The sequence below is a fragment of the Neoroseomonas rubea genome, from assembly GCF_016106015.1.
In the GTDB taxonomy this organism is placed as follows: Bacteria; Pseudomonadota; Alphaproteobacteria; order Acetobacterales; family Acetobacteraceae; genus Neoroseomonas; species Neoroseomonas rubea.
Genome location: NZ_JACADQ010000007.1, coordinates 1 through 49,925 on the forward strand (window position 1 = coordinate 1; position 49,925 = coordinate 49,925).

The 49,925-nt window shown below is 68.8% G+C and carries 44 protein-coding genes and 2 tRNA genes; 39 read left to right on the forward strand and 7 right to left on the reverse strand.

The genetic code is table 11. The annotated features are described in order from the left end of the window. Positions 1–1,163: D-alanyl-D-alanine carboxypeptidase family protein (locus tag HW577_RS01855; RefSeq protein ID WP_198374352.1), on the forward strand; the 1,163-nt coding region annotated here is incomplete at its 5' end. A gap of 15 nt (positions 1,164–1,178) precedes the next feature. Here the strand turns inward: HW577_RS01855 and HW577_RS01860 are convergent. Beyond that, complete coding sequence (locus tag HW577_RS01860) at positions 1,179–1,391, reverse strand: hypothetical protein (RefSeq protein WP_198374353.1); 213 nt, start codon at positions 1,389–1,391, stop codon at positions 1,179–1,181. A 208-nt stretch (positions 1,392–1,599) separates the two neighbouring features. On the opposite strand from HW577_RS01860, the gene tmk reads away from it, so the two are divergent. From tmk to HW577_RS02025, 33 genes are all read left to right on the forward strand, one after another. After that, complete coding sequence (tmk, locus tag HW577_RS01865; RefSeq protein WP_198374354.1) at positions 1,600–2,226, forward strand: dTMP kinase; 627 nt, start codon at positions 1,600–1,602, stop codon at positions 2,224–2,226. A gap of 88 nt (positions 2,227–2,314) precedes the next feature. Further along, entirely contained in the window at positions 2,315–3,316 is a 1,002-nt protein-coding gene (locus HW577_RS01870) for a DNA polymerase III subunit delta' (RefSeq protein ID WP_198374355.1), read from the forward strand. Between the two features lie 32 nt (positions 3,317–3,348). Continuing rightward, positions 3,349–4,923, forward strand: a complete 1,575-nt coding sequence (metG, locus tag HW577_RS01875) for a methionine--tRNA ligase (RefSeq protein ID WP_198374356.1) — start codon at positions 3,349–3,351, stop codon at positions 4,921–4,923. Beyond that, the gene (locus HW577_RS01880) at positions 4,923–5,696 is read left to right on the forward strand and encodes a TatD family hydrolase (RefSeq protein WP_198374357.1); all 774 of its coding nucleotides are present in this window, start codon (positions 4,923–4,925) and stop codon (positions 5,694–5,696) included. Before metG ends, HW577_RS01880 begins: the two co-directional genes overlap by 1 nt. A gap of 46 nt (positions 5,697–5,742) precedes the next feature. Further along, positions 5,743–6,495, forward strand: coding sequence for an MBL fold metallo-hydrolase (locus HW577_RS01885; protein ID WP_198374358.1), 753 nt, complete (start codon positions 5,743–5,745; stop codon positions 6,493–6,495). Positions 6,496–6,595: 100 nt separating this feature from the next. Beyond that, a complete protein-coding gene (gene clpP, locus HW577_RS01890; RefSeq protein ID WP_198374359.1) occupies positions 6,596–7,243 on the forward strand; it encodes an ATP-dependent Clp endopeptidase proteolytic subunit ClpP in 648 nt (215 codons plus the stop codon). Between the two features lie 121 nt (positions 7,244–7,364). Next, a complete protein-coding gene (clpX, locus tag HW577_RS01895; protein WP_198374360.1) occupies positions 7,365–8,621 on the forward strand; it encodes an ATP-dependent Clp protease ATP-binding subunit ClpX in 1,257 nt (418 codons plus the stop codon). Positions 8,622–8,761: 140 nt separating this feature from the next. After that, entirely contained in the window at positions 8,762–11,167 is a 2,406-nt protein-coding gene (gene lon / locus HW577_RS01900; RefSeq protein WP_198374361.1) for an endopeptidase La, read from the forward strand. Positions 11,168–11,359: 192 nt separating this feature from the next. Next, a complete protein-coding gene (locus HW577_RS01905; protein WP_198374362.1) occupies positions 11,360–11,680 on the forward strand; it encodes an HU family DNA-binding protein in 321 nt (106 codons plus the stop codon). Between the two features lie 74 nt (positions 11,681–11,754). After that, positions 11,755–11,826: transfer RNA gene (locus tag HW577_RS01910), tRNA-Val, on the forward strand. A 132-nt stretch (positions 11,827–11,958) separates the two neighbouring features. Further along, positions 11,959–12,035: transfer RNA gene (locus tag HW577_RS01915), tRNA-Asp, on the forward strand. Between the two features lie 217 nt (positions 12,036–12,252). Further along, a complete protein-coding gene (locus HW577_RS01920) occupies positions 12,253–12,621 on the forward strand; it encodes an NADH-quinone oxidoreductase subunit A (RefSeq protein ID WP_198374363.1) in 369 nt (122 codons plus the stop codon). Between the two features lie 7 nt (positions 12,622–12,628). Next, on the forward strand, positions 12,629–13,183 hold the full coding sequence (locus tag HW577_RS01925) for a NuoB/complex I 20 kDa subunit family protein (protein WP_198374364.1): 555 nt from the start codon (positions 12,629–12,631) through the stop codon (positions 13,181–13,183). Then, on the forward strand, positions 13,176–13,838 hold the full coding sequence (locus HW577_RS01930; RefSeq protein WP_332837331.1) for an NADH-quinone oxidoreductase subunit C: 663 nt from the start codon (positions 13,176–13,178) through the stop codon (positions 13,836–13,838). The genes HW577_RS01925 and HW577_RS01930 overlap by 8 nt, the downstream gene beginning before the upstream one ends. Then, positions 13,835–15,064, forward strand: coding sequence for an NADH-quinone oxidoreductase subunit D (locus HW577_RS01935; RefSeq protein WP_198374366.1), 1,230 nt, complete (start codon positions 13,835–13,837; stop codon positions 15,062–15,064). The genes HW577_RS01930 and HW577_RS01935 overlap by 4 nt, the downstream gene beginning before the upstream one ends. Continuing rightward, the gene (locus HW577_RS01940) at positions 15,061–15,678 is read left to right on the forward strand and encodes a complex I 24 kDa subunit family protein (protein WP_198374367.1); all 618 of its coding nucleotides are present in this window, start codon (positions 15,061–15,063) and stop codon (positions 15,676–15,678) included. Before HW577_RS01935 ends, HW577_RS01940 begins: the two co-directional genes overlap by 4 nt. A 1-nt stretch (position 15,679) precedes the next feature. Continuing rightward, complete coding sequence (gene nuoF, locus HW577_RS01945; protein WP_198374368.1) at positions 15,680–16,975, forward strand: NADH-quinone oxidoreductase subunit NuoF; 1,296 nt, start codon at positions 15,680–15,682, stop codon at positions 16,973–16,975. 5 nt (positions 16,976–16,980) lie between these two features. After that, on the forward strand, positions 16,981–19,017 hold the full coding sequence (gene nuoG / locus HW577_RS01950) for an NADH-quinone oxidoreductase subunit NuoG (protein WP_198374369.1): 2,037 nt from the start codon (positions 16,981–16,983) through the stop codon (positions 19,015–19,017). Positions 19,018–19,021: 4 nt separating this feature from the next. Then, positions 19,022–20,032: an NADH-quinone oxidoreductase subunit NuoH gene (gene nuoH, locus HW577_RS01955; protein ID WP_198374370.1), complete on the forward strand. Its 1,011-nt coding sequence runs from the start codon at positions 19,022–19,024 to the stop codon at positions 20,030–20,032. A 13-nt stretch (positions 20,033–20,045) separates the two neighbouring features. Then, positions 20,046–20,534, forward strand: coding sequence for an NADH-quinone oxidoreductase subunit NuoI (gene nuoI, locus HW577_RS01960; protein ID WP_198374371.1), 489 nt, complete (start codon positions 20,046–20,048; stop codon positions 20,532–20,534). Positions 20,535–20,541: 7 nt separating this feature from the next. Beyond that, on the forward strand, positions 20,542–21,225 hold the full coding sequence (locus HW577_RS01965; protein ID WP_198374372.1) for an NADH-quinone oxidoreductase subunit J: 684 nt from the start codon (positions 20,542–20,544) through the stop codon (positions 21,223–21,225). A 1-nt stretch (position 21,226) separates the two neighbouring features. Further along, a complete protein-coding gene (gene nuoK / locus HW577_RS01970; protein WP_198374373.1) occupies positions 21,227–21,535 on the forward strand; it encodes an NADH-quinone oxidoreductase subunit NuoK in 309 nt (102 codons plus the stop codon). Positions 21,536–21,538: 3 nt separating this feature from the next. Next, the gene (nuoL, locus tag HW577_RS01975) at positions 21,539–23,455 is read left to right on the forward strand and encodes an NADH-quinone oxidoreductase subunit L (RefSeq protein ID WP_198374374.1); all 1,917 of its coding nucleotides are present in this window, start codon (positions 21,539–21,541) and stop codon (positions 23,453–23,455) included. Then, complete coding sequence (locus HW577_RS01980; protein ID WP_198374375.1) at positions 23,452–24,963, forward strand: NADH-quinone oxidoreductase subunit M; 1,512 nt, start codon at positions 23,452–23,454, stop codon at positions 24,961–24,963. The genes nuoL and HW577_RS01980 overlap by 4 nt, the downstream gene beginning before the upstream one ends. Positions 24,964–24,967: 4 nt before the next feature. Continuing rightward, on the forward strand, positions 24,968–26,389 hold the full coding sequence (gene nuoN, locus HW577_RS01985; RefSeq protein ID WP_198374376.1) for an NADH-quinone oxidoreductase subunit NuoN: 1,422 nt from the start codon (positions 24,968–24,970) through the stop codon (positions 26,387–26,389). Next, positions 26,386–27,114, forward strand: a complete 729-nt coding sequence (locus HW577_RS01990; RefSeq protein WP_198374377.1) for a biotin--[acetyl-CoA-carboxylase] ligase — start codon at positions 26,386–26,388, stop codon at positions 27,112–27,114. The genes nuoN and HW577_RS01990 overlap by 4 nt, the downstream gene beginning before the upstream one ends. 3 nt (positions 27,115–27,117) lie before the next feature. Continuing rightward, entirely contained in the window at positions 27,118–27,936 is an 819-nt protein-coding gene (locus HW577_RS01995) for a type III pantothenate kinase (protein WP_198374378.1), read from the forward strand. A gap of 5 nt (positions 27,937–27,941) precedes the next feature. Continuing rightward, entirely contained in the window at positions 27,942–29,588 is a 1,647-nt protein-coding gene (locus HW577_RS02000) for a ribonuclease J (protein WP_198374379.1), read from the forward strand. Between the two features lie 42 nt (positions 29,589–29,630). Beyond that, positions 29,631–29,909 carry a DUF1467 family protein gene (locus HW577_RS02005; protein WP_232474617.1) on the forward strand — a complete coding sequence of 93 codons (279 nt, stop codon included), beginning with the start codon at positions 29,631–29,633 and terminating at the stop codon, positions 29,907–29,909. 415 nt (positions 29,910–30,324) lie between these two features. Continuing rightward, positions 30,325–31,641 carry a proline--tRNA ligase gene (proS, locus tag HW577_RS02010; protein ID WP_198374380.1) on the forward strand — a complete coding sequence of 439 codons (1,317 nt, stop codon included), beginning with the start codon at positions 30,325–30,327 and terminating at the stop codon, positions 31,639–31,641. Between the two features lie 7 nt (positions 31,642–31,648). Continuing rightward, on the forward strand, positions 31,649–32,902 hold the full coding sequence (locus tag HW577_RS02015; RefSeq protein ID WP_198374381.1) for a lipoprotein-releasing ABC transporter permease subunit: 1,254 nt from the start codon (positions 31,649–31,651) through the stop codon (positions 32,900–32,902). A 7-nt stretch (positions 32,903–32,909) separates the two neighbouring features. Next, a complete protein-coding gene (locus HW577_RS02020) occupies positions 32,910–34,160 on the forward strand; it encodes a lipoprotein-releasing ABC transporter permease subunit (protein ID WP_198374394.1) in 1,251 nt (416 codons plus the stop codon). Beyond that, complete coding sequence (locus tag HW577_RS02025) at positions 34,153–34,833, forward strand: ABC transporter ATP-binding protein (RefSeq protein ID WP_198374382.1); 681 nt, start codon at positions 34,153–34,155, stop codon at positions 34,831–34,833. The genes HW577_RS02020 and HW577_RS02025 overlap by 8 nt, the downstream gene beginning before the upstream one ends. 7 nt (positions 34,834–34,840) lie before the next feature. Here the strand turns inward: HW577_RS02025 and HW577_RS02030 are convergent, their stop codons facing one another. Continuing rightward, positions 34,841–35,407, reverse strand: a complete 567-nt coding sequence (locus tag HW577_RS02030; RefSeq protein WP_198374383.1) for a HupE/UreJ family protein — start codon at positions 35,405–35,407, stop codon at positions 34,841–34,843. Between the two features lie 96 nt (positions 35,408–35,503). Between HW577_RS02030 and dnaE the strand changes: the two genes are divergently transcribed. The 3 genes from dnaE (at position 35,504) to HW577_RS02045 (ending at position 42,002) form a co-directional block, all read left to right on the forward strand. Then, positions 35,504–38,962 (forward strand): DNA polymerase III subunit alpha, encoded by a 3,459-nt coding sequence (gene dnaE / locus HW577_RS02035; protein ID WP_198374384.1) that lies wholly within the window; start codon positions 35,504–35,506, stop codon positions 38,960–38,962. Between the two features lie 122 nt (positions 38,963–39,084). Further along, positions 39,085–40,677: a ShlB/FhaC/HecB family hemolysin secretion/activation protein gene (locus HW577_RS02040; protein ID WP_198374385.1), complete on the forward strand. Its 1,593-nt coding sequence runs from the start codon at positions 39,085–39,087 to the stop codon at positions 40,675–40,677. Further along, the gene (locus HW577_RS02045; RefSeq protein ID WP_198374386.1) at positions 40,674–42,002 is read left to right on the forward strand and encodes an atrophin-1 family protein; all 1,329 of its coding nucleotides are present in this window, start codon (positions 40,674–40,676) and stop codon (positions 42,000–42,002) included. The genes HW577_RS02040 and HW577_RS02045 overlap by 4 nt, the downstream gene beginning before the upstream one ends. A gap of 204 nt (positions 42,003–42,206) precedes the next feature. On the opposite strand, the gene HW577_RS02050 is transcribed toward HW577_RS02045, so the two are convergent. Next, complete coding sequence (locus HW577_RS02050; protein ID WP_198374387.1) at positions 42,207–43,604, reverse strand: amidase family protein; 1,398 nt, start codon at positions 43,602–43,604, stop codon at positions 42,207–42,209. Continuing rightward, a complete protein-coding gene (locus tag HW577_RS02055; protein ID WP_198374388.1) occupies positions 43,601–45,634 on the reverse strand; it encodes a molybdopterin-containing oxidoreductase family protein in 2,034 nt (677 codons plus the stop codon). Before HW577_RS02055 ends, HW577_RS02050 begins: the two co-directional genes overlap by 4 nt. Positions 45,635–45,751: 117 nt before the next feature. Here HW577_RS02055 and mazG point away from each other — a divergent pair, with 117 nt between their 5' ends. Further along, a complete protein-coding gene (mazG, locus tag HW577_RS02060; protein ID WP_198374389.1) occupies positions 45,752–46,564 on the forward strand; it encodes a nucleoside triphosphate pyrophosphohydrolase in 813 nt (270 codons plus the stop codon). A gap of 6 nt (positions 46,565–46,570) precedes the next feature. Then, positions 46,571–47,518 carry a hypothetical protein gene (locus HW577_RS02065; RefSeq protein WP_198374390.1) on the forward strand — a complete coding sequence of 316 codons (948 nt, stop codon included), beginning with the start codon at positions 46,571–46,573 and terminating at the stop codon, positions 47,516–47,518. Positions 47,519–47,533: 15 nt separating this feature from the next. Here HW577_RS02065 and HW577_RS02070 read toward each other — a convergent pair whose 3' ends face one another. From HW577_RS02070 to HW577_RS02080, 3 genes are all read right to left on the reverse strand, one after another. Further along, positions 47,534–48,484, reverse strand: a complete 951-nt coding sequence (locus HW577_RS02070) for a pirin family protein (RefSeq protein ID WP_198374391.1) — start codon at positions 48,482–48,484, stop codon at positions 47,534–47,536. 75 nt (positions 48,485–48,559) lie between these two features. Continuing rightward, complete coding sequence (gene greB / locus HW577_RS02075) at positions 48,560–49,096, reverse strand: transcription elongation factor GreB (protein WP_198374392.1); 537 nt, start codon at positions 49,094–49,096, stop codon at positions 48,560–48,562. Beyond that, positions 49,093–49,920: an inositol monophosphatase family protein gene (locus tag HW577_RS02080; RefSeq protein ID WP_198374395.1), complete on the reverse strand. Its 828-nt coding sequence runs from the start codon at positions 49,918–49,920 to the stop codon at positions 49,093–49,095. Before HW577_RS02080 ends, greB begins: the two co-directional genes overlap by 4 nt. Positions 49,921–49,925: the final 5 nt, after the last annotated feature.

Consider the following 49,925-nt stretch of genomic DNA (forward strand, 5'->3'; position numbering starts at 1 on the left):
CCGGCGGCTTGGCCGCGCCGGCGCTCGCGCAGCAGCGCCCGGCCCAAGGCCGTCGGCCGGCGCAAGGGCCTGCTGGCACGCCCGCCAGCACGCCGCTCGGCCCGCTCGACGTGCTCGCCCGCCAAGCGCTGGTGGTGGATTTCGCGACCGGCGCCGTGCTGCTGGAAAAGAACGCTGACGAGCGCATGCCGCCGTCCTCCATGTCCAAGCTCATGACGATGTATGTCGTCTTCGAGCACCTGAAGGCCGGCCGCCTGCAGATGGACCAGATGCTGCCGGTCAGCGAGCGCGCCTGGCGCATGGGCGGCTCGAAGATGTTCGTCGAGCTGAACGCCCAGGTGAAGGTCGAGGACCTGCTCCGTGGCGTCATCGTGCAGTCCGGCAACGACGCCTGCATCGTTCTGGCCGAGGCGATCAGCGGCAGCGAACAGCAATTCGCCGATGCGATGAACGAGGCCGGCCGCCGGATCGGCCTGACCAACAGCACCTTCCGCAATTCCACCGGCTGGCCGGATCCGGAACATCGCACCACTGCGCGCGACCTCGCGACGCTGGCGCGGAGGATCATCAACGACTTCCCAGAATACTACGCCTACTACAGCGAGCGGTCCTTCCGCTTCAACAACATCAGCCAGGACAACCGCAACCCGCTGCTGGCGCGCGTCGCCGGCGCCGATGGCCTCAAGACCGGCCACACCGAGGAAGCGGGCTACGGCCTGACCGGCAGCGTCCGCCGCGGCGACCGGCGCGTGATCATGGTGATCAACGGCCTGCCGACCATGCGCGCCCGCGCTGAGGAGAGCGAGCGGCTGATGGAATGGGCCTTCCGTGAATTCGAGGCGGTGGTGCTGTTCCGCGCCCAGGACACCATCGAGGAGGTACCGGTCTATCTCGGCGAACGCTCGAAGGTGCCGATGGTGGGCGGGCGGGACCTGGTGCTGACCTTGCCACGCCAGTGGCGCACACGGCTGCAGGTGCGCCTGCGCTATGACGCCCCGATCACCGCGCCCGTCGCGCGCGGCCAGCAGATCGGCGAAATGCTCGTGGGCGGGCAGGGCGTGCCCGAGTTGCGCGTCCCTCTGCTCGCCGGGGCGGATGTCGAGCGGCTGGGCCTCGTCTCCCGCATCCCGGCGGTGGTCAGCCGCTGGGTCTTCGGCAGCTGACCGCGGCGCGCGGCGTCAGCGCCGGACCATCGCGCCCGCCGCTTCCTTGAGGCGGCTGAGGATCTCTGCCAGCACACGCGCCGCTTCATCGTGACGATGTTCATAGGCGCTCAGCAGGATTCCCTCGACCGCCATCGAGGCGAGCGCCAGATGCGCAGCTTGCGACGCGCCATCGCGATCGTCGGACCCTTGATCAAGAGCATCGGCCGCGTGTTTCGCGCAGGACATGCACACCCTCCGACACGCCTCTCACTCAACCGGTTTTCTCAGTGTAACTGACATGGACGGTAACCGGATTGTTTCAAGGGGGAACTGCTCTCGAAGACGTGATGATTCGGCATGCTGATCCGCAGCGACCACGGATCGCCAGCCAGCCCTTCGTCCCGCCCAGGTGGCATGATTTGACGTCACGCTGCCGCACCGCCAAACCGGCCGCATGCGCGCCGCAGGCCGGTTCATCACGCTCGAAGGGGGCGAGGGGGCAGGGAAGTCCACCCAGGCCCGCCGCCTCGCTGCGCGCCTTGCTCAGGCGGGCAGGCCCGTGCTTGTCACGCGCGAACCGGGGGGCACGCCGGGGGCGGAACGCATCCGCGGTCTGCTGCTCGGCCACGGGCCCTGGGACCCGGTCGCGGAAGCGATGCTCCATTTCGCGGCACGGCGGGAACACCTCGTCCGCACCATACGGCCCTTCATCGCCGCCGGCGGCTGGGTCATCAGCGACCGCTTCGCCGATTCCACCCTCGCCTACCAGGGCGCGCAGGGACTGCGGCGCAAGGTCTGGACCACCCTCGCCGACCTCGCCCTCGAAGGCTTCGCGCCGGACCTGACGCTCGTGCTCGACCTGCCCGTGACCGACGGTATGGGTCGCGCGGCGGCGCGGAGCGGGGCGGATCGCTACGAGCGGATGGGCCGCGACTTCCACGAAAGGGTCCGCGCGGGATTCCTTGCCATCGCGGCGGGCGACCCCGAACGCTGCGCGGTGATCGACGCGCGGCACGACGCCGATGCAGTGGCGTCGGAGATCGGCCGGATCGTCCGCGAACGCCTTGGAGCGACCGCGTGATCCGGAGGGGGCTCCGCCCTCTCCGGGCCTCTCCCGCCGGGGGAAAGGAATTTCCCCCGGCCCCCCAATCTTTTCTGACTGTCGGCCGATGATCGAGCCGCGGGGTAACCCGGATCTGGTCGGGCATGAGGAGCAGGCGCGGGCGCTCGAGCAGGCGGCGTGGTCTGGGCGGCTGCATCATGCCTGGCTGATCGCGGGGCCGCCGGGGATCGGCAAGGCGACGCTCGCCTGGCGATTCGCGCGCTGGCTGCTCGCCGGGCTGCCGAAATCCGCCCCGCCGCTCTTCGTCGATCCTGCGAGCGCGGTGTTCCGGCGCGTCGCGGCCGACACCCATGCCGACTGCTTCACGCTCGAACCCGGCACGGGGGACCGCGGCACGAAGCGCGTGCTGCGCGTCGAGGATGCGCGCGACGCCGTCCGCTTCCTGACCCAGACCGCGGCCGAGGGGGGCTGGCGCGTTGTCGTGATGGACGAGGCCGAGCGCGCCGACCAGGCGGCCGTGCAGAACACGCTGCTCAAGACGCTGGAGGAACCGCCGCCGCGCACCGTGCTGCTGCTGGTCTGCTCCGCGCCGCAGCGCCTGCTGCCGACCATCCGCAGCCGCTGCCGGCGGCTCGACCTGAACCCGTTGCCGGCCGAGGCGATGGACACGTTGCTCGCGCGCCTGCTGCCGGAGACGGGCAAGACGGAGCGCGCGCGCCTCGCCGCCCTCGCGCAGGGCTCCCCTGGTCGCGCGCTGGCGCTCGCCGAGGCAGGCGGGATCGAACTCCAGGCGATGGTGGAAAAAAGCCTCGCCGCGCTGGCGAAGGGCGAGGTGCCGCGCGACCACGCGCTGGGCGACCGGCTGGCGATGGACCGCACGGGCGGAGCCTTCGGCATCTTCTTCGCGCTGCTGCGTGGGGCGATCGCGTCGGCCCTCGGCGATGCGGCGCGCGGTCGCGCGGCACCGGACTGGCTCGGCCGCCATCCGCTTGCGGTGTGGGCGTCGCTGTGGGATAGGCTCGGCACCCTCGCGGACGATACGGAGCGGTTGAATCTCGACCGCAAGCAGGCCGTGCTCACGGGCCTTTCCTGGCTCGCGCGCCCCTGAGCGGACGCACGGAAGCCGGACCGGACAAGCCCATGTCGAAGCAGCCCGTCTACCTCACGACGCCGATCTACTACGTCAACGACAGGCCCCATATCGGGCATGCCTACACGTCGCTGGCGACCGACGTGCTGGCGCGCTTCAAGCGCCTGGACGGGCACGAGGTCTTCTTCCTGACCGGCACTGACGAACACGGGCAGAAGGTGGAGAAGGCGGCGAAGGATGCGGGGGAGGACCCGCAGGCCTTTACCGACCGCGTCAGCCAGGCCTTCCGCGACCTGACGGCCACGATGGGATTTTCCAACGACGACTTCATCCGCACCACGGAACCCCGCCACAAGGCGGCCTGCGTCGCGCTGTGGCAGGCGCTGGCGGAGAAGGGCGAGATCTACCTCGGCGACTACGAGGGCTGGTACGCGGTGCGCGACGAGGCCTTCTACGGCCCGGACGAGCTGACCGAGCGGGACGGGGTGAAGGTCGCCCCCTCCGGCGCGCCGGTGGAGTGGGTGCGCGAACCCTCCTACTTCTTCCGCCTGTCGAAGTGGCTGCCCGAACTGCTGCGCCGCTACGACCTGCCGGAAGGCCATCCCGAGCGGATCGACATCCAGCCCGAGAGCCGGCGCAACGAGGTGCGCGCCTTCATTCAGCAGGGCCTTAAGGATTTCGCTGAGCGCCCGGAGAAGCTGGACCTCTCCGTGTCCCGCACCTCCTTCACCTGGGGGGTGAAGGTGCCGGGGGACGAGGCACATGTGATGTACGTGTGGCTCGATGCGCTGACCAACTACATCACCGCGGCGGGCTACCCGGACGCGTCGCATCCGCGCTGGCGCTTCTGGCCGGCGGATGTGCATTTTGTCGGCAAGGACATCGTCCGCTTCCACACCATCTACTGGCCGGCCTTCCTGATGGCCGCCGGCATCGCCCCGCCGAGGCGCGTCTTCGCCCATGGATGGTGGACCAACGAGGGCCAGAAGATCTCGAAATCCCTCGGCAACGTCATCGACCCGGTGGCGCTCGTCGAGGAATTCGGCCTCGACCCCGTGCGCTACTTCCTGCTGCGGGAAGTGCCCTTCGGGAATGATGGCGACTTTTCGCGCAAGGCGCTCGTGCACCGGCTGAACGGCGAGCTGGCGGATGCGCTGGGCAATCTCGCGAACCGGACGCTGAGCCTGATCCAGCGGAACTGCGAGGGCCGGCTGCCGGGCGAGGCGGCGCGGGATGCGTCGGACGCGGCCCTGTTTGCCTCGCTCGACACGTTGCTCGCCACGGTCCGCAACCAGCTGGACCACCAGCATTTCCACCTGGCGCTGGAGAGCGTCTTCGCGAGCGTGCGCGACGCCAATGGCTACATCACCCAGCAGGCGCCGTGGGCATTGAAGAAGACCGACCTCGCGCGCATGGCCGCCGTGCTGCGCCACCTGCACACGGCGCTGCGCGCCTATGCCACGGTACTGCAGCCCTTCATGCCCGCCACCATGGCCGCTTTGCTCGACCAGCTCGGCGTGCCCGCGGATGCGCGGGACTTCGGCGCCCTGGCCTCGCCGCTGCCCGAAGGCACGCCGCTGCCGCCGCCCGCCCCGCTGTTCCGCAAGATGGACCTGCCGGCCTGATGCTCGTCGATAGCCATTGCCACCTCGACTACTACGTCGAGGGCGAGATCGAGCAGGTCATGGACCGCGCCCGGCAAGCCGGGGTCGGCCGGATGGTCACGATCGGCGTGCGCATGTCCCAGGCGGCGCGGGTGAAGGAGATCGCCTCGCGCGTCCCCGACGTCTGGGGCACGGTCGGCATCCACCCGCATAATGCCGGGGAAGGGCCGCTGCCCACGCCGGAGGAGATCGCCGCCGAGGCCGACCATCCCCGCATCATCGGCATCGGGGAAAGCGGGCTCGACTATTTCTACGACAAGGCCCCGCGCGACGCGCAGGCGGAGAATTTTGCCAGGCACATCCGTGCGGCACGGCTGTCCGGCCTTCCGCTGGTAGTGCATGCACGGGACGCCGATGACGACATTCTCGCCATCCTGCGGCGGGAAAGGGAGGCGGGCGGCGCCTTCGACTTCCTGCTGCATTGCTTCAGCAGCGGGCGCGATCTCGCGGAAAAGGCGGTGGAGATGGGGGGCTATGTCTCCTTCTCCGGCATTCTGACCTTCCCGAAATCGCAGGAGATCCGGGACATCGCGCGCGACCTGCCGCCCGAACGGCTGCTGGTGGAGACGGACGCACCCTACCTCGCCCCCGTGCCCTTCCGGGGCAAGCGCTGCGAGCCCGGGATGGTCGCGCATACGGCCAAGGTCCTGGCGGAGGTGCGGGGGCTGGAGATGGCGGCGCTTGCCGACCTGACCACCGGTAACTTCATGCGTTTATTCAGGAAAGCCTCGTAGCGCCTTGCTTACGGTCACGATTCTTGGCTGTGGCGCCTCGGGTGGAGTGCCCCAGATCGGGGGGGGGGATGGGCGCGGCTGGTGGGGTGCCTGCGATCCGTCGAACCCGCTGAACCACCGGACGCGATCCTCCATCCTGGTCGAAGGCGGCGGAGGCGGGCGGCTTCTGGTCGATACCGGGCCCGATCTCCGGACCCAGCTGCTGGCCTGCGGCGTGCCGGGCGTGGATGCAATTTTGTATACACATGATCATGCCGACCATGTGATGGGATTGGACGAGGTTCGCATCCTTAACCGCCTCGCCGGTCGGCCGATGCAGGCCTTCGCGACCGCCCGCACGCTCGAAATCCTGCAGCGCCGCTTCGACTACGCCTTTCTCCCGGCAACCGGGCCGGTCTTCTTCCGCCCGGCGGTGGACCCGGTGCCGATCGTGGCGGGGGAGACGGTCGCGATCGCCGGCCACCGGGTGGAAACCTTCTCGCAGGACCATGCGGTGATGGAGACGGTGGGCTTCCGCATCGGCGCCTTCGCCTATTCGACCGACCTGGTGCATTTGCCCGAGGAGAGCCTGGCCCGCCTTCACGGCCTGGATACCTGGGTGGTGGGATGCTTCCAGCGCCGTCCCCACAAGGTCCATGCGAATGTCGATCAGGTGCTGGACTGGGTGGGGCGGATCAGGCCGCGCCGGACGGTCCTGACGCATATGAGCCCCGACCTCGACCACGGCTGGCTGCTGGCCAACCTGCCGCTGGGCGTCGAGCCGGGGCATGACGGGATGGTGCTGGCCGTGCCGGGCTGACACCGTCCGGGGCAGGCCTTTCGCGACCGCGAGGGATGCCCCACATTCGCAGGGACGACGGCGGGCTGATTCGGCCCCGCCGGAACGAAAGGATACGCCGATGATTCGCGATCGCGACCCGGTCGAGGTCTACAACAACACCCTGGTTCCGATGGTCATCGAGCAGACCGCGCGGGGCGAGCGGGCCTTCGACATCTATTCCCGCCTGCTGAAGGAACGGATCATCTTCCTGACGGGCCCGGTCTTCGACCAGGTGTCCTCGCTGATCTGCGCCCAGCTGCTGTTCCTGGAAAGCGAGAACCCCTCGAAGGACATCGCCTTCTACATCAATTCTCCCGGTGGCGTGGTTTCGGCCGGCCTCGCGATGTACGACACCATGCAGTACATCCGTTCCCCGGTCAGCACGGTCTGCATCGGCCAGGCCGCGTCGATGGGCTCGCTGCTGCTGTGCGCCGGCGAAAAGGGCAAGCGCTACGCCCTGCCCAACAGCCGGATCATGGTCCACCAGCCCTCGGGCGGGGCGCAGGGCCAGGCGACGGACATCGAGATCCAGGCGCGCGAGATCCTCAAGCTCCGCCAGCGCCTGAACGAGATCTACGTCCGTCACACCGGCCAGCCGATCGAGGCGATCGAGAAGAAGCTCGACCGCGACAGCTACATGTCCGCCGAGGAGGCCCGCGACTTCGGCTTGGTGGACCATGTGGTCGAGGAACGCCCGGTCCCGGCCTCCGAAACCGCCAAGGCGTGACCTTCGCGCCGCACCGGACGCCGGGGACGGGGCCCGGGGCTGCCTTTCGCTTTCCCTTAGGGGTCCTGAGGGCTACATATACGTTGCAGTCCCCCGCACCGGCGGGGGACACGGAGACCGCATGAGCAAGTCCGGAGATTCGAAGAACACCCTGTATTGCTCGTTCTGCGGCAAGTCGCAGCACGAGGTCCGGAAGCTCATCGCCGGGCCGACGGTGTTCATCTGCGACGAATGCGTCGAACTCTGCATGGACATCATTCGCGAGGAGCACAAGACGACCCTTGTGAAGTCCCGCGACGGGGTGCCGACGCCCAAGGAGATCTGCAAGGTCCTCGACGACTACGTGATCGGTCAGGACCACGCGAAGAAGGTTCTCTCGGTCGCGGTCCACAATCACTACAAGCGCCTGGCCCATGGCGGGAAGAACCCCGACATCGAGATCGCCAAGTCGAACATCATGCTCGTGGGCCCCACGGGCTCAGGCAAGACGCTGCTCGCCCAGACGCTCGCGCGCATCCTCGACGTCCCCTTCACCATGGCGGACGCGACGACGCTGACCGAGGCGGGCTATGTCGGCGAGGATGTCGAGAACATCATCCTCAAGCTGCTGCAGGCCGCGGACTACAACGTGGAACGCGCGCAGCGGGGCATCGTCTACATCGACGAAGTCGACAAGATCAGCCGCAAGTCGGACAACCCCTCCATCACCCGCGACGTGAGCGGGGAGGGCGTCCAGCAGGCGCTGCTCAAGATCATGGAAGGCACGGTCGCCTCCGTCCCGCCGCAGGGTGGGCGGAAGCACCCGCAGCAGGAATTCCTCCAGGTCGACACCTCGAACATCCTGTTCATCTGCGGTGGCGCCTTCGCGGGGCTCGAGAAGATCATCGGTGCCCGTGGCAAGGGCTCGGGGATGGGCTTCGGGGCCGAGGTCCGCGATCCCGATGAGCGCCGCACCGGCCAGATCCTGCGGGAGGTCGAGCCCGAGGACCTCCTGAAGTTCGGCCTGATCCCGGAATTCATCGGCCGCCTGCCTGTCGTCGCCACGCTCGACGACCTGGACGAGAAGGCGCTGATCGAGATCCTGACCAAGCCGAAGAACGCGCTGGTCAAGCAATATGCCCGGCTGTTCGAGATGGAGGGGGCGAAGCTCACCTTCACCGAGGACGCACTGAAGGCGGTCGCGACCCGCGCGATCCAGCGCAAGACCGGGGCGCGCGGCCTGCGCTCGATCATGGAGGCGATCCTGCTGTCGACCATGTTCGACCTGCCTGGTCTCGAATCGGTCGAGGAAGTGGTGGTGAACCGGGAAGTGGCCGAGGGCCGCGCCCAGCCGCTCTTCATCCACGCCGAACGGCCGGCCGAGCAGACTTCGGCCTGATCCGGCGGGGCGGGGCTGCGGCACCGCCCTGTCAAGTCCTTGAGAGGGCGTCCGGGGCCTCCCACATCCGGGGGTACCGTGGCGCCCCGCCCGTGCCGCCATCTGGGCGGGCCGGGCGTCGACTGTCCCAGTGAGGTCACATGACGGACACCATCCGCGGCGAACTCCTTCCGGTGCTGCCCCTTCGGGACATCGTGGTGTTCCCGCACATGATCGTCCCGCTTTTCGTCGGCCGTGAGAAATCGGTCCGCGCGCTCGAAGCGGTGATGAAGGACGACAAGCAGATCCTGCTCGTCGCCCAAAAGAACGCTGCGCAGGACGATCCGGGCGCGGACGATCTCTATCAGATCGGCACGGTCTCGACGGTGCTGCAGCTGCTGAAGCTGCCCGACGGGACAGTGAAGGTCCTGGTCGAGGGCGGGCGCCGCGCGCGCATCGCCGCCTTCAAGGAAACCGCCCAGTACTTCGAGGCCTTCGCCGAGCCGATCGAGGAGGAACTCGCCGAGCCGCGCGAGGCCGAGGCGCTGGCGCGCACCGTCGTCTCGCAGTTCGAGCAGTACATCAAGCTCAACAAGAAAATCGCGCCGGAGGTGCTCGTCTCGATCAACCAGATCGAGGAGCCGGCGAAGCTCGCCGACACCGTCGCCTCCCATCTCGGACTCAAGATCCCCGAGAAGCAGGAGCTGCTCGAGACGCCGTCCGTCACGCAGCGGCTCGAGAAGGTCTTCGCCCACATGGAGGGCGAGATCGGCGTGCTGCAGGTGGAAAAGCGCATCCGCAACCGCGTGAAGCGGCAGATGGAGAAGACGCAGCGCGAGTACTATCTGAACGAGCAGCTCAAGGCGATCCAGAAGGAGCTCGGCGAAGGCGAGGACGGCAAGGACGAGGCCGCCGAGCTCGAGGCCAAGATCAAGGCCACCAAGCTCTCGAAGGAAGCGCGCGAGAAGGCGCTCGCTGAGCTCAAGAAGCTGCGCACCATGTCGCCGATGAGCGCCGAGGCGACGGTCGTGCGCAACTACCTCGACTGGATCCTGTCGATCCCGTGGAAGAAGCGCTCCAAGGTCCGCAACGACATCGTGGCGGCGGAAGCCGTGCTCGAGTCCGACCACTACGGGCTTGAGAAGGTGAAGGAGCGGATCATCGAGTACCTGGCGGTGCAGAGCCGCAGCCCGAAGATCCGCGGGCCGATCCTGTGCCTCGTCGGCCCCCCCGGCGTCGGCAAGACCTCGCTCGGCAAGTCCATCGCCAAGGCGACGGGGCGGAACTTCGTGCGCATGTCGTTGGGCGGCGTGCGGGACGAAGCCGAGGTGCGCGGCCATCGCCGGACCTATATCGGCTCCATGCCTGGCAAGGTCATCCAGGGCATGAAGAAGGCGAAGACGTCGAACCCGCTTTTCCTGCTGGATGAGATCGACAAGCTCGGCGCCGACTGGCGCGGCGACCCGTCCTCGGCGCTGCTCGAGGTGCTGGACCCTGAGCAGAACTCGACCTTCGCCGACCATTACCTCGAGGTCGACTACGACCTGTCGGACGTGATGTTCGTGACGACGGCGAACTCGCTGCGCATGCCGCAGCCGCTGCTCGACCGCATGGAGATCATCCGCATCCCCGGCTACACCGAGGATGAGAAGATCGAGATCGCCAAGCGCCACCTGATGAAGAAGGTGAGCGAGGCGAACGGGCTGAAGGAGGGCGAGTGGTCGCTCTCCGACAGCGCGATCCGCGACCTGATCCGCTACTACACGCGCGAGGCGGGCGTGCGGAACCTCGAGCGCGAGATCGCCGGCCTCGCCCGCAAGGCGGTGAAGGAGATCGTCTCGAAGAAGGCGAAGAAGGTCGCCATCACGCACAAGAACCTCGACAAGTTCGCCGGCGTGCAGAAGTTCCGCTACGGCGAGGCCGAGGCGGAGGACATGGTCGGCGTCGTCACCGGCCTCGCCTGGACCGAGGTGGGCGGCGAGATCCTGACGATCGAGTCGGTGATGCTGCCCGGCAAGGGCAATGTGAAGCAGACCGGCAAGCTCGGCGACGTGATGCAGGAAAGCGTCTCGGCGGCGATGTCCTACGTGCGCAGCCGCTCGACCACCTTCGGCCTCAAGCCGACGATGTTCGAAAAGCGCGATATCCACGTGCACGTGCCGGAAGGCGCGACGCCGAAGGATGGCCCGTCCGCGGGCATCGCGATGGCGACCTCGATCGTCTCCGTACTGACGGGGATCCCCGTGCGGCGGGACATCGCCATGACGGGCGAGATCACGCTGCGTGGCCGCGTGCTGCCGATCGGCGGGTTGAAGGAAAAACTGCTGGCCGCGCTCCGCGCCGGCATCAAGACGGTCTTCATCCCGAAGGACAATGAGAAGGACCTCGCCGAGATCCCTGACAATGTGAAGAAGGGGCTCGAACTGATCGTCGTCTCCCATGTCGACGAGGTGATCGGGAAGGCGCTGGTGAAGAAGCCTGAGCCGATCACCTGGGAGGAACCGGAGGAGACCCCGGCCCCGCGCGGGCCGGAGCAGGGGGATGTCGGCTCGGCCCGTCCCCATTGACGATTCGCATCTTCGGGTGTGAGTGAAAAACCCCGGCGGAGCGCGGCTTCGCCGGGGTTTTCTGTGGAAAACCCAAGGTTCCGTTGCAGTTTTGCCGCAGGATGCGGCGCAAATGGCGGTTTTCCGCCGCGAATCGGATGCTCTCTCGTTGACGTTGCGAAATCGGCGCTCCTACTCTCCGGCCCGACCTGGTTGGCCGACTCGCCGACCCGTCATCCGCACCCAACGGAGGGATACCCAGTGAACAAGCAGGACCTGATTTCCGCGGTCGCCGAGGCCGCCGATCTCCCCAAGGCCAAGGCCGGCGACGTCGTCGACGCCGTGTTCGAGGCGATCCAGAAGTCGCTCAAGAAGAAGCAGGAAGTTCGCCTCGTCGGCTTCGGCACCTTCTCGACCTCCAAGCGCAAGGCCGGCAAGGGCCGCAATCCGCGCACGGGCGAGGAGATCAAGATCCCGGCCTCCACGACCGTCCGCTTCAAGGCCGGCAAGGGCCTGAAGGACGCCGTGAACTAAGCCTGTCCGTCCGGACGGGTTGCGTGGGGCCGGTCCGCAAGGGCCGGCCCTTCGTGCTATGTGGGGGAAGGTGCGGGCGCTTAGCTCAGTGGTAGAGCGGCGGTTTTACACACCGTTGGTCGGCGGTTCGAATCCGTCAGCGCCCATACTTCCCCGGGGGCAGGACTCGGGAGAACCATCGCCCGTAGGGCGCGGTGCGGCGATCGGGGAAACCTCTCCACACCACCGCTTGACTAACCCCCCGCCTGGCCCTATCCCCCCGCACCTGTCGCGGGTACGCGGGTGTAGCTCAGTTGGTTAGAGCGCCGGCCTGTCACGCCGGAGGTCGCGGGTTCGAGCCCCGTCACTCGCGCCACGCGGCGGAAAAACGGAAAGCGGCGTCCCTCGGGGCGCCGCTTTCGTTTCCGCCGCGCGGCTTCAGCGCATCGTAACGCATATCCTTGAAAACATGACGTCGCGGCCTATGGCGAAGCGCGAGAAGGGCGGCTAATGTCCGGCCGCGCTGCGCTGCGTCATGACGCTTCGCGCGGCGACCACATGCCCGGAAAAAGGGCAGGGGAGCGAAGGTTGAGATGACGCAGCCACTGCTGGCCGAGTACTTCCCTGTGCTCGTCTTCCTGGGAATCGCGGCGGGGATCGCGATCGCGATGGTGGGCGGCGCATTCATCGCTGCACGGCAGAAGCCGAACGCCGAGAAGCTTTCCACCTATGAATGCGGCTTCGCGCCCTTCGACGACACGCGCCGGCGATTCGACGTGCGCTTCTACCTCGTCGCCATCCTCTTCATCATTTTCGACCTCGAAGTGGCGTTCCTGTTCCCCTGGGCGATCGCGCTCGGGGACATCGGCTGGCTCGGCTTCGGCTCGATGATGGGTTTCCTCTTCGTCCTCACGGTCGGCTTCGTCTACGAGTGGCGCAAGGGCGCCCTGGATTGGGAGTGAGCCCGGCATGAGCGGCTCGAGCGACATCGCCTGGAACAGCCAGGCCCTTCCGCCCGGCCCGGCGCAGGACGCCGTGATCGGCGCCGTGACCGACGAGATGGCCGAAAAGGGCTTCGTCGTCGCGAACATCGACAAGGTGGTGAACTGGGCGCGCACCGGCTCGCTCTGGCCGATGACCTTCGGGCTCGCCTGCTGTGCGGTGCCGATGATCCACGCCTACATGGCGCGCTACGACCTTGACCGCTTCGGCGTCATCCCGCGCGGTTCGCCGCGGCAATCGGATGTGATGATCGTGGCCGGCACGCTGACCAACAAGATGGCCCCCGCGCTGCGCAAGGTCTACGACCAGATGAGCGAGCCGCGCTGGGTCATATCCATGGGCTCCTGCGCCAATGGCGGCGGCTACTACCACTACTCCTACAGCGTGGTGCGCGGCTGCGACCGCGTCGTGCCGGTCGATGTCTATGTGCCCGGGTGCCCGCCGACGGCCGAGGCGCTCGTCTACGGCATCCTCCAGCTGCAGAAGAAGATCCGGCGGACGGGGACCATCCTGCGTGGCTGAGAACGAAACCGCGGTCGAACCCGCCGCGCCCGAGAATCCCCTCCGCACCCTTGGCCTCGCCATCGCCACCGCGGCCGGCGGCGCGGTGAACGATGTCGAACTCGCCCGTGGCGGGAAGGAACTGGTGCTGCGCGCCCGTCGCGACGCGCTGCCGGCGCTGATGCTCCTGCTGCGCGAAGATCCGCGATTCGCCTGCGAGCAGTGCGTGGACATCTGCGGCGTGGACTGGCCGGAACGGCCGGAGCGGTTCGAGATCGTCTACAACCTGCTCAGCCTCGCCCATAACCATCGCGTCCGCGTGATCGTCACGACGGATGAGGCGACGCCGGTGCCCTCCGTCGCCGGCATCTGGGCCTGCGCCACCTGGTATGAGCGCGAGACCTGGGACATGTACGGCGTGGTCTTCGACGGACAGTCGGATCTGCGCCGGCTGCTGACCGACTACGGCTTCGAAGGCCATCCGCTCCGCAAGGATTTCCCGCTGACCGGCTTCGTCGAGCTCCGCTACGACGAGGAGCTGAAGCGCGTCGCCTATTCCCCCGTGCAGCTGACCCAGGAATTCCGCAACTTCGACTACATGAGCCCCTGGGAGGCGATGACGACGCTGCCCGGGGACGAGAAGGTCCACCTCAACCGCCTGGAGGGTCCGGCATGAGCGGCCAGGCCATCCTTCCCGCCGGCGCCGCCGCGCCCGAGACCGTGCGGCCGCGTGACGAGGCGGAAAGCCACACCATCAATTTCGGCCCGCAGCATCCCGCCGCGCACGGCGTGCTGCGCCTGATCCTCGAGATGAAGGGGGAGGTGGTCGAGCGCGCCGACCCGCATATCGGCCTGCTGCACCGTGGCACCGAGAAGCTGATCGAACACAAGACCTACATCCAGGCGCTGCCCTATTTCGATCGTCTCGACTACGTCAGCCCGATGTGCATGGAGCATTCCTTCGCGCTGGCGACGGAACGGCTGCTGGGCATCGAGGTGCCGGAACGCGGGCAGTACATCCGCGTGCTCTTCGCCGAGCTGACGCGCGTGCTGAACCACCTACTGAACGTGACGACCTATGCGCTCGACTGCGGCGCGATCACGCCGGCGCTCTGGGGCTTCGAGCAGCGGGAGACGCTGCTGGAATTCTACGAGGCGGTGAGCGGCAGCCACTACCACGCCAACTACTTCCGCCCGGGCGGCGTCGCGAAGGACCTGCCCGCGGACATGGAGGCGAAGATCGCCGCCTGGGCGAAGCAGTTTCCGGCCTTCCTGAAGGACCTGGAAGGCCTGCTGACCGAGAACCGCATCTTCAAGCAGCGCACCGTCGACATCGGCATCATGAGCGCCGAGCAGGCGATGGAATGGGGCTTTTCCGGCCCCTGCCTGCGCGCCTCCGGGTGCGCCTGGGATTTGCGCAAGAGCCAGCCCTACGACGTGTACGACCGGATGGAGTTCGACGTGCCGGTCGGCACGCGCGGGGATTGCTACGACCGCTACCTGATCCGCATGCTGGAGATGCGGGAGAGCCTGCGCATCATCGACCAGTGCCTGAAGCAGATGAAGCCGGGCCCGGTGAAGGTGCAGGACAACAAGATCACGCCGCCCAGGCGCGGCGAGATGAAGCGCTCGATGGAAGCGCTGATCCATCATTTCAAGCTGTACACCGAGGGCTACCACGTGCCCGCCGGCGCGACCTACACGGCGACCGAGGCGCCGAAGGGCGAGTTCGGCGTCTACCTGGTCGCCGACGGATCCAACAGGCCGTACCGCTGCAAGATCCGCGCGCCCGGCTACGCGCATCTGCAGGCAATGGAAGTGCTGTCCAAGGGCCACATGCTGGCCGATGCGGTCGCGATCATCGGGTCGCTCGACATCGTCTTCGGGGAGATCGACCGGTGAGCGCCGAGCACGCCGAACCCGCTTCCTTCGCCTTCGACGCCGAGAGCGAGGCGAAGATCGCAACCATCCTCAAGCGCTACCCGGAAGGCAAGCAGGCAAGCGCCGTAATCCCGCTGCTCTATGTCGTGCAGAAGCAGATGGGCCGGCAGACGGGCAGCGCCTGGGTGCCGCGTGTCGCGATGGACGTGGTGGCGGATCGCCTCGGCATGGCGCCGATCCGCGTCTATGAGGTTGCGACCTTCTACTTCATGTTCAACACCAAGCCGATCGGCCGCTTCCACCTGCAGGTCTGCGGCACGACGCCCTGCTGGCTGCGCGGATCGGATGAGGTGCTGCGCGCCTGCAAGGACGCCGGCCACCTCAAGGGCTATGGCGATACCAGCGCGGATGGCCTGTTCACGCTGACCGAGATGGAATGCATGGGCGCCTGCGTGAACGCGCCAATGATCGCGGTCGATGACGACTACTACGAGGACCTCGACTACGAGAGCACGGTGAAGCTGATCGAGGCGCTCAAGCGCGGTGAGCGGCCGACGCCCGGCAGCGTGACCGGTCGGCGTTCCAGCGAGGCGGCCGGGGGTGCGACGGCGCTCACCGGCTCGGAGACCGAGTGACATGGCCCTTTCCGACAAGGACCGCATCTTCCGCAACCTCTACGGCTTCGAGCCCTGGAACCTGCAGGCGGCCCGCATGCGCGGCTGCTGGGACGGGACGGCGTCGATCCTCGCCAAGGGACGCGACGCGATCATCGAGGAGGTGAAGGCCTCCGGCCTGCGCGGCCGTGGCGGCGCCGGCTTCCCGACCGGCATGAAGTGGTCATTCATGCCGAAGCAGTCCGATGGCCGGCCGTCATACCTTGTGGTGAACGCCGACGAATCCGAGCCCGGCACGTGCAAGGACCGCGACATCATCCGCCACGACCCGCACACGCTGGTCGAAGGCTGCCTGATCGCGGGCTTCGCGATGGGCGCGCATGCCGGCTACATCTACATCCGCGGCGAGTACTACAACGAGAGCGTCGTGCTCGAGGCCGCGATCGCAGAGGCCTATGAGGCCGGGCTGCTCGGCAGGAACGCCGCCGGGTCGGGCTGGGACTTCGACCTCTATGTCCATCGCGGCGCGGGCGCCTACATCTGCGGCGAGGAAACCGCGCTGATCGAGAGCCTCGAGGGCAAGAAGGGCATGCCGCGGCTGAAGCCGCCATTCCCCGCCGCCGTCGGCCTCTATGGCTGCCCGACCACGGTGAACAACGTCGAGACCATCGCTGTGGTGCCGGAAATCCTGCGTCGCGGCGGCGCCTGGTTCGCCTCCTTTGGCCGGCCGAAGAATTCGGGCACGAAGATCTTCTGCATCCAGGGGCATGTGAACAACCCCTGCAACGTGGAGGCGGAGATGAGCATCCCGATGCGGGAACTCATCGAGCGCTATGCGGGCGGCGTGCGCGGCGGGTGGGACAACCTGCTCTGCGTCATCCCGGGCGGGTCGTCCACGCCGCTGCTGCCGAAGCACATCTGCGACGACGTGCTGATGGATTTCGACGCGCTGCGCGAGCACCGATCGGGTCTGGGCACCGCGGGCGTGATCGTGATGGACAAGTCGACCGACGTGATCAAGGCAATCGCGCGCCTGTCCGCCTTCTACAAGCATGAGAGCTGCGGCCAGTGCACGCCCTGCCGCGAGGGCATGGGCTGGGTGAAGCGCATGATGGACCGCATGGTGACGGGGGAGGCGGAGATCGAGGAGATCGACGTGCTCGAGAACGTCACGCGGCGCATCGAGGGGCACACGATTTGCGCGCTCGCCGATGGTGGCGTCTGGCCGGTGCAGGGTCTGATCCGACACTTCCGGCCGCTGATGGAGGAACGGATCACTGCGTACAAGGCGCGCAACACGCGCCTGGCGGCGGAGTAGGCGCCATGGCGAAGGTCACCGTCGACGGCATCGAGGTCGAGGTTCCGAACGGCGCCTCCGTGCTGCAGGCCTGCGAGGCCGCGGGCAAGGAGATCCCGCGCTTCTGCTACCATGAGCGCCTGTCGGTCGCCGGCAATTGCCGCATGTGCCTGGTCGAGGTCGAGAAGGCGCCGAAGCCCGTCGCCTCCTGCGCCTTCCCTGTTGCGGACGGGATGAAGGTCTTCACCGACACCCCGGTGGTGCGCAACGCGCGCCGCGGCGTGATGGAATTCCTGCTGATCAACCATCCGCTCGACTGCCCGATCTGCGACCAGGGCGGCGAATGCGACCTGCAGGACCAGGCCTATGCCTACGGCCATGATTCGTCGCGCTATGGCGAGGCGAAGCGGGCCGTGAAGGACAAGGACATCGGCCCGCTGGTGAAGACCGTGATGACGCGCTGCATCCAGTGCACGCGCTGCGTCCGCTTCGCCGCCGAGGTCGCGGGCACGCCCGAACTCGGCGGCACGAACCGCGGCGAGAACATGGAGATCGGCACCTATGTCGAGAAGGCGCTGACCTCCGAGCTCAGCGGCAACCTGATCGACATCTGCCCGGTCGGGGCGCTGACAAGCCGCCCCTACGCCTTCGTCTCCCGTCCCTGGGAACTCAAGAAGACCGACAGCATCGACGTGCTGGACGCGGTCGGCGCGAACATTCGCGTCGACAGCCGCGGCCCCGAGGTGCTGCGCATCATCCCGCGCGTGAACGAGGCGGTGAACGAGGAATGGATGGCCGATCGCGGCCGCTTCTCCTTCGACGGCCTCAAGCGGCGCCGGCTCGACCGTCCGTGGGTTCGCAAGGACGGCAAGATGGTCGCGGCCACCTGGCCGGAGGCCTTCGCGGCCATCGCCCATCGCCTGGCCGGCCTGCCCGCCGAGCGCATCGGCGCGGTCGCGGGCGCGCTGGCTGATGCCGAGAGCGTGCTCGCGCTGAAGGACCTGATGGCGGCCTATGGCTCGACCAATCTCGACTGCCGCGACGATGGCGCGACGATCGATGCCTCCCGCCCCGACTACTGGCGCTTCAACAGCACGATCGCCGGCATCGAGGACGCCGACGCGCTGATCATCATCGGCAGCGACGTGCGGCGCGAGGCGCCGGTGCTGAACGCACGCATCCGCAAGCGCTGGACGGCCGGCAAGTTCCCCGTGGCCTATGTCGGGCCGCGCGGGCTCGACCTGACCTATCCGGCAACGCATCTCGGCGATGGGCCTGCGGCGATGGGTGCCTTCGCGGAAACGCTGAAGGCCGCGCAGAAGCCGATGATCATCCTCGGCCGCGGCGCGTTGCAGCGGCCCGATGGCGCGGTGGTGCTGGCCGCGGCGTGGAAGCTGGCGGCTGATGTCGGCGCGCTGACGCCCGACTGGCACGGCTTCAACCTGCTGCATCTCTTCGGAGGCCAGGTCGGCGCGCTGGAACTCGGCTTCCTGCCTGGGCAGGGGGGCAAGGACCTCGCGGCGATGCTCGACGGCGGTGTCGATGCGCTGTGGCTGCTGAATGCGGACGGCTTCGGTCCCGCGCGCATCCCCACCGGCACCTTCGTCGTCTACCAGGGCCACCATGGCGATGCGATGGCGGCGCGGGCAGACGTGATCCTGCCGGGTGCCGCCTACACCGAGAAGGACGCGACCTGGGTGAACACGGAAGGGCGCGCGCAGCGCGGGCGTCTCGCCATCCACCCGCCCGGGGAAGCGAAGGAGGATTGGCGCATCATCCGCGCCTTCAGCGAAGGCGTCGGCAAGACGCTGCCCTACAACGACACGGCGGCGATCCGCGCTCGGCTGGCCGAGGCGAGCCCGGTCTTCGCCCGCATCGGGGAAGTGGCGCGCGACGGCTGCGCGGATGTGGCGGGTCCCGCCGCGACAGGCGCGCCGACCGATGCGCCCTTCGTGCTGCCGATCCCCGTCTACCACCAGGCGGATGTCATCAGCCGCGCCTCCGACACCATGGCGAAATGCGCCGAGGTCTACGGGCCGCCGCCGGCGCTGGCGGCGGAGTAGGGCGATGGACTTCTTCTTCCAGAACCCGATCGGGATCGTGATCCTGACCGTCGTGAAGGCTCTGGCGCTGCTGGTACCGCTGCTCGTGGGCGTCGCCTACCTCACCTACGCGGAGCGCAAGGTCCTGGCGGCCATGCAGCTGCGCAAGGGGCCGAACGTGGTCGGACCGCTCGGCCTGTTCCAGCCCTTCGCCGACGCCATCAAGATGCTGATGAAGGAGACGATCGTGCCGACGGGCGCGAGCCGTGTCCTTTTCCTGCTCGCTCCGATGCTGACCTTCATGCTGGCGATGCTCGCCTGGGCGGTCATCCCGGTGAATGACGGCTGGGCGATTGCGGACATCAATGTCGGCATCCTCTACCTCTTCGCGATCTCCTCGCTTGGCGTCTATGGCGTGATCATCGCGGGCTGGGCGTCGAACTCGAAATACGCCTTCCTGGGCGCGCTTCGCTCGGCGGCGCAGATGGTGTCTTACGAAGTCTCGATGGGCTTCGTGATCGTGACCGTGCTGCTCTGCGTCGGCTCGCTGAATCTGACCGAGATCGTCCGCGCGCAGCAGACCGTCTGGTTCGTGATCCCGCTGTTTCCGATGGCGGTGATCTTCTTCATCTCGACGCTCGCCGAGACCAACCGCGCGCCCTTCGACCTGCCCGAAGGCGAGTCCGAGCTCGTGGCCGGGTTCTTCGTGGAATACAGCTCGATGTCCTTCGCGCTGTTCTTCCTCGGCGAATACGCGAACATGATCCTGATGTCGGCGCTGACGACGATCCTGTTCCTCGGCGGCTGGCTGCCGCCGATCGACATCGCGCCGTTCAACTGGGTGCCCGGGCCGGTCTGGTTCGTGCTGAAGATCTGCTTCTGCCTGTTCGTTTTCCTGTGGGTCCGCGCGACCTTCCCGCGCTACCGCTACGACCAGCTCATGCGGCTCGGCTGGAAGGTGTTCCTGCCCTTCTCGCTCGTGTGGCTCGTGTTGACCGCGACGGTGCTGAAGCTGACCGGCTGGCTGCCGGCATGATGGGGTCCTGACCATGGCCGCTCTCGACCGCGTCGCGCGCAGCCTGCTGCTCTCCGAGCTCGTCTCGGGGATGGCGCTGACGCTGAAGTACTTCTTCAAGAAGAAGGTGACGCTGAACTACCCCTTCGAACGCGGGCCGCTCGGGCCGCGCTTCAAGGGAGAGCACGCGCTGCGCCGCTACCCGAACGGGGAAGAACGCTGCATCGCGTGCAAGCTGTGCGAGGCCGTCTGCCCCGCCCAGGCCATCACCATCGAGGCCGAGCCGCGCGAGGACGGCTCCCGCCGCACGACGCGCTACGACATCGACATGACGAAGTGCATCTATTGCGGCCTCTGCGAGGAGGCCTGCCCGGTCGATGCGATCGTCGAGGGTCCGAACATGGAATTCGCCGCCGAGACGCGCGAGGAGCTGATCTACAACAAGGAGAAGCTGCTCGATAACGGCGACCGCTGGGAGCCGATGCTTGCCGAGCGGCTGCGCCTCGACGCGCCTTACCGGTGATGCGGCCATGATCGCGACCTTCGCTTTCTACGTCTTCGCGGCCATCCTGATCGCCTCCGCGGTCATGGTGGTCACCAGCCGCAACCCCGTCCATTCGGTACTCTTCCTGATCCTCGCCTTCTTCAACGCGGCGGCGCTGTTCCTGATCGCGGGGGCCGAGTTCCTCGCGATGATCCTTGTCATCGTATATGTCGGCGCGGTCGCGGTGCTGTTCCTGTTTGTCGTGATGATGCTGGACATCGATTTCGCGCAGCTGCGCGAAGGCTTCCAGCGCTACGCGCCGATCGGTGCCATCATCGGCGGCATCCTGCTGCTCGAGTTGTTCATGGTGCTCGCCACCTGGCGCTTCGCGCCGGAAGCGGCGGCGCTGCGCATGAACCCCAACCCGCCAGGCGTGACGAACGCCGAGGCGCTGGGGCGCATCCTCTACACGGACAATATCTTCCTGTTCCAGGGCGCGGGGCTGATCCTGCTGGTCGCCATGATCGGCGCGATCGTGCTGACGCTGCGCGACCGGCCCGGCACCCGCCGACAGGACATCGCGGCGCAGGTCTCGCGCGCGGGGTCCGTCAGCGTGCGCTCCGTTCCCCAGGGGGCGGGGCTGAAGGAAATCGGCATCCTCCGCCCACCCTCGCCGGAGGAAGAGAAGCCGAAGCAGGTCGAGCACCATCACGGGGGGGGGCATCACTGAGATGGCCGTCTCGCTCGCGCATTTCCTGACCGTCTCGGCGATCCTGCTCGTGCTCGGCGTGTTCGGCATCTTTCTCAACCGGAAGAACGTCATCGTCATCCTGATGTCGGTCGAACTCATCCTGCTCGCGGTGAACCTGAACCTGGTCGCCTTCTCTGCCGCGCTTGGGGACCTGACGGGCCAGGTCTTCACCATGTTCATCCTGACGGTGGCCGCGGCCGAAGCCGCGATCGGCCTTGCCATCGTCGTCATCTATTTCCGCAACCGCGGAACGATCGAGGTCGAGGACATCTCGACCCTGAAGGGCTGAGCGATGCTCGTCGGCGCCGTCTTCTTCCCCCTGCTGGGTGCGACCATCGCTGGCTTCTTCGGCCGCTGGATCGGCGATCGCGCCGCGCAGTGGGTGACCGTGGCCTGCATGGCGCTCGCCGCCGCCTGCGGCATGACCGCCTTCGTGCAGGTGGCCCTCGGCCATGCGCCGGCGACGGTCGAAATCCTCACCTTCCTCGACGTGGGCGGGTTCGAGGTCTCCTGGGCGCTGCGCTACGACACGCTCTCGGCCGTGATGGTCGGCATGGTCACGCTGATCTCGACGCTGATCCACATCTACAGCGTCGGCTACATGCACCACGACCCGACGACGCCGCGCTTCTTCGCCTACCTGTCGCTGTTCACCTTCATGATGCTGATGCTGGTGACGGCGGACAACCTGGTGCAGCTGTTCTTTGGCTGGGAAGGCGTCGGCCTCGCGAGCTACCTGCTGATCGGCTACTGGTACGAGAAGGAGAGCGCCTGCGCCGCGGCGATGAAGGCCTTCATCGTCAACCGCGTCGGCGATCTCTTCTTCATGCTGGGCCTGGCACTGACCTTCTGGGTGTTCGGCTCGGTCGAGTTCAACGCGATCTTCGCCGCGGTCGAGCAGCACAAGGACGCGACCTTCGCCGGGCTGCCGGCCTATGAGGTCATCTGCGTCCTGCTGTTCCTCGGCGCCTGCGGCAAGTCGGCGCAGCTTGGCCTGCACACTTGGCTGCCGGACGCGATGGAGGGGCCCACGCCCGTCTCTGCGCTGATCCACGCCGCGACGATGGTGACGGCGGGCGTCTTCCTCGTTGCGCGCATGTCGCCGGTCTTCGAATGGGCGCCGGGGGCGCTCGCGCTGGTGACCGTCGTCGGCGCCTCGACGGCGCTGTTCGCGGCGACGATCGGCTGCGTGCAGAACGACATCAAGCGCATCATCGCCTATTCAACCTGCTCGCAGCTCGGCTACATGTTCTTCGCCGCCGGCGTCGGCGCCTACCAGGGCGCGATCTTCCATCTGTTCACCCACGCCTTCTTCAAGGCGCTGCTCTTCCTAGGCGCCGGCTCCGTGATCCACGCGATGAGCGAGGAGCAGGACATCCGGAAGATGGGCGGCATCTGGCGGAAGATTCCCGTCACCTACGCGGTGATGTGGATCGGTTCGCTCGCCCTGGCCGGCGTTCCGTACTTCGCGGGCTACTTCTCGAAGGACTTCGTGCTGGAGGCGGCCTACGCCGCGCATAGCGGCGTCGGCATGTACGCCTTCGTCTGCGGCCTGCTCGCGGCCTTCCTGACCGCCTTCTACTCCTGGCGCCTGATCATCCTGACCTTCCACGGCGCGCCGCGGGCGGATGCCCACACGATGGAGCATGTGCACGAAAGCCCCGCGGTCATGCTGGTGCCGCTGCTGGTGCTGGCGGTCGGCGCGGTCGTGACCGGCGTCGTCTTCTATCCGTACTTCGTCGGCCATGACTGGCAGCAGTTCTGGAACGGCGCCATCGTCAATGCCCCGCACAACCACATCATGCACGCCGTGCACGAGGTCCCGTCCTGGGTGCCGCTCGCGCCGACCGTGGTCGGGCTTTCCGGCATCGCGCTCGCCTACCTGCTCTACATGGCGATGCCGGGCGTGCCGGCGAAGCTCGCCGCGACCTTCGGCGGCGTCTACCGGTTCCTGCTGAACAAGTGGTACTTCGACGAGCTGTACGATTTCCTGTTCGTCCGGCCCGCGCTGCGTCTTGCGCGCATGCTCTGGCAGACGGCCGACGCCCGGATCATCGACGGCGTGCCGAACGGGGCCGCGGCGATCGCCTCGGACGTCGCGCAGGGGGCGGTCCGCCTGCAGACCGGCCGTGTGGCCAACTACGCCTTCGTCATGATCGCGGGCCTCGCGGTCTTCGTCACACTGCTCGCCTTCGGAGCCGCCCGATGAATGCCGCCGGCTTTCCGCTTCTCAGCCTGCTGACATTTCTGCCGCTGGCTGGCGCGGTCTTCATCCTGACGCTGCGGGGCGATGAGAAGGTTCTCGCCGCCAATGCCCGCTGGGCGGCGCTGTGGACCAGCCTGGTCGTCTTCGCCCTCTCGCTCATCCTCTGGTTCCGGTTCGACAAGGCCGACCACGGCTTCCAGTTCGTCGAGCGGCTCGACTGGCTGACCGATTTCGGCATCACCTACCACATGGGCGTGGACGGCATCTCGGTGCTGTTCATCCTGCTGTCGACGCTGCTCACGCCGATCTGCATCCTTGCCTCCTGGGACTCCGTGCAGACCCGCGTGCGGGAATACATGGTCGCCTTCCTGGTGCTCGAGACGATGATGGTCGGCATGTTCGCCGCGCTGGACTTCATCGTCTTCTACGTCTTCTTCGAAGGCGTGCTGATCCCGATGTTCCTCATCATCGGCATCTGGGGCGGCAAGCGGCGGGTCTACGCCTCCTTCAAGTTCTTCCTCTACACGCTGCTCGGCTCCGTGCTGATGCTGCTGGCGATCCTGCTGCTGTGGTATCGCGCGGGCACGACGGACATCCCGGAGCTGATGCGCCACGCCATCCCGCCGGGACTGCAGACCTGGATCTTTCTTGCCTTCTTCGCCTCCTTCGCGGTCAAGGTGCCGATGTGGCCCTTCCATACCTGGCTGCCGGATGCGCATGTGGAGGCACCGACCGCTGGCTCCGTCATCCTGGCCGGCGTGCTGCTGAAGATGGGCGCGTATGGCTTCCTCCGCTTCAGCCTGCCGATGCTCCCGCATGCCAGCGCCGACTTCGCGCCCTTCATCTACGTGCTGTCCATCGTCGCCATCGTCTACACCTCGCTGGTGGCGCTGGCGCAGGAGGACATGAAGAAGCTCATCGCATACTCCTCGGTCGCGCATATGGGCATCGTCACGCTCGGCATCTTCACCTTCTCGGTGCAGGGGCTGTCCGGCGCGCTCTTCACCATGCTCTCCCACGGCGTCGTCTCCGGCGCGCTCTTCCTCTGCGTCGGCGTGCTCTACGACCGCGTCCATTCGCGGGAGATCGCGCGCTATGGCGGGGTCGCGAAGATCATGCCCGCCTACGGGTTGGTGTTCATGCTGTTCACCATGGCCTCCGTCGCTTTGCCGGGCCTAGCAGGGTTCCCTGGGGAATTGCTGGTCATCGTCGCGGCCTGGAAGGTGAACGCCTGGGTCGCCTTCGGCGCGGCGCTGGGCATGATCCTCGGCGCCGCCTATGCGCTGTACCTCTACAAGCGCGTCGCCTTCGGTCGGATCACCAAGGATGACCTTCGCGGCCTGCTCGACATGTCGCCACGGGAACATGCGGTCTTCGCGCCGCTGGTCCTGCTCGCGGTCTGGATGGGCGTGTATCCGCAATCCTTTCTCTCCTTCTTCGAGGCCTCGGTGACGGCCCTTGTGGTGCGGCACGAGGCAGCGCTCAGCGCCGCGCGCCTGGCGGGGATGTAGAACGATGAACTGGACCCTCGCCCTGCCGGAACTCGCCCTCGCGCTGTCCGGCCTTGCCATCCTCGGCATCGGCGTGCTGCCCAAGCGCAACACGCATTTTGCCAGCGCCATTGCGGCGGTTGGCGCGCTGCTGCTCGCCGCAGCGCTGACGCTCGGCACGCCGGAAGGCACGGCCTTCGGCGGGCAGTTCGTCTCCGACGGCTTCGCGCGCTTCTCGAAGGTGCTGGTGCTGCTGGGTGCTGCGGCCGGCATCGTGCTCGCGATCGACTTCAACGCGAAGGAAGGGCTCGACCGCTTCGAGTATCCGGTCCTGCTGGTCTTCGCGACGCTCGGCATGATGGTCATGGTCTCGGCCAACGACCTGATGTCTCTCTACATCGGGCTCGAGCTCCTCTCGCTCAGCCTCTATGTCGTGGCCGCCTTCAACCGTGACGACGAACGCTCGGCCGAAGCGGGGCTGAAGTACTTCGTCCTCGGCGCGCTCGCCTCGGGCCTGCTGCTCTATGGCTCCTCGCTCGTCTACGGCTTCACCGGCACGACGAATTTCGACCGCATTGCCGATGCGCTGACCGACCCGTCCAAGGCGAGTTCGGGCCTCATCGTCGGCCTGGTCTTCGTCATGGTCGGCCTCGCCTTCAAGGTCTCGGCGGTGCCCTTCCATATGTGGACGCCCGATGTGTATGAGGGCGCGCCGACGCCGGTCACCGCCTTTTTCGCCGCGGCCCCCAAGGTCGCGGCCATCGCTCTGTTCGCGCGCGTGCTGGCAGGACCCTTCGGGGACCTGTCGGGCCAGTGGCAGCAGGTGATCGTGCTGATATCGCTGCTGTCGATGGTGCTCGGCGGATTCGCCGCGATCGGGCAGCAGAACATCAAGCGGCTGATGGCCTATTCCTCGATCGGCCATGTCGGCTACGCGCTGGTCGGCCTTGCCGCGGCGTCGGAAGCGGGGCTGCGCGGCCTTCTGGTCTACATGGCGATCTACCTGCTGATGAACCTCGGCGCCTTCGCCGTGCTCGTCGCGATGCGCCGCCAGGGCCGCGCGGTGGAGAGGGTGGACGATCTCGCCGGCCTTGCCAGGACCGACCTCGGCATGGCGGTCTGGATGGCGATCTTCATGTTCTCGATGGCCGGCATCCCGCCGCTCGCCGGCTTCTTCGGCAAGATGTTCGTCTTCAAGGCGGCGGTCGATGCGGGGCTCTGGACGCTGGCCATCGTCGGCATCCTCTCCTCCGTCGTCTCGGCCTTCTATTACCTGCGCATTGTCAAGGTGATGTTCTTCGACGAGACGGCGGGCGCGCTCGACCCGCGACCGGCGACTGTCTCCTTCGTCATGGCGGGGTCGGGCCTGTTCACCGCGCTGTTCTTCCTCTGGCCCGCGCCGCTCGTCGCCGCGGCGCAGGCCGCGGTCGCAGCCCTTCTCGGGTGATCCCTCCGCCTTTCAGGCTGGAGGCGCATGAGAGCCTGCCGAGCACCTCCGACCTGCTCGCCGCCCGCGCGGCGGCGGGGGAGGCGGAGGGCCTCGCGATCCTTGCCCACCGCCAGACCGCCGGGCGCGGCACGCAGGGGCGCGTCTGGGAAAGCCCGCCCGGCAACCTGCATGTTTCCATCCTGCTCCGCCCCGCGGCGCCGCTGGCAGAAGCCCCGCGCTGGGGCCTCATCGCCGCCGTGGCACTCGCCGACGCCTTGGCGGCGCTGCTGCCGCCGGGCGCGCCACTCACGCTGAAATGGCCGAACGACCTCCTGCTCGGCGGCGCCAAGGCGGCCGGCATCCTGGCCGAGGCGGCGGGTGAGGGGGCCGCCATCGGCTGGATCAGCCTCGGCATCGGGGTGAACCTGGTCCACGCGCCCGCCGTGCCGGGCCGCGCCACCGCCTGCCTCGCCGATGCGGGTATCGCGGCGCCAGCGCCCGAGGCCGCGGCCACCGCCCTGTTGCAGGCACTGGCGCGCTGGCGCACCGCCTATCTCGCCGGCGGCTTCGGCCCCATCCGGGACGCATGGCTGGCCCGCGGGCCGCGGCGCGGTGCGCCCCTTTCCATCACCCGGGGTGGGGCGGCATTCAGCGGGACTTTCGCGGGCCTTGCCGAGGATGGCAGCCTGCTGCTCGCGACGGCGGACGGGATCCGCGCCATCGCCTCGGGGGAGGTCGCCTGAGCCATGCTGCTCGCCATCGATGCCGGCAACACCAACGTCGTCTTCGCCGTCCATGACGGGAAGGAATGGCGCGGCCGCTGGCGGATCGCCACGCGCGCCGACCGGACATCGGACGAGTACGCGGTCTGGCTGCTGGCGCTGTTCCAGCATGTGGGGCTCAATCCGAACGACATCCATCGCTGCGTCATCGGCACCGTCGTGCCGGCCGCGCTGTACAACCTCCGCCGCGTCTGCCGGGACTGGTTCGACACCGAACCGCTGATCGCCCGCTCGACGCTCGACTGGGGCTTCGAGATCCGGGTCGACCAGCCGAGTGAGGTCGGTGCCGACCGCCTGCTGAACGCGCTGGCGAGCCACCACCACTACAAGGGCCCGCTTGTCGTCATCGACTTCGGCACGGCCACCACCTTCGACGTGGTGGACGGCGACGGTGCCTATCTCGGCGGCGTCATCGCGCCGGGCATCAACCTCTCGATCGAAGCGCTGCACAAGGCGGCCGCGCGGCTGCCGCGCATCGGCATCGGCCGGCCGCAGGCGGTGATCGGCCGATCCACCGTGCCGGCCATGCAATCGGGCATCTACTGGGGCTATGTCGGGCTGATCGAGGGCATTGTCTCCCGCATCAAGGCGGAGTACGGCAAGCCGCTGAAGGTCATCGCGACGGGCGGCCTCGCGCCGCTCTTCGCCGAAGGCACCCTTGTCATCGAGAAGACCGACCCCGACATCACTCTTGAGGGTCTGAGGCTGCTCTCCGACCGCAACCCCGTGCCCGTCTTCCACCACAGCGCGCTGCGCGACCCTCTGAGATCGGAATCCGACTGAACACGATGATGGACCCGATGGGCGACCTCGCCTTCATCCCGCTGGGCGGGACCGGCGAGATCGGCATGAACCTCAATGTGTATCGCTGCGACGGTGCGCTGCTCGCCGTCGATTGCGGCATCGGCTTCGCCGGCGCGGAGGCGCCCGAGGTCGATGTCATGGTGCCCGATGTCGCCTGGCTCGCGGAACGGCGCGACAAACTGCTGGGCCTCGTGATCACCCATGCGCATGAGGACCATATCGGCGCCGTCGTGCATCTGTGGCGCCAGATGCGCTGCCCGGTGCACGCCACCCCCTTCGCCGCCGCGGTGCTGACGCGCAAGCTGACAGAAGCGGGCATGCTGCAGGAGGTGCCGCTCGTCACGGTGCTGCCGCGCAACCGCTTCGCGCTCGGGCCCTTCGGCTGCGAATTGCTGCCCGTCGCCCATTCCATCCCCGAGGCGCAGGCGCTGGTCCTGCGCACGCGGCACGGGATCGTGCTGCACACCGGTGACTGGAAACTCGACCCCGATCCGCTGATCGGCCCAAGGACGGATGAGGCCGCCTTCGCCGCGCTGGGCGAGGAAGGCGTGCTCGCCATGGTCTGCGATTCCACCAACGCCATGGTGGAAGGCCATTCGGGAAGCGAGGCCGATGTGCGGCGCAACCTCGCGGCGCTCGTCCGCGGCCTGAAGGGGCGCGTCGCCGTCACCGGCTTCGCCTCCAACGTCGCGCGGCTTGAATCCATCGCGCTCGCCGGTCGCGCGGCGGGCCGACAGGTCTCACTGTTCGGCCGGTCGCTGCGGAACATCGAGGCCGCGGCGCGCGACTGCGGCTACCTGAAGACCATCCCCCCCTTCGTGCCGGAGGAGGAGGCAGGCTACCTGCCGGATGAGGAGATCCTGCTGATCTGCACCGGCAGCCAGGGGGAGCCGCGCTCCGCCATGTCCAAGATCGCCGAGGACACGCATCCCAACATCGCGCTCGGCGAAGGGGACACGGTCATTTTCTCCTCCCGCCGCATCCCGGGGAACGAGAAGGCGATCCAGCGCGTGCAGGACGGGCTCGCGCGGCGCGGCTGCAAGGTGATGACGGATGAGGACCACATGGTCCATGTCTCCGGCCATCCGGCGCGCGACGAGCTCAAGCGGCTCTACGCCCTGGTGAAGCCGCGCCACGCCGTGCCGGTGCATGGCGAATGGCGCCACCTGCAGGAACACGCAGCACTCGCGCGCGAATGTGGCAGCGTTCCGCACCTGGTCGAGGATGGCGACGTTCTCCGCCTGTCGGGCAATCGCCCGGAGGTCGTCGAGGGCGTGCCGACCGGGCGCCTGGCGGTCGATGGGGAACGGCTGCTGCCGATGGATGGTGCCGTCATCGCCGCGCGCCGGCGCATGCTGTTCAACGGCGTGGTCATGGCCTCGCTTGCCGTGGACGGGCAGGGCAGGGTGCTGGGCGACCCGCAGGTCTCGGCCCCCGGCCTGTTCGACAGCGGCGACATCGAGCCGGGCGCGATCGCCGGCGAACTCCGCCGCGCCGTCTCCGAGATGCCGGCGGCGCTGCGGCGGGAGGATGACGCGCTGCGCGAGGCCGCGCGCAGCGCGCTTCGCAAGGCGGTCGGACGGCGGCTTCGCAAGCGACCCACGGTCGAGGTGCACCTGCTTCGGGTCTAGCCGTTAATCGCGCCGCGCCCTCTGGAAGGACGCGCTGCGCCGATGCACATGCAGCGCATGACAGTCTTTACGGGAATCATCGTCTACCTGTTGATCTGGTGGACGGCGTTGTTTTGCGTCCTGCCCATCGGCACGCGGCCCGATGCGGAAGGCGACCCCGCCGCTGGCGGCTGGCGCGGGGCGCCGGTCGCCGCAAATCTGCCCTGGAAGCTTGTGGGAACGACCGTGCTGTCGGCCGTGCTCTGGCTCGGCGTCTGGTGGCTGGTGGAGAGCGAGTGGCTCTCCTTCCGCTCGGGCCCCTGGGCCCTTCCCGGTCAGTGATGAAGGATCAGGCAGAGTTTCGGGCGGGATGCGAAGCGACTGCGCAGTTATTGGCTGGGAGCCGCTTTTTTGATCCGCCCCAGCCGGCTTTTTCGTTGTTCGGCACCCCGCCCCACGGCATCTTCAATCCCAGGAAGAGGTTGGTTCTCTTCCTGCCGTGTGACTGGCGTTTCCTCCCTAAACTTGGGCCGCGACCTTCGGGGCGCGGCCCTTTCTTTGTCTTAACGACCCGTGCGCCTCGCTACAAGGCGAAAATGAGCAAATGGCGCCAATAGTTGAACGAAAATTTCGTGTTTCGCGGACTTCGCGCATGATTGCTTGCGATACCGCAGCGGTCCCGGACCCCTTCCGGCGTCGCGCCCGGGCCGTTAGGTTCCGCGCCCATCCGATGCCCCTCGCCACGTAAGGACCGCCCGTGCGCCTGTCCCGCGCCTTCCTGCCCACGCTGAAAGAGACCCCGGCCGAGGCGCAGATCGCCTCCCACCGCCTGATGCTGCGGGCGGGGCTGATCCGCCAGACCTCCGCCGGCATCTATGCTTGGCTGCCCGCGGGGCTGCGCGTGCTGCGCAACATCGAGCAGATCGTGCGGGAGGAGCAGGACCGCGCCGGCGCGCAGGAAATCCTGATGCCGACCATCCAGCCGGCCGAGCTCTGGCGCGAATCCGGCCGCTACGACGACTACGGCAAGGAGATGCTGCGCATCCGCGACCGGCATGAGCGCGAGATGCTGTTCGGCCCGACCAACGAGGAAATGGTCACCGACATCTTCAAGCAGTTCGCGAAATCCTACCGTGACCTGCCGCGCAACCTCTACCACATCCAGTGGAAGTTCCGCGACGAGGTGCGCCCCCGCTTCGGCGTGATGCGCGGCCGCGAATTCCTGATGAAGGACGCATATTCCTTCGACCTGACACAGGAGGCCGCGCAGCATTCCTACCGGCAGATGTTCCTCGCCTATCTGCGCACCTTCCAGCGCATGGGGCTGACCGCGGTGCCGATGCGCGCGGATACGGGGCCGATCGGCGGCGACCTCAGCCACGAATTCATCATCCTGGCCGAGACGGGCGAAAGCGCGGTCTTCTACGACGCCGCCTACGAGACCACCGACTGGGCCGGTGCCGCCGTCTCCTTCGACGATGTGGATGGCCTCAAGGCCTTCTTCGGGCGCGTCACCTCGACCTACGCCGCGACCGAGGAAATGCACGACGCCGCCGCCTGGGCCGCGGTGCCCGAGGCGCGCCGACGGGAAGGCCGAGGCATCGAGGTCGGCCACATCTTCTTTTTCGGTACCAAGTACAGCGCCGCGATGGGCCTTTCCGTCACAGGGCAGGACGGCCAGGCGGTGGTCCCCGAGATGGGTTCCTACGGCATCGGCGTCTCCCGCCTGGTGGGCGCGCTGATCGAGGCGAACCACGACGAGGCCGGCATCAAGTGGCCCGACGCCGTCGCCCCCTGGGCCGTCGCCATCCTCAACCTGCGCCCCGGCGACGCGGCGACGGATGCGATGTGCGAGGACCTCTATGCGCGGCTCGGCGATGCGGCGGTCTACGATGACCGCTCGGCGCGCGCGGGCGAGAAATTCGCGGATGCGGACCTGATGGGCTTCCCGTGGCAGGCGATTGTCGGCCCGCGTGGCGCGGCGGCCGGTCGCGTGGAACTCAAGCGCCGCGCTACGGGCGAGCGTGCGGAACTGTCGGTCGAGGACGCGATCGCGCGGATCCGCGGCGGCTGAGCCCCGCATGTTCGACGCCTTCGAGCGCGCCGTCGCCTTCCGCTACCTGCGCGCGCGCCGGGGCGAACGCTTCGGCTCGCTGATCGCGTTGTTCTCCCTGCTCGGGATCATGCTCGGCGTCGCGACGCTGATCATCGTCACCTCGGTGATGAACGGCTTCCGGCAGGACCTGATGGGGCGGATCATCGGGCTGAACGGGCATCTCGCGGTCGAGCCGGAGCGCGGGCGCGCGCTGCCCGACCCGGAGGCGATCGTCGCGCGGCTGCGCACCATCCCGGGCCTGGTGCAGGCCGCGCCCGTCGTCGAGGGCCAGGTGCTGCTCAGCACCGTGAATGGCGGCGCGAGCGGCGCGCAGCTTCGCGGGCTTTCGGCGGAGGCGCTGGCGGGTCGCGAGGTCATCCAGCGCGGCCTGCGCTTCGGCGACATGGCGGCCTTCGGGACCGAGGATGGCGCGGTGATGGGCGCGCGCCTCGCCCAGCGGCTCCGGCTCTCGGTGGGCGACCGCTTCACCCTGCTACTGCCCCAGGCGCGCGGCGGGGACTTCACTGCCGCACCGCGCCAGCGCAGCCTGATGCTGCTCGCGACCTTTGATGTCGGCATGCCGGAGGTCGACGGGCGCAGCCTCTTCGTTCCCCTCGGCACAGCGCAGGCGTTGTTCGGGCTGGAGGGCGCGGTCACCCAGGTCGAGATCCTGCTCGACGACCCGACCCGCATCGCGCCCGCGCGCGCCGCCTTGCGGAGTGCGCTCCAAGGCCAGCCGCTGCGCATCGTCGACTGGCAATCGGCCAACAGCGCGATCTACGCCGCGGTTCTGGTGGAACGGCAGGTGATGTTCCTGATCCTGACGCTGATCGTGCTCGTCGCCGCCTTCAACATCCTCTCCTCGCTGACCATGCTCGTGAAGGACAAGGGGCGGGATATCGCCATCCTCCGCACCATGGGCGCCGGGCGGGGCGCGGTACTTCGCATCTTCCTGCTGTGCGGCGCGGTCATCGGCTGCGGCGGCACGCTGGCAGGTCTCGCCCTCGGGCTCGGCATCGCGATGAACTTCGAGGGTCTGCGCGGCGTGCTGCGATCCCTCGAGGAAAGCGGCCTGTTCGGCGCGGAGCTTCGCTTCCTGATCGGCCTGCCCTCGGTGGTGGAAGCGCGCGACGTCGGCATCATCGCGGCGACCGGTTTCGGGCTCTCGCTCGCCGCGACGCTCTGGCCCTCCTGGCGCGCCGCGCGCATCGACCCGGCCGAGGCCCTGCGCCGTGGCTGAGGCCGGCATCTTCGGCGCCTTCGAGCGTGCGGTCGCCGGGCGCTACCTGCGCGCACGCAAAGGCGAACGCGCGGTCTCGCTGATCGCCGGCGCTTCGCTGCTCGGCATCGCGCTCGGTGTCGGCACGCTGATCGTCGTGCTCTCGGTGATGGGGGGCTTCCGGCAGGAACTGCTGGGGCGGATCCTCGCCCTGAACGGGCATCTCGGCGTCGTCACGGAAGGTGCGCCGCTGACCGACTACCAGGAGGCCGCGGCGCGCATCCGCGCCATCCCCGGCGTGACGCTCGCCACACCGGTCGTCGAAGGGCAGGTCCTGGTCACGACCGATGCCGGGGCCTCCGCGGGGGGGCTGCTGCGCGGCATGGCGCCGGAGGAACTGCGCGCGCGGCCGATCATCGCGGGCAACATTCGCGCCGGCAGCCTCGCCGAATTCGGCGCTAGGGACAGCATCGCGATCGGCACGGTGCTTGCGCGCCGGCTCGATGTCCGGGCCGGGGACCGCATCACGCTCGTCTCGCCGGAAGGGCGTGTGACGGTCTTCGGCACGGTGCCGCGCGTTGCCTCCTATCGCGTCGCGGCGATCTTCGAGGTCGGGATGCAGGACTATGACGGGTCCTTCATCTTCCTGCCGCTCGAGGCCGCGCAGCTTTTTCTCCAGCGCCGCGGCGTGGCGAGCCAGATCGAGGTGCATCTCACCGACCCTGCCGCCGCCTGGACCGTCGGCGGGGCGATCCGCGCGGCGCTGGCGCCGCAGCGCGTGACGCTGCTCGACTGGCAGCGGGCCAATGCCGGCTTTTTCCAGATCGTCGAGGTGCAGCGGAACGTGATGTTCCTGATCCTCGCCCTCATCATCCTCGTTGCGGCGTTCAACATCGTCTCCTCGCTGATCATGCTGGTGAAGGACAAGGGGCGGGACATCGCCATCCTGCGCAGCATGGGGGCGCGGCGCGGCGCGGTGATGCGCATTTTCCTGCTGTGTGGCGCGGCGATCGGCGGGCTTGGCACCGCGGCGGGTGTGGCGCTCGGCCTGCTGTTCTGCGCGAATATCGAGGCGATCCGCCAGGGGCTGATCAGCGTGACGGGCACGGTGATCTTCGACCCGGAGATCTACTTCCTCACCCGCATCCCGGCGGTGGTCGATCCGTGGGAGGTGGCGCAGGTCGCTGGCCTCGGCCTCGGCCTCTCGCTGGTCGCAACCCTGTTCCCGAGCTGGCGCGCTGCGCGGCTCGACCCGGTGGAGGCGCTGCGCCATGAGTGAACCGCCGCTGCGGCTGGCCGCCGTCGAGCGCCGCTACCGGACCGAGGCGGGGGAACTGCCCGTGCTGCGGGGTGCCGACCTGACGCTCGCCGCCGGGGAGATCGTCGCCCTCGTCGCGCCCTCCGGCACCGGCAAGTCCACGCTGCTGCACCTGGCCGGCTTGCTCGAGAAGCCCGATGCCGGCGAGGTCTTCGTCGAAGGCCGGGCCGCGGGGACCTTGTCGGACGATGCGCGCACGGCGATCCGCCGCGCGACGATCGGCTTCGTCTACCAGTTCCACCATCTGCTGCCGGAATTCACGGCGGAGGAGAACATTGCCCTGCCGCAAATGGCCGCCGGCGTCGCGCGTGGCGCGGCGCGGGAGAGGGCGCGCACGCTGCTCGGCGCCTTCGGCCTGACGGGGCGGGAGGATCATCGGCCGGGCAAGCTCTCCGGCGGGGAACAGCAGCGCGTCGCGATCGCGCGTGCGCTCGCGAACCGCCCTCGCGTGCTGCTCGCGGACGAGCCGACCGGCAATCTCGATGTCGGCACGGCGGACCGCGTCTTCGCCGAACTGCTCGACCAGGTGCGCCACCATGGCGTGGCGGCGCTGATCGCGACGCACAATCCGGACCTGGCGCGGCGGATGGACCGGATCGTGACGCTGCGGGAGGGGAGGGTGGTGGCGGGCTGAGCCGAAGCTATCCTGCGACCAGCAGCATCACCCCGACCGAGGCAATCGCCGCGCCGCTGGCCCGCACGACCATGTCACGCCGCGCCAGGCCGCGCGCCGCGACGAAGCCCAGCGCATGCAGCCCCGCCGAGGCGAGGAGCATGCCGAGTGTGGTCGCAAGCGGCGCACCGCCGATCTCGAGCCCATGCACCGAGCCGTGTACAAGCCCGAACAGGGCGGCGGCCGGAAAGGCGAGGCCCGCGCGCACGCGCGCGGTCAGCGCCACCATCACGCCGAGCACGACCAGCGTGCCGGCCACCGTCTGCTCAAGCGGCGGAACCGCCGCCACCATGCCGAGCCCGATGCCCACGGCCATGCCACCGAGGAAGCAGGCCGGCAGCGCCCACGGGCGCGGCAGCCCGCCCTGTGCCGCCCAGATGCCGATGGCGAGCATGGCGAAGAGGTGGTCGAGCCCGATGAGCGGGTGGGCGAGCCCGGCGCCGAAGCCTTCCGTATGCCCCCCATGCGCGAGCGCCGGCCCGGCAGCGAGCAGCGGAACGATCAGCGCGGCGGCGCGAAGGGCGAAGCGGGTCATCGGCAGGTCCTTGTTGGTCCAGCGCCATCCTGGCAAGCGCCCGGAAGGCCGACAAGCGCGGAGGATGCTATGCTCCGCCACCCCTGCGAGTCCGCGATGACAGACGCCCAATCCTTCATCCACCTGCATGTCCATTCCGCCTATTCGCTGAGCGAAGGGGCAATCAAGGCGGACAAGCTCGCCAGCCTGGCGGCCGACAACGGCATGCCGGCGGTTGCGCTGACCGATAGCGCGAACATGTTCGGCGCGCTGGAATTCGCGGAAGCCTGCGCGAAGAAGGGCGTGCAGCCGATCATGGGCTGCCGCCTGTTTCTCACGCGCGCGGCGGCCGACCCCGACCGGCCGGAACTTCATCGCCTGATGCCCGAGCCGCTCGTGGCGCTGGCCATGGACGGGGCGGGGCTCGACAACCTCCAACGGCTCTCGTCCAAGGGCTTCCTGCGGGATGATCCTTCGGGACGGCCGGCGGTCACGCTCGACCTGCTGGCCGAACATGCGGCGGGGCTGTTCCTGCTGACGGGCGGCACGCAGGGCACGATCGCCCGGCTGGTGGCGGAGGGGCGGCGCGACGCGGCGGCGCGCATCCTGGACGCCCTGCGCGAAGCCTTTCCGGATCGGCTCGCCGTGGAACTCCACCGTCACGGCCTGCCACAGGAAAGGGCGATCGAGGCCGGGCTGCTCTCCCTGGCCCAGGGGCGCGACCTGCCCATCGTCGCGGCGAACGACGTCTATTTCGCCAAGCGCGAGATGCATGAGGCGCACGACGCGTTGCTCTGCATCGCCGAGGGCCGCACCATGGCCGAGCGCGAGCGCCGGCGCGTGACACCCGAGCACTGGTTCAAGCCGGCGGCCGCCATGCGCGCCTTGTTCGCCGACCTGCCGGACGCGGCCGACAACACGCTTTCCATAGCCCGCATGTGCGCCGTGATGGCCGAGCAGAAGAAGCCCGAACTGCCGGTCTGCCCCAAGGTGAAGCCCGGCATGACCGAGGCCGAGACGGTGCGCTCCATGGCCGCCGAGGGGCTGGAACGCCGGCTCGACGCCATGCGCCCGGCGCCCGACGAGGCAACGCGCAAGACCTATCGCGACCGGCTCGACTACGAGCTCTCGGTCATCGAGAAGATGGGCTTCTCGGGCTACTTCCTGATCGTCGCGGACTTCATCCAGTGGGCCAAGGCGCAGACGCCGCCCATTCCGGTCGGGCCGGGGCGCGGATCGGGCGCAGGGTCGGTCGCCGCGTGGGCGCTGCTGATCACCGACCTCGATCCGCTGCGCTTCGGGCTGCTCTTCGAGCGCTTCCTGAACCCCGAGCGCGTGTCGATGCCGGACTTCGACATCGATTTCTGCCAGGACCGGCGCGACGAGGTGATCCGCTACGTCGTGAACGAATACGGCGCGGACCGCGTCGCGCAGATCATCACCTTCGGCAAGCTGCAGGCGAAGGCAGCCGTGCGCGACGTGGGGCGCGTGCTCGGCATGCCCTATGGCCAGGTGGACAAGATCGCGTCCCTGATTCCGTTCAACCCCGCCAAGCCGGTCGGGCTCGCCGAGGCGATCGCGGGCGAGCCGCGCCTGCAGGAGATGCGGGATTCCGACGAACAGGTGGCGCGCCTGCTCGACATCGCGCAGCAGGTCGAGGGGCTGTACCGCAATGCCTCGACCCACGCCGCTGGCGTCGTCATCGGGCGCAAGCCGCTGGTCGAGATCGTGCCGCTCTATCGCGACCCGCGCTCCGAGATGCTGGTGACGCAGTACTCGATGAAGTACGCGGAAGCAGCATCGCTGGTGAAGTTCGACTTCCTCGGCCTCAAGACGCTGACTGTGATCGAGCGTGCGCTCGCCATCCTCAAATCCCAGGGGATCGAGGTCGACATCGCGGCGATTCCGCTGGATGACCCCAAGACCTACGCCATGCTCGCGAAGGGCGACGCGGCGGGGGTGTTCCAGTTCGAAGGGCAGGGGATGCGCGACTGCCTGCGGCAGATGCGCGCGAGCCGGTTCGAGGACCTGGTCGCGGCCGTGGCGCTCTATCGTCCCGGCCCGATGGCGAACATCCCGGCCTATTGCCAGCGCAAGGCCGGCGAGCCCTGGGAATCCCCGCATCCGGCGATCCACCACATCCTGGCCGAGACCTACGGCATCATGGTCTACCAGGAACAGGTGATGCAGATCGCGCAGGACCTGGCCGGCTATTCGCTCGGTGCCGCCGACCTTCTGCGCCGCGCGATGGGCAAGAAGATCCGTGCCGAGATGGAAAAGCAGCGCGCCATCTTCTGCGAGGGGGCGACCGCCCGCGGGGTCGAGGCTGCCAAGGCCGGCGAGATCTTCGACCTGATGGAGCGCTTCGCCGACTACGGCTTCAACAAGAGCCACGCGGCGGCGTATGCGCTGGTCTCCTACCAGACGGCCTGGCTCAAGGCGAACCATCCGGTCGCCTTCCTGGCCGCGTCGATGACGCTCGACCTGTCGAACACCGACAAGCTCGCGGGCCACATGCAGGAGGCCGCGCGCGTCGGCATTCCCGTGCTGCCGCCGGACATCAACCGCTCCGGCGCCGATTTCCGGGTGGAGGAGACGGCGGAGGGCAAGCCCGCCATCCGCTTCGCGCTGGCCGCAGTGAAGCGGGTGGGGGAGGCAGCGATGAAGGACCTCGTCGCTGCCCGCGGTGGCCAGGCCTTTGCCTCGCTCGCCGAATTCGCCGCGCGGGTCGAGCCACGGCTGCTCAACAAGATGCAGATCGAGAACCTGGCCCGCGCCGGCGCTTTCGAGTGCCTTGAGAAGAACCGCGCCAAGGTGATGGCCGGGGCCGAGACGATCCTGCGCCGCGCGCAGGCGAGTGCCGAGGAGCGCGGCAGCAACCAGATCGGCCTGTTCGGGGCGGATGCGCAACGAAACGAACCGCTGCGCCTGCCGGATGTCCCGGACTGGCCGCTGCTGGAACGGCTGACGCATGAGGCCGAGGCGGTCGGCTTCCACCTCTCGGCCCATCCGCTCGACACCTACCGCAGGGCGCTTCAGCGCCTGGGCGTCACCCCCTCCGCGCAGATCCCGGACCGTGCGCGGTCCGGGTCCGCGCGGCTCAAGCTCGCCGGCACGGTGGTGAACGCGAAGGAACGCACGACCAAGACCGGCAGCCGGATGGCCTGGGTGAGGCTGTCGGACACCCAGGGATCCTTCGAGGTGACCTGCTTTTCCGAAGTGCTGAACCGGTCGCGCGACCTGCTGGTGGAAGGCAAGGCCGTGCTGGTGACGGCCGAGGCGCGGATGGAGGGCGAGGCGCTGCGCCTGACCGCGAACGACGTCGAGAGCCTGGAGAAGGCCGCGTCCGGCGTCGCGGGCGGGATCCGGCTGTGGCTCGACGAGATCTCGGCGATCGAGCCGATCCGCGTCCTGCTGGAACGCGAAGGCCGTGGGCGCGGCCGCGTGGTGCTGGTGCCACGCACCGGGCCGGGGCAGGAGGTCGAACTCGCCCTGCCAGGCGGCTTCAATGTCGGGCCGCGGTTGATGCAGGCGATGAAGGTGGTGCCCGGGGTTTCGCAGGTGGAGGAAGTTTAGGCTCCTCGCGCGTCAAGGTACGATGCTGCCGGTTGGTTTCATCAAGTTGTTGTGATATAGCAATAAGCAAGCGTGCAGTTTGTCTGCGGACTTCTGCTTGCCCTCCGCGAGACGAGGCATTGATGCGGCTGATTGCGACGCTTGGTTCTATGGGCATCATGCTGGGCCTGACCACTTGGGCCTTGCCCGCAGACGCGCAGGTGCGGCAGGCCGGCCGCGTTGCACCGGCGCAGCAGGTGCAGGTCAACTCGCTCGAACTGCACGGCAACACGCTATACGACACCGCCACGCTGCTCGCCTTCGCCGGCGGCCTCGTCCAGCAGCAGCAGGGTCAGGTCACGCTTCCTGCGCTCGCCGCGGCGATCGAGCGGCTGTACCGGGAAGACGACTATTTCCTCGCCAGCGCGACGCCGGTCTTCGACCCGGCGACCGGCCATTCGCATATCGAAATCGACGAGGGCGGGCTACGGCGGATCGAGGTGCTCGGCGTCGAGGAGCGTATCGGGCAGCGCATCGCTGACTATTTCCGCCCGATCCTGACCGGCGCGCCGCTGCGCATGGCGGATTTCGAGCGCTCCCTGATGCTCGCCGGCGACCTTTCCGGCGTCCAGTTGCGCGCCGAGTTCCGCATCGATCCGGCGAACAACCAGAATGTCCTTGTCGTCCACGCGACGGCGCGGCGCTGGCGCGTCAGCGCCATGGTGGACAACACCCCGCGGCAGCAGTCGGGCAATGCCTATCTCAGCGCCGAACTCTATTCCGGCCTGATGGCCGGCGACATGGCCCGCGTTATCGTCGGCGGCAGCGGCGAGACCGACTGGAGCGGCGCCGGCTTCAACTTTGCCGGCTTCTACCGTTTCCCCGTGGGCGATGCCGGCACCTATGTCGAGGTCTTCGGCGCGAACACCGTCTATGGCCGCGACGTGGAGGGGAACCTGACGGACCGGCGCCAGTCGCGCGGCATCAGCGCCGTCGCGCTGGTCGGCCACCCGGTGGTGCGCGACATCCATCAGTTCCTCTATGTGTTCGCCGAATACGCCTATGGGGAGATCGACTACGGCGACAGCGCCGTGGGGCGGGACCGGTCGAGCGCCGGGCGGCTGATGGCCTACTACACCAATGTCGAGGATTCCTTCGCGACGGTGAGGGCAGGGGTGTCCGCCACCCTCGGCTCGGCGGACAGCACCCGCAGCCCCTTTGTTGATTCCACCTTCTGGCATGTCCGGGCGGTCGGCGGCGTCGTGGTGCCGCTACGGCGGATCGATGACGGGCTGGCGCTGCGGATCGAGGGCTATGCGCAGGCGACCTCATCCTCCCTGCCGGAGACGGAACGGTTCTACCTCGGTGACCGGGACCGGATGCGCGGCTACAACATCGCGACGCTGACGGGCGACAGCGGTGCGATGGGCTCGGTGGAACTCAGCCGGTACTTCGCGGTGGAGGGCAGTTTGCTGCAGGCGATCATGCCGTCCGTCTTCTTCGATGCGGGCATCGTCCAGCGCAACAACGACCTCCCCGTGATGCCCAGTGGAAACGCCGCCTCACAGCGCGTCGGATATTCGAGCAAGGTCCTTGCCTCCACCGGCGTCGCGGCGCGGCTCTTCCTGGCCGAGAACTTCGTCCTGTCCGGCTGGGTCGGCCTTCCGCTGAGCGAGGATGGCCGCGATTCCTACCTGAGCCCGGCGGCCTATATCCGCCTCACAAAGACCTGGTGATCCACATGCGCAGCACGCGTCTGTCAGCCGCTCCCCTGATCCTGATCGGGCTGTGCGCTGTCGCGCCGGCGTGGGGGGCGCAACAGTTCGGGTGGTGCAACGGCACCAACAACCCGCATTGCAACAATGCACAACAGGGGCCTTTGCCGGGAACCGGCCAGACCCACCAGACGGTGCCGACGGTCACGCAGCAGCCGCCGCCGACCCAGCTTCCTCCCGTGATCCATGCGCCGATCACCCAGCAGCCGGGCCCGGTGACGACCACCCCGGTGCCGCAGCCGGTCCTTGTTCAGCCGCAGGCTGGGCCGCAGCGCGTTCCGCAGCCGATGATGGTGCCGCCCCAGACGCCGAGCCTTGTCCCGCCGCGGGTACCGCAGGCGATTCCGCAGCAGGTTCCGCAGGCGATCCCGCAGCGCGTTCCGCAGCCGATGTTGGTGCCACCGCAGACGCCGAACCTTGTCCCGTCACAGGTGCCGCAGGCGATTCCGCAGCCCATTCCGCAGTCCGTGCCGCACCCGATGCTCGTGCCGCCGCTGCCGACCTCGGGCGGGACGGGCTATCCGGTCCCCACGCTCACACCGACGGTCCAGACGCCGCCAGTGGTGCCGCAACTGGTGCCGCCGCTGCCGACCTCCGGCGGGATGGGCTATCCGGTCCCCACGCTCACACCGACGGTCCAGACGCCGCCAGTGGTGCCGCAACTGGTGCCGCCGCTGCCGACGTCCGGCGGGACGGGCTATCCGATCCCCGCGCTCACGCCGACGGTCCAGACGCCGCCAATGGTGCCGCAACTGGTGCCGCCGCTTCGGGGTGGTGGGAGGCCGCCGCAGCCCCCGACTGCCTATGCGATCCCGTTGCCGATGCTGGTCCAGCCGGTCCTCGTTCCAGCGTTGCAGCCGGGTCTCCAGCCGCCGCAGCCAGGGGGCGGTGGGACCCCGGGCACCATCCAGCGGCCCCGGCCGAACAGTTCAGGCACTCCCCAGCAGGTGCGGCCGCCTGCGCAGCCCATCGTCACCGTTTCGCGGGAACCGGCGGCGAGCAGCCCGGTGGCACCCAGCCTGGTGACGCGGAGGCCGGGGCGCCAACCGGCCCATGACGTGGCGCATTTCGATGGTGGTGCCGATGGCGGGGCGTGGAACTGCCTGGCCAGCGGCCACAGCATGCGCCGCCACATCAATGAGCGAGGCTTGCCTGCCGTGCAGGGCGCGCTGCCGAACATGGTGGTGGTGAACATGGCGTTCCGCGACGTGCCGGCCTACCACGAGGGGCATGCCGATTGCCTCGTCAGCGTCCATCGGCGCCCGCGCAGTGTCGCAACCCGCTAGGGCGCCGCGGCGGGGCTGACGGCGCGACACGACACGGCCGGTCCGGCGCCCCATCCGGGCTAGGCAGTATTTTCCATAATATACCTTATGCGGCATTCATTCAGGCCTGCGCGGGTCGCGCGGTGATGGTGTCCAGAGGCCTTTCGGCCTCTGGCGGGGTGGCCCGGAGGGGCAGCGCCCGTCCGGTCGCAACTGCGCTTGGCCTTACGCCGCGAAGCTTGGAATGAGCGGCTGCTCCGCGAGGAACGCCGCCGCCGCGCGCAGCACCAGCGCATCCGCGCAGCGCGGCCCGGCGATCTGCAGCCCGATCGGCAGCCCCTGCCCGTCCCGCCCGCAAGGCACGGACACGGCCGCGCCGTGGGACAGGTCGAAGGGGTACGAAAACTCCGCCCAGACCAGCCAGTCCCACGCATGGTCCGGCCAATGGGCCGGCCGCTGGCGCCCGACCTCGAAGGCGGCGACGGAGGCTGCGGGGGTCACGAGAAGATCCCAGCCCTGGGCGAACCACTGTCCGATCTCGGCTGCGTAGGCGATGCGCTGGCCCTGGGCCGTGATCGCCTCGCGCAGGGTCATGCCCTCGTATTCGGCCAGGCAGGCGGCGAGGCCCGGGTCCTGCTGCGCGCGTCGTTCCGGGTCGGTTTCCAGGAAGGGCAGCATGGCGATGCCCCAGAGGCCGCGTTCCAGCGCCGGCCCTTTTGGGCCCCAGGGCGGCGTGACTTCTTCCACGCGAGCGCCGGCGGCCTCGAACGCAGGCAGGGCGGCGCGGACGGCGGCGGCGACATCCGGATCGACGCGGGCATGGCCGAGGTCGGGGCTGTAGGCGATGCGCAGGCCGCGCAGGTCCGGAGCCCCAACCTCGGCGGCCCGGAATCCGCCCGGTAATGTCGTATGATCCGCGGGATGCAGCCCCGCCATCACTTCCAGCATGAGCGCAGCATCGGCGACGCTCCGGGTGATCGGCCCGGCATGAGAGAGCGACTGGTTGTTGGTAACGGGCGCATAGGGCACCAGCCCGAAGGTCGGCTTGTGACCGACGACGCCGCAGAAATGTGCCGGCAGGCGGATGGAGCCCGCGCCATCGGTCCCGAGGTGCAGCGCCCCGCACCCCGCGCCGGCCAACGCGGCTGCACCAGAAGACGAGCCCCCCGCCGTAACTCCATGTTTCCATGGATTATGCGTGTGCCCCGTCAGCGGGCTGCTGCTGACGGCAGTCCAGCCATATTCGGTCGAGGTGGTCTTGCCGAGGATGATCGCCCCGGCCGCCTTCAGCCGGGCGACGAGCGGCGCGTCATGCCCGACAGGTGTGGGATCGCTCAGGCGGGACCCGCGCCGCGTCGGCAGGCCGGCGACCGCCGTGATGTCCTTGATGGTGGCGGGTACGCCATGCAGCGGGCCGAGCGGCGCGCCGGCCATCACCGCCGCCTCCGCCTTCCGCGCAGCGGCCATGGCACCCTCGGCATCCAGCGCGGCGAAGGCGTTCAGCCGCGGCTCCCAGGCCTCGATCCGGGCGAGCACGGCGCGCGTCACCTCGACCGGGGAGGCGCGGCGCGTCCGCACCAGCTCGGCCTGCGCGGTGGCAGGAAGGGTCGCGAGGTCGGTCATGCCGCGCGCTCCTCACCCCAGGCGACGATGTCGAGGAAGGTGGACTGGTAGCAGGCGCCCTCCCCCATATCGGTCCGGCGCATGTCGCAGAGCATGTTGACCGTGCCCGACACTGCCTCGGCATCCGGCCGCTGGCCGGGCACCAGGCAAACGCCCGGCTGAACCTCGTCGCTGACCTTCAGCACCAGCCCCACCTCCCCCAGATCGTTGAAAAGCCTTACCTTCTGCCCGTCGGACAGGCCGCGCTTGGCCGCCTCAGCCGGGTGGAGGATCGCGCAGGGCGCCCCTTCCCGCTTGCGCAGGAAGGGCGAGGCCGCATAGGCCGTGTGCGCCTGGAAATAGCCCGGCGCCGTCAGCAGGCGGAGCGGCCAGCGGGCGGCGTCCGCGGCCTCGACCGGGTCTTCCTCCCAGATCGGCAGAGGCGGGATGCCCTGCTTCGCCAACGTCTCCGAATAGATCTCGAGCCGCCCGGACGGCGTGCGGAACTCCTGCGCCGCGGGCGGGGTGAATTTGTAGGGCCCCTCGAACACGCGGGCGGGATCGACCTCCCCCACCATGCCGGTCGCGCCCTTGAACAGGAGGGGGACGATGTCCTTGGGCTTCAAGGAAAAGACCGGATCGGTCAGCCCCATCCGCCGGCCGAGCTCCTGCGCCAGGTGGAAGTTCGACCGCGCCTCATGCTGCGGCAAAATGGCGGCCTCGGCGTACTGCATCCGGTAGGTGCCGTAGGAACGGTAGAAATCCTCTGTCTCCAGGTAGGTGGTCGCGGGCAGCACGATATCGGCGAAGCGCGCCGTGTCGGTCATGAAGGGGTCGTGGACGACGGTGAACAGGTCCTCCCGCGCCAAGGCCCGGCGCAAACGGGCCACGTCGGGGTTGGTCACGGCCGGGTTGTTGGCGGCGATGAACAGGGAGCGGATCGGTGGGTCGTGCATCTCCTCCAGCGCCTCGCCCAGCGCCAGGTGGTTCACCATGCGCGCGGTGGCGGGGCCGGAGGGCTTGCCCAGCACCTGGAACTGGAAGTCCATCGACGCCGCGGCGAGCAGCAGCGCCCCGCCCCCTTCCCGCCCATAGGCCCCGGTCAGCGCTGGCAGCGTTGCGACGGCCCGAAGCGCTTGGCCGCCCTTGGCGAGGCGCGTCATGCCCTCCCCGAGCCGGATCAGGGAGGTCTTCGCCGCGCCGTACATCGCGGCCAGCCGCTCGATATCGGCCTCGGCCAAGCCCGTGATCCGCGCCACGCGGGCGGGCGGGAAGCCGGGCAGGATCTCGGCCGCCCAGCGGTCGAAGCCGAGGGTATGGGCATCGACATAGGCGCGGTCGATCTTCCCGTCCCGCAGCAGGATATGGGCGATGCCGCAGGCGAGCGCGGCATCCGTGCCGATGCGAATGGGCAGGTGCCAGTCGGCCCGCGCCGCTGTCTGGCTGCGCCGCGGGTCGATGACGATAAGCTTCACCCCCGTCTTGCGCACCTTCTCGAGCAGCGCCCAGACATGGACGTTCACCGCCATCAGGTCGCAGCCCCAGGCGATGACCAGGTCCGAATGGACGATGCTTTCCGGGTCGGTACCGCCGACCGGGCCGAGCGTCATGTCCCAGGCCGTCTCGCAGCAGGTGTCGCAGACCGTCCCGGCCATGAGGCGGGACGTGCCGAGCGCATGGAACAGCCCCGAGACCAGCCGCCGGTTCATATGCCCCTGATGGGCGGAATAGGCGTAGCCGAGGATCGCCTCCGCCCCATCCGCCGCGATGATGGCCTTCCAGCGGGCCGTGATCTCGTCCAGCGCCGCATCCCATGTGATGGGCGCGAACTGCCCGCTGCCCTTGGGCCCGGTGCGGCGGAGCGGCGTGCGCAGCCGGTCGGGGGCGTGCACGACCTCGACATCGCGGGTGACCTTCGCGCAGGCGAAGCCCGCAGTGTAGGCCTCCTCCGGGTCGCCCTGGATACGCACCACCTGGCCGGCCTCGACCTCGACGACCAGGGAGCACATGTCGGGGCAGTCATGGGCGCAGACGGCGCGGTGCTTGGTCATGGCGGCGGGCTTCCTTCAGGCGCGGACAGTCTCGGCAGGGATGGCGCGCGGCGCAACGGGGCTTGCCAGCCACAGCCCGGCGCGGGACGACAGGCGCGCCACCCGTCAGGACCAGCCATGCCCGACCCGCGCGAAGCCATCGCCCATCTGATCGACATCATGGCCCGGCTGCGGCATCCGGAGACCGGCTGCCCCTGGGACCAGGTCCAGGATTTTTCTACCATCGCCCCCTACACGATCGAGGAAGCGTATGAGGTCGAGGACGCCATCGCGCGTGGTTCGCCCGCGACGCTACTCGACGAGCTGGGCGACCTGCTGTTCCAGACCGTCTACCACGCGCGCATGGCCGAGGAGCGCGGCTGGTTCGCCTTCGCCGACGTGGCCGCGGTGATCTCGGAGAAGATGGTCCGCCGCCACCCCCACGTGTTCGGGGAAGCCGAGGCGCGGACCGAGGCCGCCCAGGTCGCGGCGTGGGAGGTACAGAAGGCAGCCGAGCGCGCCGCGCGGGCCGAGACCGGGACGCTGGCCGGCATCCCGACCGGCCTGCCCGCGCTGACCCGCGCGGCCAAGCTAACGCGGCGCGCCGCCCGGGTCGGCTTCGACTGGCCCGACGCCGCGGCGGTGCTCGACAAGCTGGAGGAGGAGGCCGCTGAGCTACGTGCCGAGATGCGAAACGGTTCGGAGCCGGTCGATCGCGAAAGGGTGAAGGATGAGGTCGGTGACCTGCTCTTCGTCCTGGCGAACCTCGCGCGCAAGCTGGACCTCGACCCGGAGGACTGCCTGCGCGGGGCCAACCGAAAGTTCGAGCGACGCTTTCATTTTATCGAGCAATCACTTAAAAATGAAGGAAAAACACCTGCAGATGTCGATCTGGATCGCATGGAGGCGCTCTGGGGCGAAGCCAAGCGGAAGGCGGCCAGCAGGGATTGAGGCACCATGCTGCGTTCGCTTCTGATTGCCCTGATTTTCTGTTTTTTCTCGCTGGGCGAGGCATCGGCCCAGCCGCGCCGTACCCTGCACGACGCCGGCGCGGCAGGGCGCCTCGTGGCTGCCCCCGCCGGCATGGGGGAGGCGCTGCGCCTCCAGCGCGGTGGCCAGACCCTGTGGCAATCCCGTGACCAGCGCTTCGAGCCCTTCCGGGATGGCGCCCCCATCCCGATCGGCGGCGGGCAGAGCGCCATCGGCATCACCGGCTGGAGCGGCGGGGCCTATTGCTGCTGGACGCTGCACCTGTTCCGCCGGGGGGCGGGCGGGCTTGCGCATATCGCCTCCCTCCCCCTCGGCAAGCGCGAGCCCGATGTGCTGCGCCTGGCGCCGCCGGGGCATGACGGGATCGTCCTCGCCGATGCCGGGTTCGATTTCTGGGAGGCGCCGGCGAGCCGCGCCGCCAACCTTCACCCTTCCGTGCCGCTCCGCTGGAGCGGACGGGCGTTGGAACCGGACCGGGCCGCGATGCGCCGGCCCGTTGCCGCGGCGCTCGGCACCGCCTGCGTCGAGACCGCCGCGCCGGAGGACATGCCGCCGCCCGAGCAGCACGTCACGACGTATGCGAGCCCCGAGGCCGCGACCGCCGCGCTCCGCGCCCGGGACTGGAGCACCCGCGGTGGGGAGGCGCCTCATCCCGGCGTGGAAGCGGCGCGCCTCGCCGCCTGCCTGATCTATTCCGGCCATGCGGCCGAAGCCCGGCGCCTGCTGCGGGAAGCCTGGCCGGCCGGCGCGCCGGGCCTTTCGGAGACGGAGCGGCAACTCGCAGCGCGCCTTGCCTGCAGCCCCTTCGCCGGCGCGGTGCGCGCCATCAACGCGCCGGGCGCGCCCTTCATCGGTGCACGCTGCAACAGGAATGGCGCGGACCAGACAGCGGTCTTCGCACTCGACTGGCGGTAGCGCGCCGGAACGGGATCAGCCCGGCCGCGTCTCCGCCCGCACCGTCACGCGGCCTTCCGGCAGGGGGATGAACTCGGCCTCGTCCCCCGGCACCTTCGCGAAGCGGCCGGCTGCCCAGTCCGCCTTGGCCTGCTCCAGCCGTTCCCGGGAAGACGCGACGAAGTTCCAGTACATGTAGCGCGGCCCGTCCATCACCGCCCCGCCGAGCATCAGCAGCCGCGCGCCCAAGGGGCCGGCTTCCAGCGCCAGCGCGTCGCCGGCGCGGAAGACCAGCATCCGCCCGGCCTCGAAGACGCTGCCCGCCACGGTCACTGCCCCCTGCACGACATAGGCGCCGCGTTCCTCATGCTGTGCCGGCAGCGGCAGCCGTGCGCCCGGAGCCAGCACGGCATCGGCGTAGAACAGCGGCGAGGCGGTCTCGACCGGGGCACGCAGCCCCCAGGCTTCGCCGGCGACGAGGCGCAGCGTCACGCCGGCGTCGGAGACGAAGGGCAGTGCCTCGGCGCCGTGATGGGCGAAGGCGGGGGCGGTGTCTTCCATCCCCTTGGGAAGCGCCACCCAGGACTGGATGCCGAACATCCGACGCGGCCGGTCGCGCAACGCCGCATCCGTGCGTTCTGAATGGACGATCCCCTGCCCCGCCGTCATCCAGTTCAGTTCCCCGGGCCGGATCGGCTGGGCGGAACCGAGGCTGTCGCGATGGAAGATCTCGCCCTCGAACAGATAGGTGACGGTGGACAGCCCGATATGCGGGTGCGGGCGGACATCGAGCCCCTGCCCGGTTAGGAATTCCCCCGGCCCCATCTGGTCGAAGAAGATGAAGGGCCCGACCATCTGGCGTTCGCGGGCCGGCAGGGCGCGGCGCACCTCGAAGCCGCCGATGTCGTGCGCGCGCGGCACGATCACGGTCTCGATGCCCGGCGGGGCGGACGGGCAGGTTGGATCGGTCTCGTCGAGGGTGGACATGGGGTCGCCTCCTGGCTGTCCCACATGTCGGGCCGCCTGGTGCCGTGCGCCATGGGCCGGGCGTGATGGCGGCGATCAGCCGGGCGGATAGGCGATCGCCACCACCTCGATCTCCTCCGGCCCCGAGGGCAGGCGGAGCTTCCGCACATCGCCTACCTTCGCGCCGAGCAGCGCGCGCGCGACCGGAGCGACCCAGGAGACATCGCCGCGATCGGCATCGGCCTCGTCCACGCCGACGATACGGATCGTCACCTCGGCATCGTCGGACAGTCGCGCATAGGTGACGGTCGCGCCGAAGAAGACCTGGTCGCGCCTGGACTGCGCCGCCGGGTCGACCACCTGCACGCGGTCCAGCCGCTTGCGCAGGAAGCGCACGCGCCCGTCGATCTGCCGCAGGCGCCGCTTGCCGTACTGGTAGTCGGCATTCTCCGAGCGGTCGCCCAGCGAGGCGGCCCAGGAGACGACCTCGACCACCTTGGGCCGCTCCTCCTCCCACAGCCGGCGGATTTCCTCACGCAGCGCGGCCGCCCCGGCGGGGGTCATGTAGAAGGGCGTGCCGGGCGGAAGGCCCGGCGGGCCTTCATCCCCATCATCCTCGTCCGGATCGCTCACGGGTCGAGCAGGCTCGCGCGCAGCGCGTCCCAGGATGCGCGGTCCGGCGCGCAGATCAGCCCGCCATCCTTGTGCGTCGGCAGGTAGTCGCTGCCGTCGAAGCGCGCGGAATAACCGCCCGCTTCCCGGTGCAGCAGCCAGCCGGGCAGATGGTCCCAGGGCATCAGGCGGTTGTAGAGCTGCGCATGGGCATGCCCGCCCGCCGTCAGCCGGTATTCGTGCGCCGCGCAGCGGAAGCCGACGATGCCGGCCAGCCGCGGCAGGCGCGATGCGACTCGGCTGCGCAGGGGCTCCTTGAGATAGGTCCAGGAAATCGCGGCGACCATGCGCTCGACCGGCGCAGGCGCGGCAACGCGAAGGTCGGCCATGTGCCGGCCCTCCCCATCGGCGATCCAGGCGCCTTCCCCGCGCAGGGCGATCGCCGTGTCGTCACCGAGCGGATCGTGGATCCAGCCCGCCACGACTTCCCCGCGCACCACCGCTGCCGCCATGCAGCCGAACAACGGCGTGCCGGCGGCGAAATTGGCCGTGCCGTCCACCGGATCGACCACGAAGGCCAGGTCCGCGCCGGCAAGGCGGTCGATCACAGCGGGGTCGGCCGCGGCGGCTTCCTCCCCCACCACGACGCAGCCGGGGAACAGCCGCGCGAGGCCGGCCTCGATGATCCGCTCCGCCGCTTCGTCCGCGTCGGTGACGAGGTCGAGCGGGCCGGACTTCGCGCGCACGGCGCCCTGCGCGAGCCGGCGGAAGCGCGGCAGGATCTCCGCCCGCGCGGCGTCCCGCAGCAGCGCCGCCACATCGGCCGCGCGCGCCGCGCCGATCACCGCCC

Bases quoted from the DNA above. Each gene is read 5' to 3' on its own strand.
- HW577_RS02050 (WP_198374387.1), bottom strand. From the start codon at position 43,604: ATGACCGACCTCGCGACCCTTCCTGCCACCGCGCAGGCCGAGCTGGTG.
- HW577_RS02015 (WP_198374381.1), top strand. From the start codon at position 31,649: ATGTTCGACGCCTTCGAGCGCGCCGTCGCCTTCCGCTACCTGCGCGCG.
- HW577_RS02000 (WP_198374379.1), top strand. From the start codon at position 27,942: ATGATGGACCCGATGGGCGACCTCGCCTTCATCCCGCTGGGCGGGACC.
- dnaE (WP_198374384.1), top strand. From the start codon at position 35,504: ATGACAGACGCCCAATCCTTCATCCACCTGCATGTCCATTCCGCCTAT.
- nuoI (WP_198374371.1), top strand. From the start codon at position 20,046: ATGGCCGCTCTCGACCGCGTCGCGCGCAGCCTGCTGCTCTCCGAGCTC.
- HW577_RS02065 (WP_198374390.1), top strand. From the start codon at position 46,571: ATGCTGCGTTCGCTTCTGATTGCCCTGATTTTCTGTTTTTTCTCGCTG.
- nuoN (WP_198374376.1), top strand. From the start codon at position 24,968: ATGAACTGGACCCTCGCCCTGCCGGAACTCGCCCTCGCGCTGTCCGGC.
- nuoK (WP_198374373.1), top strand. From the start codon at position 21,227: ATGGCCGTCTCGCTCGCGCATTTCCTGACCGTCTCGGCGATCCTGCTC.
- HW577_RS01920 (WP_198374363.1), top strand. From the start codon at position 12,253: ATGACGCAGCCACTGCTGGCCGAGTACTTCCCTGTGCTCGTCTTCCTG.
- HW577_RS01965 (WP_198374372.1), top strand. From the start codon at position 20,542: ATGATCGCGACCTTCGCTTTCTACGTCTTCGCGGCCATCCTGATCGCC.
- HW577_RS02040 (WP_198374385.1), top strand. From the start codon at position 39,085: ATGCGGCTGATTGCGACGCTTGGTTCTATGGGCATCATGCTGGGCCTG.
- clpX (WP_198374360.1), top strand. From the start codon at position 7,365: ATGAGCAAGTCCGGAGATTCGAAGAACACCCTGTATTGCTCGTTCTGC.
- HW577_RS01870 (WP_198374355.1), top strand. From the start codon at position 2,315: ATGATCGAGCCGCGGGGTAACCCGGATCTGGTCGGGCATGAGGAGCAG.
- lon (WP_198374361.1), top strand. From the start codon at position 8,762: ATGACGGACACCATCCGCGGCGAACTCCTTCCGGTGCTGCCCCTTCGG.
- HW577_RS01880 (WP_198374357.1), top strand. From the start codon at position 4,923: ATGCTCGTCGATAGCCATTGCCACCTCGACTACTACGTCGAGGGCGAG.
- HW577_RS02070 (WP_198374391.1), bottom strand. From the start codon at position 48,484: ATGTCCACCCTCGACGAGACCGATCCAACCTGCCCGTCCGCCCCGCCG.
- tmk (WP_198374354.1), top strand. From the start codon at position 1,600: ATGCGCGCCGCAGGCCGGTTCATCACGCTCGAAGGGGGCGAGGGGGCA.
- metG (WP_198374356.1), top strand. From the start codon at position 3,349: ATGTCGAAGCAGCCCGTCTACCTCACGACGCCGATCTACTACGTCAAC.
- HW577_RS02030 (WP_198374383.1), bottom strand. From the start codon at position 35,407: ATGACCCGCTTCGCCCTTCGCGCCGCCGCGCTGATCGTTCCGCTGCTC.
- nuoF (WP_198374368.1), top strand. From the start codon at position 15,680: ATGGCCCTTTCCGACAAGGACCGCATCTTCCGCAACCTCTACGGCTTC.
- clpP (WP_198374359.1), top strand. From the start codon at position 6,596: ATGATTCGCGATCGCGACCCGGTCGAGGTCTACAACAACACCCTGGTT.
- HW577_RS01980 (WP_198374375.1), top strand. From the start codon at position 23,452: ATGAATGCCGCCGGCTTTCCGCTTCTCAGCCTGCTGACATTTCTGCCG.
- HW577_RS02025 (WP_198374382.1), top strand. From the start codon at position 34,153: ATGAGTGAACCGCCGCTGCGGCTGGCCGCCGTCGAGCGCCGCTACCGG.
- nuoH (WP_198374370.1), top strand. From the start codon at position 19,022: ATGGACTTCTTCTTCCAGAACCCGATCGGGATCGTGATCCTGACCGTC.
- HW577_RS02005 (WP_232474617.1), top strand. From the start codon at position 29,631: ATGCACATGCAGCGCATGACAGTCTTTACGGGAATCATCGTCTACCTG.
- HW577_RS01935 (WP_198374366.1), top strand. From the start codon at position 13,835: ATGAGCGGCCAGGCCATCCTTCCCGCCGGCGCCGCCGCGCCCGAGACC.
- HW577_RS01995 (WP_198374378.1), top strand. From the start codon at position 27,118: ATGCTGCTCGCCATCGATGCCGGCAACACCAACGTCGTCTTCGCCGTC.
- nuoL (WP_198374374.1), top strand. From the start codon at position 21,539: ATGCTCGTCGGCGCCGTCTTCTTCCCCCTGCTGGGTGCGACCATCGCT.
- nuoG (WP_198374369.1), top strand. From the start codon at position 16,981: ATGGCGAAGGTCACCGTCGACGGCATCGAGGTCGAGGTTCCGAACGGC.
- HW577_RS02055 (WP_198374388.1), bottom strand. From the start codon at position 45,634: ATGACCAAGCACCGCGCCGTCTGCGCCCATGACTGCCCCGACATGTGC.
- HW577_RS01860 (WP_198374353.1), bottom strand. From the start codon at position 1,391: ATGTCCTGCGCGAAACACGCGGCCGATGCTCTTGATCAAGGGTCCGAC.
- mazG (WP_198374389.1), top strand. From the start codon at position 45,752: ATGCCCGACCCGCGCGAAGCCATCGCCCATCTGATCGACATCATGGCC.
- HW577_RS01925 (WP_198374364.1), top strand. From the start codon at position 12,629: ATGAGCGGCTCGAGCGACATCGCCTGGAACAGCCAGGCCCTTCCGCCC.